The following is a 57,671-nucleotide window of genomic DNA, read 5'->3' on the forward strand; positions in this document are numbered from 1 at the left end:
TATTATTTCAGAAATTGATTGGGCGAAAGTTTCGCTTATTGCACCAGATGATTATGCGAAAGCATATGCTTGTGTTCATAGAGAACTCCCTGCGGGATTAGATGTTAAACAATTCGTAGAAGTTTATAAAGCGTACGAGATTGAAAAAAATACGCGTAATCTTATTGATTTTAACGATTTGCTCCTTTTAACCTGTCATATTTTAAGATCTTTCCCTAATGCTGCTAAACAGATTCGTAGTTTAATAGGTTGGGTTACTGTTGATGAGTATCAGGATGTTTCGCCATTGCAACATGAGCTTCTTGTACTATGGTTGGGCGATAACCGCAATATTTGCGTTGTTGGAGATCCTGCCCAAACCATCTATTCTTTCGCTGGTGCTAGTAGCTACGATTTACTTGAGTTTCCAAAAGAATTTGCACCAATCTACGCGGATATTAGTTTGAATACGGATTACAGGTCTACAGAACGTATTGTTGGTCTTGCTAATCGTGTTCTTTCACAATCTGCGTGTAGGCGTGATTATTTAAAATTAAAATCAAATATTAAGGGTGGCGCTCGCGTTTCCAAAAGTATTTATAATACTGATTACGATGAGGCTCTTTCTGTTGCTCAGCAGATTTCTAAAGCTGTTAAATCGGGGGATGCGCTTCCTACGGATTTTGCTATTCTTACGCGCACTAATGTTCAGCAGAATATGTTTTGTAGAACATTAGGTAGCTTGGGCTTACATTTTTCTGTTAAAAAAGATGCTGGTCTTCAACCTGATGTGCTCGATAATAATATAGATAATACAGAAGTAAGCAATTCCAATTCATCGGTTGCTGGCGACTTATCCTTTGCTGATACAGATAATAAGTTTGTAGATAATGTTTCCGAAAAGAAGCATGTTGATTTAATTAAAAAATCTTTACTTCCTGTAACTATATCTACAATTCACGCGTCTAAAGGTTTGGAATTTAAACACGTTTTTTTGGTTGGCTGTTCTGAAGGTCTTCTTCCTTTTGGATCTTCTGTTAGTAGAAGTGAAGATGAGGATGAAGAAGAACGCAGACTTATGTATGTTGCAATAACAAGAGCGGAAAAAACCTTGCATATTTCTTACGCTCTTTGCAAGGATTATGGAAGTGGTATGCAAAGAACTGTAAGTCATTTCTTAGAATAATTTGTTTAAAATAATTCTAAGAAAATCGCAAGTTTTTCCGCTCTGTTTTATTATTTCTATTCATTTATTATTCATTTGTTATTTATTTATTGTTATTTATTATTTATTTATTTATTATTCACTTATTATTTATTTATATCTGAATCGGGATTTGAATCAGAATCAGTTTCACCGTTATCTGAATCTTCGTCAGCATTGTTGTTTGCGTCATCAGATTCGTCGTCAGACGTGTCATTAGATGCTAACAGTTTGCTTAATTCATCGTCCCAATTCACATCTTTGAGTTTCTTTTCTAAATCTTCACTATTCTTGAAGTCTTCCAAATTAGGCATATTCATGCTTGATTCTTTTGACTCTTTATTTGTTTCAGTTTCCGATTCAGAATTAGACTCAGCATTAATTTCAGCATTAGTCTCAACATTATCATTTTTCTTATTTTCATAAGAATTTTCATGTTCAGACTCGTCGTTATCAATCTTAGAAGCTGACGACTCTTCATTATCTGTAGAATCAGCCTCATAGGATTTGCTTGCCTCATCTTTGTTTGTAGAATCTGCAGAATCTATTTGCTTATTATTATCTGTGCTATTTTCATCTGTAGTATTCGTTTTTTTATCACTTGCGTTTGCCTCATCCTGAGACTCTGGTAAATCAGGCAAAAGATCAGGATGATTCCACATAGAGTCTCGCTCCTCAATGCCTTTTTCGTTTGTGATTGAATCCCATAATGCTGCAGCTTCTCGCATTCTGCGCGGTCTTAATCTCAATCCGATAAGAGATTCAAAAGTTATTTCCGAAGGTCCACCTGCAGCGCGCTCGCGTCTCATCATCTCTCTAAGTTGATCGATGTGTGGAATATGTGCCATTCCAGCACGCCAAATAACGCAATCAACCCAGCCTTCTGTAAGAGCAAGAAGTGTTTCCAGTCCTTTAAGAGCCTGTTTTTGACCCTCTGTTTCTGTATCTGCAACTTTAGAAATATCCACCGCTCCAGAAACAGCTTCTGGATCCATTTCTTGAATATCTCTAAGCTGGTCTTCTACAGCATCTAAGTCAATAGAAATACCATCTGCATACTTTATAATCAGAGCTTCAAAACGTGGCATAAGCCATGGTACAGACGCAAACAAGCGAGCGTGTGCAAGTTCGCGTAAGGCAAGATAATTCATAACTTCTGTTACGTCTAATCCCCAGGTTTTTGCATAATCTATGCAATTGTATGGAATAAGACCTCCAGCTGGATTGTTAAGTAGTGCTATACCTTGATCGAAGCTTCCATGAACCTCGTGAGATAATGCTCCAGCAGCGTATCCTAGTTGCATAGCAAAAGATGTATTTCCGAGCAATCTCATAAACTGGTCAGGTTGTTTTACCTCATCTGGCATAGGGATTGGCATAATTCCATCGTATATGCCATCCACTTCTGTATCTTGTGAATCGCCGAATCTTGCGGATATTACGCTTGTAAACGCCTCGCACACAGATTTTGCAACAGGGTTCGCGAATTTAACCCACGAATCTATTGTTCCTTCAATCCAATCAGATCTAGAAAGAATATCAGGTGTTCCTGGCGCAGGATTTAAGTTGCAACTTGTGTCTAGCCACAAGTTTGCTTGGCTAAGTGCTCTTCTAGCACAGTCCGCAACTTCAGCGTTTACGGTTCCTCCATCGCTTGTTGATCTTTGAATAGCGATAGATTGTGCAAGCTTTTTATTTATTGGACCGTCTTCGAGAGTCACTCTCATTTCAAGAGGATTGTTTAATCCTCCTGTAGAAAAAGCTTGCATCATGGCGTGAACTTCGCCTGGTGTCGGAAGTCCTCCAATTCCACACCTTTCCTTGATGTGTTCGCGTATGTCAAAAGGGAGGTTCTCAAAGTTGTGCCATGCTTTTTCGCCTTGTTCAGAACCAAAGCAGTCGACGAGCCACTGGTGAATTTCTTCTTCGCTCATAGTTAAGTCCTTACAGTCTTAGTTAAAAGTCATCTAATATTTTCTACGTTATTTCGCATTCATTTATTAGTGTGACTTTTTGCAGCTTATTACAGATTCTACCTGATATACGGCAATTTTCATTCAATAAATCAATAATTTAAGTAACTTTTTTAATTTAATATTTTAAATGAATCCTAATTCCGTTATGCGTATGGCTTGAGTATAGAATTATTTCTTATGACTAATAAGATATTTGCTGTTTTTAATAATGTATGTATGACTGTTATAAGTTTTACGAGTAGAGTTTTTAATTATTTTGTTAAATATTTTTCTTCAAAATCCGTGCAGTATTTTATTGGACTGATCATTGGTGTTCTTGCGATTATTGTGCTTTTTCTTCCTAGCGCATATGTTGTTGAAGAGCCAGGGCCAACTCAAGACGTTTTAGGAAAATCTTCTGGAAAATATGTGATAAACGTAGATAATCCTAATAATCCTAATAAAAAAGCTGCTTCAGCTGCTTCGGGTTTAAAATCGCATTCAAAAAGTGGCAAATTGCTTTTAGTTACAGTAAATACATCTGGAGTGCCAGGGTATGAGATTCCAAATATTTACGCTGTTTTATCTTGGTTTGATTCAAAAAAGCAGATTTTGCCGCGTGAGGTGTTAGTACCTGTAAATCAAAATGCAAGTGATTATAAAAAAGAAACAAATAAGCAGATGACTTCCTCGCAATCTTCTGCGCAAGTGGCGGCTTTGGATTATGCGAAGAAACATCTTAATGTGAATGTAAAAAACGTAAAAGTTAAGATGCATATAGACGATATTGGCGGTCCTTCTGCAGGAATGATGTATGCTTTGGGTATTTTAAACAAGTTAACTGGCGTAGATTTGGCTGGCGGCAAAACAATAGCAGGCACGGGAACCATTGATAATAATGGGAAAGTTGGGGCAATCGGCGGAATTCGTTTAAAGATGATATCTGCTAAAAGAGATGGTGCAAGATGGTTTCTAGCGCCAAATAGCAATTGTGATGAGGTGGTTGGCAATATTCCGCAAGGTTTAAACGTAGTAAGCGTTAAGACTTTAGATGATGCGTATAAAGCGTTGGAGAAAATTAAGGCTGGTAAAAGTATAAAGTCTTTTAAAACGTGTAATGCGAAGATGTAGAAGATGTAGAAGATGTTGCTTCATTTTTAACTCTTTATTTCTTTAACTCTTTATTTCTATTATCGAAAATCCTATATTTAGTATGTTTTATTATGCAAAGTGCTGCATATTGTGTTTTAAGACACGCCGAGCGTGATAATTTCGATGCTAAAAGCGAAAAATATAAAGTTTCCAATATATTTTTAACGTATTTTATGGTGATCTTTATAGAATCTAGGAATTTTTACGAATGTTAAAAAATGTGTAGATTTTCCTTGAATTTTCCTATGGGGGGGGGTACAACTGTATACGTGCTTTGCAGTAGTGCACTGTATTATTTTGCATTTGAGCGTTTGGCGCGAATTTAACTACTGGTTTTGTGGAAGCTAGGTATGCTTACGTTTATTTAACGCTTGCACGCTAGTTTTCTTCAATAGTTTCGCGTTGTTTACGTAGTCGGCTTACGTTTATTTACGTAGTTTGATTGCGCGCTTTTTGCTGATAATGCGGTGTTCTGTACCCCGGGCAATGCTTGTTGGCTTATAAAACCAAAGGGCATGAGTATTCGAGCAGCTTTTAGATTTTAAGAAATCGAGGCGTTAGAATGTCACGGCTTCATGGCTTATTGAACTTGCGTAAGCAGTTTAGAATGCTTAACGCTTCTGCTTCTTCAGATAGTTGCAGACGTATTCTTTCGAAGCGTTACGTTTTCCGTGCGTTTTTAGCAATGCTCGTTGCCGCCGCCACCATAGTGACAATGCTCATAGTGCCGCCAGTAGAAGAAGCTAAGGGTTATGCAGATGGTAAAGCACCTATTCATGCTTGGTGGAATAGTTTTGGTACAGGCTTTGTGTCTGGTTCTGGCTTTGGAATAGGGGATGCTCCTAGTCAGATTGCTTCTAACGTTGAAGTTGGTCGCAATGTTTATGACTCTTCTACTGGTAGAAATAGAACTCAGATTAAATGGGAAGTGTTCTTCAATACTTACTCTCAAATGTACGAGAGTATTGTAACAGGTGAACCTTATAGCGGTAAGAGAGAAGATAAAGCGTTTGGTGGTAAAAGACCTCTTCTTATGGCTTGGCTTCCAAAAGGTATTGATAGGAAAAGTATAAAAATTAGTAGAAGGAAGTCTGGTAATAGAACTGGTTACCGTAACTATGGCTGCTGGCCTGAAACAGACAAGTGGTATAGCGCGTTTCCAAAAGATAAACAGTTTGATAAAACTGATAACGGTCGTGGATGTAGAGCAATCCAGTATCAAGAGCCTATTGTTACAATTAATAAAACATTAGATGAGTTTGTTAACAGTAGTTCTAGATGGGCTCATTCGTTCGACGGTAATTTGTATGAAGGTAAAGCTGGTAAAGAGGGTGTTGGTAAAGACCAACAGCTATTTAACTCTTATTGGGATAATGCTTTAGGTACTTCCAGACTTACATCGTATTGCGATTCGAACGATAAACATGACATGTGCGAAATTAGAAACTGGAAGAATGATTTCTCTACGGTTCTTGCTGACTGGGAAGTTTCAGGTAATACGGCTTTTCAGTGGAATATCACTGCGTTTGTTGATGAAAGTATGGAAAATCGCTCAGATTTAGTATTGAAGAATCTTCCGTTCTCAGCTGGATGGAACTCTGGCAAAGGTACATATTCCGAAAGCGATTTTGGAGATTTAGAAACGAAGAAAAATGGTGCTGTAGAAGTTAGAAGTAAGTGGACTTTTATTGGACCTTTCGATAGTGATGGCGATGGTATTCCAGATTCTATGGAAGGCTATGACCATAAGAATCCTGACGCTTTGCCTGATTTTAGTAATAGTGATCAGCCGCATACTGTTTTGAATAATATTACTGATCCAAATGGTAAGACTGAAATAAAATATCCTCAATATTCGTCTAGCATGATGAATGATTATGTAAAGAAGTTAAATAATCAGAATTTAAGCTCGGACACTACTTATGGTGGCGTAGAGAATGTGCCTGTTACTACGTATGGTACGCCTGTAACAATTAAGCCGTACGTTAATACTGGTTCTTGGCAGGGATGGGACTTAGGCGACTGGGATGGTCAATATTCTCTACAAAGCCATTATGGCGGTCGCTATGTTGCAGGAAAAGATACTGATACTACTACTAATATTCCATCAGATTTTCCTAACGGCTCTAGTATGAAGTATGAGCTTACTTCTATTCCACAAGGTGTTACGCAATCTAGTAGTTGTAGTACTGGTCAAAATAATTCTGACAAAGGCTGTGTGAGCATAGATAGTAAAACTGGTTATATTACGTATAATCCAGGAAAGTTGGATCGTAATTCTGAAGGTATTACTTTTAAGGTGAAGATTACGCACCCAACTCCTAGCGCTTACCAATACAACTGTAAGTATACGACACCGATGGTTCAGGAAAATGTACCTATAAAAATCAAGGTTGTTTCTAACGCCATGTTGTACAACCCGCAGTACAAGGAAACTACTGTTGCATACGATCCGAATCATAAGAAGTTTAACCCTACTGATAGCGAAGAGCCTAAGAGTGTACGAGCTAACAAAAAGCCGTGGGTTAGAGTAGGTAATCTTCCTAAAGGTTCTACCTTTAAGTTAGAGAAGTATGGTAAATACGGTTCTCCTGTGCTTGATTGGTCTAAGATTGATTCGAAAAATACAGGAAACGGCAAAGTGACGTTTAGCCCGTCTAAAACGCAAGCTGGTAAAAGTGAAAAGACGCCTGTGCTTGTTACGTACCCAGATGGTTCTACGTCTAAAGATAGTGATGCAGGTAATTATGACAAGGTCGTGTATGCTCCTGTTAAAGTTGGTGATTTGCCAATTTCAGGCGGTGACTTGAATCTTGGTTTATATGACGGGAATAGCATAAATAATAATGGTTTCTGGGGCTTTTCCTTTAGAGATAAAACGAATCCTCACGAGATCGATAAGGGTAAGAAAATAGGTCTGTCAGATAAGGATCACAAGAACCCTAATAAGGGTATTGTGTTTGATTCTTGGGCAAAGAATGGTAAAGGTCCTATTACTTTCCGCGTGATATGCCATAGGACTGATGTACCTAATTCTCCGTTCGCGTTGCTTAAGCCTAAAGAAGGAAACAAAGAAGCTAGCGGAGAGATTAACGGCTTGCATTTTGAGGATTTCCGACAGTGGATTCGAGATAACGACAAGCGTTGCAAGGGCAAGGATTGCAGTAACGATAATCTCTACCTTCACTCTAGAGAATACGAAAATGACACTATGGAGCGTTCGCGCGCGATGATTGGTGGCACGCCTAAGGAAGGCGGCTCGTACGAGTGTAAAGTATTCGCTTTCCACGAAAAGTATGATGATAAAAACGATCACGGTGGTTCACTGAAAGCATTTGATGACACGGCGAAAAATGGTGGTCCTACTGAGTATTCAATACTTTTTAATAACTATGAAAGTATTAAAGCAACAACAAAAGGCTCAGAGTGGATTACTGACAGTTTCTACTTTAAAATCAAGCTCAAAGACAACCAAAAGTACAACCCGACTTATGTAAAGATGCCAACTATTCAAGCTGGTAAGTCAATTAAGGATGGTAGGTATAGCAGTCCAACAAAAGACAATATCAGCACTGATCAGCCAAAGAGCACTAAAGATGGAAATGATGTTTCGGAGGATGATCGAGCTAGCATTCTTGTTGGTGACCTTCCTGATGGCACGTGGTTTGAGATTAAGAAGCTACTTAGAAAAGTAGATGACAAAAACCATTCTGATAAGTTTACGTTGCAACAAGAGAAGGAAACTTGGTCTAGGTTTGAAGATAGTGAAGACAACGTTACGCGCGATGAGCACGGCAATACTGTTAAGAAGAGCGGAAAAGTAGTTACTTTAGATCAGCCTAATCGCGAATATGGTTCTGTAACTTTCCACCCAGATAAGTGGCAGTCTGCTGGCGAGTATTGGGCGGAAGTTAGAGTTCACTACCCAGACGGCTCTGTATCAGACGGCGAAGGCTCTGTAAACGAGAAGCACCCTGTGTACGCAAAGGTGAAAGTTACGCCTAAGCCTGGCAATAATAATTTTGGTCTTAACTTGTTTAGGTATACAACGGATTCTCAATACAGAACTATCAGCGTTGAAAATGGCATAAACCTTCATCCAGGAGATTTACTCGCTGGTAACGATCGCCCTATGTTTGATTCTTACTTAACAAACGCTATTGGAAATCTTCATCAGCATATGATTTGCTCAAAGCAAGACAAGAATGGTAAGCAAACCGACTACACGTATGGCATTCTTCCTGGTCATGTTAATAATGAGAAGTCGCAGAAAGATAGCGAAAAAGACGGATTGCGACTTTTGGAACCGCAGACGATTTGGAAGCATTCATCACTTAAGAATCAGTTTGAGTGCAATACTAATGGCAAAAAGTGCAAGTCTGATACTTACTTATACGATGATTGGGTTGATAGCGATAAAAGCTATAACACTTTTGAGCGCACGCACGGATCTTTCGGCGGCGTGGCGCAAAAGACCGGCGACTATGTGTGCAAAGTCTACGTTATAAAGGGCGATCAGAAGAAGTCGGATGCGTTTAAGAAAGCTGTCGAGTCTAATATCAAATCTAAGAAGAACGAAGACCCAGTTACAAGCGTTCTTAACGCTAGAGGTAATCCATATGGCAAAGAAGGCGAAGGCTACAAAATTGGCGCATTCTCTGTTCATATTCATAAGGACAACCAGCTGTACAACCCGACTTATACAAAGATGCCAACGATTTTGGCGGGTAGTACTTTTGACAAGAACCTTAAGAATCACAAGGCTGACATAAGCTCTGACACTCCGCGAAGCAAGAAGATTGTTAAAGACAGCAATAATCATGACGTTAATGCTAACGGCGTTCCAAAAGAGGATTTGGTTAACGTTAAGGAAGGCGCTCTGCCTGCTGGCACTTGGTACGAGATTAAGCGCTTTGTTAAGGCTGGCGATATTAAAAACTCGAAAGCAAAGAGTTTGCCTTGGGCTAACTTTGAAGACGGCGAAGATAACAAAGCTGATGGCAAGTCGGAAGCAGCCAGCAAGGACGCCACCGGCAAAGGCTCCGTCACCTTCCGCCCAGATAAGTGGCAGGATGATGGCGAGTATTGGGCTGAGATTAGGGTTCACTACCCGGATGGCTCTGTTTCGGACGGCGATGACTCCATCAACAAAGATCACCCTATCTACGCAAAGGTTAAGGTTACTAGACCAGATATTAGCGCTGGCGATTTGCATGTTGACGTGTACAAGTACTTTGACCATACAGCGTATAATTCCGATACCAATAAAGGCAGAGTCGACTCCGCAGATAACATTGCGAATGTTGACAACAAGGTTGGCGTTACTGTTATGCGCGGAATCGGCTTGCTGAATGACCTTGGTGTTGACTCATGGTCTACAAATAAGCGCGGCGGCATTACTCTAAGAACGTTGTGCAGGGATGCGAATGAGCCAGCTAAGGGCAGTGGTAATAAGTCTCAGGTTTGGAGCGAAAATCTAAATAAACTGTTCTTTAAGCTTAACGGCGGCGATAGTCAGAAAGTGTGGGGGCATGCGAACTTCCGGCAGCAGGAAACTTGCCGTAAGAACGGTAATAAGGGTGATGGCTGCGTTACTGATGTAGCTAACCCTATGCTTTTTGACAGCACTCGCGGAACTATGGAACGCTCACGCGGATTTATTTCAAACACTAAAGCGCCTACGGAGACTGGAAAATACTATTGTGCAGTGTTTGCGTTGAAGCCAGATGCTTTGACTGAGTACAAGAATGCTGTGAAGAAAGGCACGATTAGTGTTGTGAATAATAGCGATATTGTTAGCGCTATGAGCTTTAAGGGCGAGAGCGGTATTGACTATGCTGCAAAATTCTTCCCAGTGTACGTGGTGAAACCATTCAAATTACCAAAGACGGGCGGCGTGAACTGGAACATGTTTCTTGGTGGTGTTGTGTTTGTTGGCACTTCTCTGATGTTTATTGCATTGTTGCTTGATCAAAGCAAGTGGGGGCGTGCGCTCATCGCTGAGATTATCAAGATTATTAAAGTTTTTATCCGCAAAACCGCTAGAAAATGGCGCATTGAAAGGTGGCGATGCTGATGAAAATTTTCTGCAGCGCAAAAACTGCAGTATCAACGTTCCATGTGCTGGCAATGGCATTGCGTAGTTGCGTTACATAGTGATGTTACATAGCAATGGCAATTATGCCGAAGCATGGTTCGGATTTAATCTTGCTGCGCGCGGCGCAAATCGTAGCCGCCGACAGAGTTCATACAACTTGCAATGGCTCCGCCGACCGTGCGCAACACAAAACAGAAAACTTATCTCTTAAACCTGCTCGAAAGAGCAATAAAAAAGGAGAAATTATGAACAAGATAACAAAGCAATGCGTGGCGGCAATCGCCTCGCTCGCAATGGCTGGCACGCTGTGCGTTGCTGGCGCCGTGGTGGCTGGCAACTCAGCTTGGGCTGTGGATAATGCAGCTGCTGCTAAGGCTCCATGGGAAGATACTACTAAGACTGGTTCCATTACGATTCACAAGAAGGATGATACTTCTGGTACACCTGTTGGTCTTAACGGTGCAACCTTTACAATTCAGAAGGTTTTAAAGATTGGTAATGATAATGTTCCTGATCTTAAGAAGCAAGGGGATTGGATTACTCTTGCATCTAAAGTTAAGGAACTTAACGAAGCTGCGAAAGCTGGTAAGCCTACAGATAAAGTCACGTTTGATACAACGAATTTTGGCACTAATGGCAAGATGGAAAAGGTAACGGCTAAGTCTGGTAGTGAAGACGGCGTGGCAAAGTTCGATAATCTTGCAATCGGCTTGTACTACGTTGAGGAAACTAAAGTGCCAACAGGCTATAGCCCTGAGTTTACTCCATTCTTTATAACTGTTCCGCAAATTACGCGTGAAGATGGTAAAACCACCAACACTTATACATATGATGTAAGCGTTTCTCCAAAGAACTGGAATGCTAATGGTGGTATTACTAAGGATGCTCAAACTAGCAAGATGGTAGGTGCTGGAGACACGCTTCCATATGTGATTACTGCTAAGGTGAAGCTTCCACTAACGCCTGCTATGGATAAAACTAAGTTAGCCAGCTCTAATTTCACTGGCTTTAAGGTTTGGGATGATGCGTTAGCATCCGCATATAGCAACCTTACTAACTTTGGTGATACTGCAACTAATTATAAGGTTCAAGTTGGCGAGTACGATGCTCAAAATAAAACATTTAAGAAAGTTACTAGTGGTACTAATCCTGTAGATCTTACTAAAGGTACTGATTACAATATAGCTGTTAGCGACTCTGATGTTGATAAGGCTGGTACTACTGTTACTCGTAAGCGCATTCTGTTTACATTCGAAGATGCTGGTTTAACTAAGATTGCTAACGCATTTGGAACAACTGCTAGTGCGTTTGCTAGTAAGGATATTCGAGTTCAGGTAACTTTGAATCTTAAGATTAATAAAGATTTTGGTAAAGACACTGTAAAGACTGAACTTACTAACAAGTATGGTTTTAACCCAGGCGGAGACAGCGGTAAGGATACACCTGGTACCGATACCAAGACTGTATTCCACAAGTTCCATGTCTTGAAGTATGACGGCACTGATACCTCAAAGAAGACAGTTCTTTCTGGGGCAGAGTTCAAGGCGTTTGCTGATAAAACCAAGGCTTTAGCGTGCGCAAAAGACACAACTAAGTGCGCTGAAACTAATGGAGCTATGCCTGGCTTTACTGCTACTAAACCAGCTACTGCAGGAACTGCTACTATCACTACAACTGGTAATGATGGCAAGACTTCTGATTATGTTGTAAAGACTACTGATGCGAATAGCAAGATTTATCTTGTTGAGGTTAATGCTCCAAAAGGTTATGTCCGCTCAGAAGATGTTCATGAAGTGGATACTGCTAACGCAAAAGATAATGAATCACTTGAGGTTCCAATTGCTGATGTTCCAACGAGCAATAACATTGAACACTGGTTCAAGCTTCCAAATACTGGTGCTTATGGCGTGATTATATTCGCCATCATCGGTTTGGGCTTAGTTGGTGCTGGTACATTCATGTACATGCGCAATAATCGCAAGAAGGAAGAAGAACAGGCTGCATGATTTGCTCAGTTTGATGAGTAAATCATAAACGATTGAGTCTATAAACGATTGAGTCTGCATAAATTGAGTCTAGGAGCAAAATCCTAGACTCAATCCTATGTGGACTGTTAAAGCAACAAAACCCGTCGTTTTCCCGCTTTTTGTTGTTGATTTTGTGGTTTTAAGCAACATTTTCGGTAAGTTTTTCCCGATTTTGTTGTTAATTTTGCCGTTTTGAGCAACAAAAAGCGCAAAATCCCACTGCGTTTGTAGCAAAATCAAACCAAATATTATCTTTCATTAAATAGCTTTAGCTTGGAGGAGTTATGAGGCTAGCCGATATTAGCAATTTGTGCCGCTTGTTGAGCGAGCGCGCTGTTGCTAAATTGTTTAAGAATAAGGCGAAGCGTACCTCCAGTGTGATTGGCACGAGCAGTGTGGCTGGTGCGAGTGATTTGATAGCGGAAAAGTCGTCAGCAACCGAAGAGCAAACTCCACAATCCAACTCAAGCCAAAAAACACAGAAAAACTTAAAAACACAGAAAACTTTTATACATCGCATAATTGAGCCGATTGCGTTAGTGCTAGCAGGCGTATTGTTCTTCAGCTACCCAGTGGCGTCAACACTGTGGAACAACCACGTGTCTAAACAAATTTCCATAGATTACGACAAAGTAAGCTACAATCAGGCCGCTAGCGTGCGAGAATCTATTCTAAGAAGTGCGCGAAAATACAATGCTCGCAGAAAAAAATTCTTTACAGCCGACCCGTATGACGGCAGTGATAATTACAAAAAAACAGCAGACTATAAGTCATATATCAAACAACTAGACGAACCAATGGGAATTATGGGAATCATAAAAATCCCGAAAATTGGCGTAAAACTACCAATTTACCATGGCACTTCGCGCGATGTCCTAGCTCGCGGAGCAGGACACTTGTATGGCACAGATTTACCTGTGGGCGGCAAAAACAGGCATACCGTTATAACAGCACACACTGGATTGCCTACAGCAACCATGTTTGACGGTTTAATCGACATGAAGCGTGGAGACTACTTCTACATTGATGTACAGGGCGACACGATGCGCTACAGGGTGTTTCGCATTAGTGTTGTAGACCCGCAGGATATCAGTTTGCTGCAGCGTGAGCCTGGGCGCGATTTGGCGACTTTGCTTACATGCACGCCGTATGGTGTGAACTCGCATAGGCTACTGATTACGGGGTATCGCGTGCTGCCGGACCCAGCGCACGCTCCAGAAGATCATCTTCAGTGGCCGCTTTGGATGACGCTGTTTGTAGCTGCTATGATTCTTTCGCTGTTGATAATTTCAATCATGGTAACTGGATACTTGCAAAAGCGTAAGAATAAATCAGATTTGCGCGGCAAGCACATACTGCGCGAGACCTGCCTTCGTGCTTAAAGCGTAACGCGCGAACTATTTTCCCGAGATTGTTTACGTATTTGGTGGTTTTGTGAACAAACGCGGGGAAAAAATAAACAAACATGGGAGAAGTACGCTAACCAAGAAAAGCGGAAAGTGGGCGATGAGGGACTCGAACCCCCGACATCCACCGTGTAAAGGTGGCGCTCTAGCCAGCTGAGCTAATCGCCCGCTTGAAACAAGATACAGTATGGTGTGTACTAGATGCGTGATTCGCGATTTGCGTGTGTCTTTCAGAGTTTGTGTTTTGCGTTTTGAAGCGTCTTAACAATCGCGTAGAGTATATTCAATAATGATATGTTCAGGAGGTCTATTGTTTATGGCAAGTAAACCCGATACTGCGCGTAATTCTTCTGGTATTGAGCGCGTAGGTAAGCGCAAGAAGGGTTACAGCGTAGAGCAAGTTAATGATTTTCTTGAGCGTGCCCATTCTTTGTATGAGTCCGACGACATTCGTCTTACACAAAAAGATATTCAAGACGTGTCCTTCGATTTAGAAGATGAAGGATACGCTATTCCTCAAGTTGATGCGGCTCTTTCTAGGTTGGAACGTGCTGTTGTAGATAAAACAACCGAATACGAAATTTCTCATCGCGGTAGAATCGTTTGGAAAGCACAAGCCGATAGTGAATACCGTGTTTTGCTTAATCATTCTCAGCGTGATTACAAGATGCGTTTTGATTCTGGTCAATCTCGCAAGCCTTCGTATGATAAAAAACAGGTCGATAATGTTGTTAATAAGACCTTAGATAAGATTTCTATTCTTCTTGGATATAAGCCAACGTGGGGTAATAGTTCAAGCGATCTTGATGGCATTGACGCAATGTTTGTTTCTAACGTGTTGTTTACACAGCGTTCTGGTAAACATGGATACGATGAGCGTCAAGTGGATTATTATTTGAACGCTTGCATACGATTGCTTAGTAGGCTTGAATCTTACGATCGTGTTTCTAAGTACCTAGATTTTGATTCTAATGGTGCTGCCGCATCTTCTGTTAACGCAGCATATAGTCAGACGACGCCACAGCCTGTGCAATCTGCAAATCCTATGCCTCCATCTGTTCCCGTTGAGCATAATGCGGATTCGTTTGTAGTAAATCCTGTTCAAAATACTGTTGAAGCAGATAATCCTGTTGCAAATGATATTTTTTCTAGAACTACAGTTGATGAAGTAGATTCGCATCATATTAGTGCAGATAGTGTGCCAGTCGTTGAGCATGTGGCAGATAGTGATAATAGTTCTGCACAGCATATTGAAGATATGCCTCAAGATAGGCAAAGCATTTTCGCACCTGTAGACAACAGTGTTGATAACAATAGTGGTGCTTCTCTTAACGATTTGCACCATGGGGATAGGGCTATTTTTACGCCTCATTCTGCTAATGTAGAGCCTAATGATGATACTGATGACGAGATGTCTCAGGCTTCTACTGTTATGCCTCCTACGTTCCCGCCATCGTATGCTCCGAAAGATTCCTATTCGCAGACTTATACAAGAGACAGTGCTATTCCAGCTGCACCTAGCCAAGATTCTTATAGTCAGAATCATGTTAATGCTGCTAATGCTAATGCTGTTAATACTAAAGATGATGATAAGAATGATTCAAAGAATAGTGCTTCAAACCCTGTTGGTGATTTGAATTTGTCTCTTCTTGCATCTCCTAAATTTGAGCCGTCGCAAAGTCTCAATCTAGATATTCCAGATCTTTCATTCCCAGTTATGAATCATTTTAATGCTTCTTCTGAAGATTTTAATGCTAACAATGCTGGCAATAATGATTCAGATGATTTGGATGATACTGGCGAATCTAATTTCGGTGGTTTTGTGAATCCAAGCCACAACTGATCTATAAAAATACTTTGGATTAGCAGATTAAGAGTTTTTGATTTTCATGCCGTTGTATAACGATGAGGCTGTAGTTCTTAAGACTTTTCCTTTAGGAGAAGCGGATAGAATTGTAGTTATGCTTACTAAAAAGCATGGTAAGATTCGTGCTGTTGCAAAAGGTGTTAGGAAAATAAAATCTCGTTTTGGGGCGCGTTTAGAACCTTTTATGCGTGTGAATGCACTTTTTGCTACTGGAAGAACTTTTGATGTTGTTTCTCAAGCGGTTTTAGTTTCTGCTTATGCTGAGAGTATTTGTGCTGATTATGATTTGTATAGTCGTGCTAGCATGATTGCGGAAATCGCAGATGATTTGGTTTCGTCTTCTGCACAGTATCAGGATTCTTGTATGCAATACAATCTGCTTGTTGCAGCCTTATCTGCTCTTTCTAGGGGATTGCATAGTGCTGATTCAATTGGATTCTCATATGTTTTAAGAGCGTTAAAACTAGCTGGCTGGTCTCCTATGCTTAATGAATGCGTAGTTTGTGCAACTAAAGATGATTTATCATATTTTTCCTCTTGTTCTGGAGGAGTTATGTGTTCTAAAGATCATGATTTGCAGTCAATTAAGTGTAATGGTTTAGCACGTTTTCAAATGATTTCTTTGATTAATGGCGATTGGAAGAATATAGACGGAACAGATATTGATTATTTAACGTATAGATGCGTTGAGCAGTGGTGTGAATATTATCTTGAGCGTCCAATTAAATCAATGCATTTATTAGAAAATAATATGTGATTTAATATAGCTTTTTTAGCGTCTTATTTAACGTTTTTGTGAACGTTTTAGTGAGCGTTTTTGTTAATTTTTTGTTTGAATTTTATAATAATTGTCCTCGCTGTCTGATGCAATAATGATTGATATCAGACACGGGTGCTCTTTCAAAGAGCTGAGAAGATTACTGTCTAACCGTTTAACGTGATTCGGTTAATGCCGACGTACGGAGTTTTCTGCAGGGTCGCCTTTGTTTGATAACTGATAATGAAAGGAGACCCTAATGGGTGCATCTGTTGAAGAAGAAACCGTGCGTCCATCTTTGCGATGGAATGTAGCTGATATTACGCTCACGGTTGTTGTAGCTGTAGCTTCTGGTATTATCTTCTGGGGTATCGGTTTGATTAGCGAGCCTATTTCTGCTGCTCTTAAGCTTATTCCAGTTCCAGGAGTCAGCGCATTGTACTACGGTTTGTTCTATTTTGCTGGTCCTTTGGCTGCTATTATGGTTCGCAAGCCAGGTGCAGCATTGTTCGGTGAGTTTATTGCTGCAATGGTTGAGTTGACTGTTGGAAGCCACTGGGGTGGTATCGGTACCGTTCTTCCTGGATTTGTTCAGGGCTTGTTCGCTGAATTTGCATTCTTGTTCTTCATGTATCGCAAGTGGAATGTTGGCTTAAGCGCACTTTCTGGCGCATTAGCTGGTTTGGGTGGAATCGTTTCAACCTACCCGTTCTACTATGCAGGTGTTCCAATCTTTGGTTCATTCATGGTGATTCACACTATTTGCAGCATGATTTCTGGTGCTGTAATCGGTGGCGTTTTGATGTGGTACTTGTATAAGGGTATTGCTGCCACTGGCGCATTGAGCCGCTTTGCTTCTGGCAAAGAAGTGCGCGCCTGATTTTACGGGTAAGATTACAAGTAAAATCAACTTATAAATTTGATTTGTGGGCGGGGATTAATTACCTCGCCCATTTTTGTAAAGTCGCAAGTTAAATCGCAAGTTAAATCGCAAGTTAAGTTGCAAATAAAAGTCAAAATAAAATCACAAATAATAAAATCACAAATCACTATAAAACAAAGGAGTTAATATGCTAAGAGTACGTCTTGAATATGTGCATCCATGGACGAATCACGCAGGTATGTATCTTGCAAGAAAGCGCGGATTGTATGCACAATACGGATTAGATGTAGAGTTTACAAGCACAGATACAGAGCGCGGCGATGTTCCAGCATGTTTGGAGCGTGGAGAAGTAGATATAGCTCTTGTTCGTTTAAATCAACTTTTGGCTCATCAAAATGGTGCAAACAGGCTAACGTCGTTTGCTGTAATGAATCAATCGCAAATTGGTGGAATCATAACAAATAAAAACACGGGCATTACGCGATTTAAAGATCTAGAAGGAAAGCGCGTAGTAATTCCTATGGGCGTTAAGCGCCTATACACGGAGCTTCAGCAGGCGGTTGCTGCCGACGGCGGCGATTTTAGCAAGCTGATTACAATTGACCCAGGCCCATGGGAGCCAGACATTCGAGCCGTAGAACGCGGAATGTGCGATGCTTTTATTAACGTAGCTTGGTGGGAGCCATACCAGGGTTCGCTTCCATTTGATCAAGTTGTTGTTCTTCCATTCGATTCTATTGGCGTAGCGCCGCATCATTCTTACTATGTTTGCGCTCGCCAAGAGATGATTGAGCGAAATCCGCAATTAATACGTAACTTTGCAAGCGCAACAGTTAAGGGCTATGAGATGGCAGGAAAAGACCCTCAGGCTGGTGTTGATGCTTTGCAGAATGCGCTTTGCCATATTAGCCCAGAGGCTTTGCGTGCCTCGCTAGACGAAGTGATTCCGTCTTGGTACGACAAGAATGGTCGTTGGGGCACGGCAGACATGGCTTTGGTGGAAAACTACACTCGTTGGATGGGTGAAAATGGCCACTTAAGCGTGCCTCTTGATTGCGCGCTAAAAAGTTTAGAAAACGGGTGCGTAACAAACGAGTATTTGCCAGAATAGTCGTTAGTTTTGCATAAGCAAAGTCGCCAGCAGCCGCACATGAGCTAGTTGGCGTCAAATAATTCTGCAAAAAAATGCGCGAAAATCAATGAGCCTGTAACCAAATATCTGTAAATTGGAGCGAATATGGAAAACGAAAGCAACGACCCTCAACTAGATATTGTTGCTCAAAGATGGGCAAATGTTGATTTAGATGAGGCAAATATGGTGTGTTCTCTTTTAGAGGATCCGCTAGAAGCAGATTGCGTTTTAAACCATAGTTTGCGTCCAATGGCTGCAGGTTCATTGCTTCGTGCACATTACAAAGATGATTCGTCAAAGCAATCTAAAAGTTTGGACGTTTATATTAAAAGATGCAGCACAAAAGTGAGGCAAGCGAGTACAATTAGGCCGTATCATCGTTTTGCGGAGCATCTTTTAAAAAATAGAATAAGCACGCCAAAATACTTGTATTTTAATAAAAATAGCGAGACTTCATTATCAGAATTATTAGGAAAAAATGTTCAAATAGACGATATTTACGTAGACGGCACTCTTCTTGTAATAGGCGATTGCGCTTACGAAGTGACCTTAAAAGCTAGCGGAGAAGATAGATACAAAGACGCGTACACTTGGGATCCGCCTAAAACGTGTGAAGAAGCCAAAAATCTTGGAGCAATGATGGCAAAAATCGCCTTAGCTTCACAAAGTTTTGACGAGCCAAATCCTAAGGAAATCAACGCTTTTCAATCAAGATTTAGTCTTTGTGCAAGCAAAGACGTGCAAAATGCTGCAGAAGTTTGGTTAAAAAATAGACCCGATTTAGCGGAATTCTTAAAAGAGCAGAATCGTGATTTTGTAAAAGATTTAAGCGAATTTGCTCCAACATGCAAAAAAATTTACGATTTGGGGTACGCGAATGTAAAAAAGCAGTGGACTCATGGCGATCCGCATATATCTAATTTTATGTGGGAAGGTAGCGCTCCAAGCGCAGTATTTGACTTTGGAATGGCGTATAAAAACACAGCAATCTACGATTTAGCAATGACTTTGGAACGCAACACAATTCAGTGGGTAGATATTGCGAATGGCAAAAAAGATTCATTTAGAACGGATTTAGTTAAGTCAATTTTGCAAGGATATGCTAGCGTTCGGCCATTAACAGATGTTGAAAAAGAGTTGCTTCCGTTTGTTCTTAGCGTAAGTCAAATTGAGCAATGCGTAGAATTTGTAGACTATTATTTAAAGTCAAATGGATCTTACGACTTTAAAATTTGGGGTTACGATACTGGGTTCTTAGAGCACGCTAGATGGTATAAATCTAGTTACGGAGAGCAATATTTAAACGCTTTAATAGAGATTTTGCGAGAAATATAAATATAGAGGATTTTGGCGGATTTTTTTATCTGATTTAGCTGGCTTTTATTAAGCTTTGCAAAACGGGTTTAAGTATTCGTTCAATGGGGTTGTTAGATTTTAACTATGAGTTTTGAAAACGTTGACTACACTTCGTTAAATATTCCAGCAGCTCCATTTAGTGATCCTAGCCGCGTGCCAGATTTTCCTAAAGGTAAAGTTCCTCGCCATGTAGGCGTGATTATGGATGGCAATGGCAGATGGGCTAAAGAGCGCGGAATGATTCGCACCGAAGGGCATAAAGCGGCGGAGCCAGTGGTTTTCGACACTATTGCAGGAGCCATAGAAGCAGGTGTTCGCTACTTGAGCTTGTACACGTTTTCTACGGAAAATTGGAAGAGATCTCCTCAAGAAGTGCATTTTTTGATGGGATTTTCTAGAGATATTATTCACCGCAGGGTTGCGCAAATGAACGAGTGGGGAGTGCGCGTGCGCTGGGCCGGAAGACGGCCAAAATTGTGGAAGTCTGTTATTGACGAGTTGGAAAAAGCTCAAGAGATAACGAAAAATAACACTACGATTGACGTTGTTTTTTGCTTAAACTATGGTGGTCGCGCGGAAATCGCAGACGCTTGCGCGGCAATTGCTAGGGAAGTTAAAAGCGGCAAAATTAAGGGTGATCGCATTAGTGAGAAGATGATTGCTGAACACTTGTATAACCCAGATATTCCAGATTGCGATCTTGTGATTCGCACTTCGGGAGAGCAGCGCACTAGCAACTTTTTGCCTTGGCAAGCGTCTTATGCTGAGCTTGATTTTGTGCCAGAACTTTTCCCAGATTATGGTCGCGAAGCGCTGTGGAGGTCAATTGACCGTTATGCGCATCGCGACCGCAGATTTGGTGGCGTAAAAAACGCTTAAACTTATCTGTTAGTAGAATTAATTTATTAGTCGCAAGCTAGCCAAGCGCAAGCTGCTATAACAGCTGATTCAAGTCCACGATTTAGAGTTGGTTGCAAATCTGGAGCAAAAGCTGGATTGTGATTTCCAGGAGCATTTTTCATGTCTTCAAATCCACCTAATCCCCAGTATGCGTAAGGTGTATTGAAAGCGTTCGCGACTATAGAAAAATCTTCCGAAGCAGAAGCGCGCGAAATATTTACAGAGTCTTCTCCAAAGTATTCATCAAAAGCTTTACGCACGCGCAAAGACGCATTCTTATCATTATTCGTAAGCGGATAGCGGTCATAGTATGTAAATTCTGGTTTCTTAGGACATCTTGCAAGCTCGCACTCTCCACGCACAATTCGTTCAATAGCATTGTATACAAATTTTTGAGTATCTTCGCTATAAGTTCTTGTGTTAATTAAAAGCTCGGCATCATCAGGAATAATATTCGACTTACTTCCTGCATTAAGCGCACCAACTGTAACAATTGCGTAATCTTTAGCTGCAAGTTCGCGAGAAACAATCGTCTGCAATTTCAACACAATAGACGAAGCTAAAACCACAGGGTCAACGCTTAATTCTGGCATAGAACCATGTGAACCTTTACCAAAAATGTGCACGCGAATCGAAGCTGCAGTAGTTAAGAACGCGCCCGAACGAATACCGACTGTTCCTGCAGGAATAGCACCCAACACATGCTGACCAAGGTAAACGTCAGGCTTTGCAATCATGCTCGTAATGCCATTTTCCACCAAGTATTTTGCGCCTTGAGCTGTTTCTTCTCCAGGCTGAAAAACGCCAATGTACGTTCCTCTCCAAGCATCTTTATGCTTGTTAAAAGCCTTCAAGGCGCCAAGTAGGCTGGAAATATGAAAATCGTGACCGCAAGCGTGTGAAACTCCAACCGTTTTGCCATTTTCGTCTTGCGTGCTAACTGTTGAAGTATAATCTTTCCCTGAATTTTCTTTAATTGGAAGCGCATCAATATCCGCTCTCATAGCAACAACAGGACCTTCGCCGTTTTTAATCTCTGCCACAACGCCTGTCTTGCCAACTCGCTTTGTTTCAATCCCAGCCTTGCTAAGAATATCAATAATTGTTTGAGCTGTATGATCTTCTTTCATTGACAGTTCAGGATGTTGATGAAAGTATTTGTATTGTCTTTCTCGTTCTGATTGGGTTTCATCTAAAGCGGATAATATCTTCTGAACTGCCGTAAGTTGCAGCATAAATTCCTGCTTTCTTTTGTTTTATTATAGCTTTGTTGAGTTTTGAGATTATTTGATTTTAGTTTTATTTTTCTTTATTTCGTTCTTCGAGAATCTTGTCTACAAGAGCAGCTTTTGCGTCGATTTGATCGCTAAAACCAGGACGAATGTCTAACTTTAAAATAACGCCTGTGCGATAGCCTTTTTCAACAAGAACCATAGTTGCGTCTTTTACAACGCGCATAACATCGTCGAATTCGCCTTCGATATTTGTAAACATTGCGTTCGTTTCGTTTTTTAATCCAGAATCACGAATCACTTTAACGCAATCTGCTACGTATTCGCTAAGTTCTTCGCCAACTCCGCTAGGAGCAATGCATAATGCTGCAACTGTATTAGTTTTGTGGCAATTCTTGTTATTGCAAGTATCGCAAGTATTGTTATCAGTGTTTTCGCTCATTTTAAATCCTCTCAAAGTGAAAAATATGTGTTGCAAAATTATGCTTACACTTTATTGTATTCGTTTAGCTTATATATGATGCTTATATATGTTGCTTTAGCGTCACAGGGTTTTTCTATAATAAACACCGTTTTCACCCAAATTTTCTAGATTTACGAAAAAGGTGTATTGTGGCTGTTTCAAAGCTTGATGAAGTCGTATCCTTGGCTAAGCGTCGAGGATTTGTGTTCCCAGCTGGCGAGATTTATGGTGGTACGCGTTCTGCTTGGGATTATGGTCCTTTGGGCGTTGCGTTAAAAGACAATATTAAGCGCGAATGGTGGCGTTATATGGTCACTACGCGTGGCGATGTTGTTGGAGTGGATACTTCTGTTATTTTGCCTTCCCAAGTTTGGGTTGCGTCTGGTCACGTTTCTGTGTTCAATGATCCTTTGATTGAGTGCTTGAATTGCCATAAGCGTCATCGTGCAGATAAGCTCGAAGAATCCTATGCCGAAAAGCACGGCGACAAAATGCCAGAAAATGGCTTGAAAGACATTGCTTGCCCAGATTGCGGCACTCGCGGAAACTGGACGGAGCCTCGCGATTTCAACATGATGCTTCGCACGCATTTAGGACCAGTTGAAGACGAAAACAGCTTGCACTACTTGCGCCCAGAAACAGCTCAAGGCATTTTTGTTGACTTTAAGAACGTTATGACTGCTACACGCCAAAAGCCACCATTTGGCATTGCGAATATTGGTAAGTCTTTCCGTAATGAAATCACTCCTGGAAACTTCATCTTCCGCACTCGCGAGTTTGAGCAAATGGAAATGGAGTTCTTCGTAGAGCCTGGAACAGACGAAGCTTGGCATCAATATTGGATTGATACACGCGTAAATTGGTATGTTGATTTGGGCGTAAAGCCTGAAAATTTGCGTATGTATGAGCATCCTAAAGAGAAGTTAAGCCATTATTCCAAGCGCACTGTAGATATTGAATACAAATTCGGCTTCCAAGGATCTGACTGGGGAGAGCTTGAAGGTATTGCAAACCGTACCGACTACGATTTGTCTGCTCACGCTAAGCATTCTGGCGAGGATTTGAGCTACTTTAATCAGGCTACTGGCGAAAAGTATGTGCCTTACGTTATTGAGCCTGCGGCTGGTCTTACCCGCTCGCTTATGGCATTCTTGGTTGATGCTTACGACGTTGACGAAGCTCCAAACACTAAGGGCGGAGTCGACAAGCGTACTGTTCTTAGACTTGACCCTCGCTTGGCTCCTGTTAAAGCTGCAGTTTTGCCTTTGAGCAAGAAGCCAGAATTGCAGGCTGTTGCTCAAGATTTGGCTGCGGATTTGCGCCAGCACGATTGGGTTATTGATTACGATGAGTCTGGTGCTATTGGTCGCCGCTACCGTCGTGAGGATGAAATTGGTACTCCTTTGTGTGTAACAGTTGATTTTGATACTTTGGAAGATCATGCTGTAACGATCCGCGAGCGCGACACTATGCAACAAGAGCGCGTTTCCTTAGACAAGGTTGCAGATTACGTAGCAAGCCGCATTAACGAAAAGCGCGTTAAGTATCCGCAAGGTCCTGTAGAGATTGTTGGTACTCGCGCTGCAGACGGTGGTGTGGATGTTTCTAAAGAAAACGGTGTTGATGAATCGCAGCCTGTAAAGATTGCTCAGGCTGGCGGCTTGTATTAATACTCGTATAGTGAAAAATCGCTAATAAACAAAAACAAAATATATTAAAGTGAATGGAGTTAAAGCAATATGGATTTTTCTATTAAACCAGTAGATTTAGGGAAAATTCATATTGCAACTCCTGTTGTTTTATCTCCAATGGCTGGTATTACTAACTGGCCTTTTCGAGTGATTTGCCGCGAATATGGTCCGGACGGGCTTTACGTAGCAGAAATGATTACAGCTCGCGCATTAGTTGCAAGGAATCCTAAAGCCTTGCGTTTATGCCGTTTTGCGCCTAACGAAAAAGTGCGTTCTTTGCAACTTTACGGAGTAGATCCTTCTATTGTAGAGCTTGCTGCTCGAATTGTTGTTGATGAGAACATGGCGGATCACGTTGACTTAAACTTTGGATGCCCAGTTCCTAAAGTTACAAGGCGCGGCGGCGGTTCTGCTCTTCCTTGGAAAACAGATTTGCTTCAGGAGATTTTGCATCGTGTTGTTTCTGTTTGTGATCCAGCAGGAATTCCTGTTACAGCTAAGTTCCGCGTTGGTATTGACGAAAATCATGAGACTTTTATGCAAGCTGGTCATATTGCGCAAGAAGAAGGATGTGCTGCTGTAACTTTGCACGCGCGTACCACTGCAGAATATTATGGTGGTCATTCTGATTGGAGTCGTATTGCTGAGCTTGTAAATGCTTTGGATATTCCTGTTTTTGGTAATGGCGATATTTGGGGTGCGGATGACGCTCTTGCAATGTTTAAAGAAACAGGATGCGCAGGCGTTGCTATTGGCCGCGGATGCCAGGGGCGTCCTTGGATTTTTGCTGATATTCGTTCTGCTTGCAATGGAAGCGACGATCGCGTTAATCCAAGTCTTGGGCAAGTTTGCAAGGTGATTTTAAGACATCTTGAGCTTTTAGTCGAGTTTTATGATGGCGACGAGCGAATGGCTGTTCATGACTTGCGCAAGCATATTGCTTGGTATTTAAAGGGGTTCCCTGTTGGAGGTGGAACTCGTAAGAATTTTATGGAATGTGAGTCTATTGAGGATGTCCAGCGTAATATTGATGCGTTAGATTCTTCGCTAAAGCTTCCTGAGCAAGTTTTAGACACGCCGCGTGGGCGAGTTCGTTTTGCAAAAAAAGTTCATTTGCCATATGGGTGGTTGGATTCTCGAATAACATCTCATAGTGAGCGTGAGGAGTTGTTTGGCGATGATCCAATGGATGCAAGTTACTAGGTTTTACTAGTGTTTTCTAGGGTTTTTGAGTATATAAAACATAATATAAACTACTGCTTAATATTTTAAACTTTTGTTAATAAAACGCATTAATGATTTGCGTATAGCACGGTGTATTATCGAATCGGTGACATTTTTTCAGTTTTTATTCATAAAACGCCGCCATTATCGAGCGTTTTGCGCTAAAGTAATGCGTAAACGTGCGTGTGAGTGACAGGAGACAACGGTGAGCGAGATTGCCCAGACTGACAATTTCAACGACAAAACCATAATCAAGGTAGTCGGCGTCGGTGGAGCCGGTGGTAACGCCGTCAACCGAATGATCACCGAGGGTTTGCAGAACGTAGAATTTGTGGCTATTAACACTGATGCCAAGGATTTGTTGCGTTCTGATGCTGACGTGAAGATTTCATTATCTGACGCTTCGAGTCGAGGATTAGGAGCAGGTGCTGACCCAGAAAAAGGCGCTAAAGCTGCTCAAGATCATCAATCTGACATTGAAGAAGCATTAAAGGGCGCCGATATGGTGTTCGTAACCTGCGGAGAAGGCGGTGGAACTGGTACGGGTGCAAGCCCTATTGTTGCCCGCGCTGCACACCAGCAAGGTGCTTTGACAATCGCAGTAGTTACGCGTCCATTCGGTTTTGAAGGACCTCAGCGTGCTGCATCAGCAAAACTTGGTATTGAGAATCTTCGTAAAGAAGTCGACGCTTTGATTGTGATTCCAAACGATCGTTTGTTGGAAATTTCAGATCGAACCATCGGAATTATTGAAGCTTTTAAGACTGCAGATACCGCATTGCTTGCAGGCGTTCAGGGTATTACAGATTTGATTACCATGAATTCTTATATTCATGTTGATTTCTCTGATGTTACCGCTGTTCTTCGCGGTGCAGGAACTGCGCTATTTGGTATTGGTGCAGCGAAGGGTGAAGACAGAGCTACGCAAGCTGCAGAAATTGCTATTAGCTCTCCATTGCTTGAAGAAAGCATTGAAGGTGCTCATGGTGCTTTGATCAATATTGCTGGTCCAAGTGATTTGAAGCTTCAAGAAGCAAGTGCAGCAACAGAGCTTGTTCGTAAGGCAATACATCCAGAAGCACAGATTATTTGGGGTCTTTCTTTGGACGATTCTTATGGAGACGAGGTTCGTGTTACTGTTATTGCAGCAGGCTTCGATTCTCATCCTAAGTCTGAAGACAGCAAAGCAGGTGCTTTTGTAGATATGCAGGCAGGAGTCGATTCTGTGGCTCCAGCTCATTCCACTACTGCTGCTCCTTCTAAGCCTGTGGAAACTGTTAAAACCGCTGAACCTGTTTCTTCTATGTTTGATTCTGTTGATCCAGTTAATCAATATCAAACACAGGCTACTCAAGTGAAGCCTCAAGACGAACCAGACGAGCTGGATATTCCTGATTTTCTGCGTTAAGCATAACTAGGGGAGGGCATCTTAATGGCTGGTTTTATGAAGAACATGATGTCTTATGTAGGCATGAGTGATGTTCAGGACGACGATGATTTCGCTGATTCTCAGACACAAGATACTTCGTTTGACAACGACCACAGTGTTGCTCCTATGAGCCTTCATAATGGTGATGCTGCACAATCTGGTAATGGTGCTTCTACTCGATCTAATGCAGGTCGTATGAGTCGCATTACTACGATTCATCCAAAATCTTATGAGGATGCGCAATTAGTTGGAAGAGCTTTAAGGGATGGAACACCAGTTGTCTTGAATCTTACGGGTGTTAGTGAATCCGTTGCATATCGCATAGTTGATTTTTCTGCTGGCGTTGTGTTTGGTGTTCGCGGATCTATCGAAAGAGTAACTCCTAGAGTGTTTCTTTTAAGCCCTTCTCAAGTAAATATAAAAGTTGAAGATGCTCCTAATGGCGGATCTGCTCGCGACTTATTCTCCTAAAGCTAAATAGCATGAGACTAGTCGCAAGCAACCGAACATTCGATTGCTACGCTTAACTTGTATTTAAGGCAGATATCTTTTAGGTATCTGCCTTAAATTTATACTTATTCTGTACTTATATTTTGGTTTACGATTAACTTAGCTATTGTGTAAAATTATTGAAAATAATTTAAAGGAAAATCTTAATGAATTTTGTAATATGCTTAATACTAATTTTGAATATTTTTATAAACGCTTATCTAGTAATACTGTTTATTCGCGCAGTTTTAGATTGGATTCCGTTTATATTTCGTTCTTTTAAACCAAATGCGATTTTGCAAAAATTCACTCAAATCATATATTTTATGACAGAACCACTTTTAAGATTTGCGCGAAAATTTATACCACCAGCAAGATTAGGTAGCATAAGTTTAGACGTGAGTTTTATGGTAGTGTACTTTTTGTTACTAGTTTTGCAAATGTTTTTGAACATGCTTTACTGATGCTTATTAATCACGATTTTTAATGAAGCGACACGTTAGTTATTAATTTAGAAAAATTTGGTAGATTTCGTAAAAAAATAATCGCTTTTTACACAATTTTTTCTATAGACGTGATAGCATCGAATAGATATATCAAAAGGGCTGCGCGCCCAAAAGTGAGGTGTAATGCATTATGGCTCTGTTAACGCCTAAAGACATTCGCGAGCATACCTTCCAAATCGTTCGATTCAAGGGAGGCTATGATGTTGACGAAGTTGATGACTTTTTGGATCAGGTTACAGAAACAATAGAAGCGCTTGGTCAGCAGGCAGTGCAGGGGCTTGGAGCTTCCACGCAGTCTCTTGGCGCCGATGTTGCTAGCTTGAACAATAAGATTTCTGATTTGACAAAGCAAGTTGAATCTTTAACAAAAGAAAATAATGATTTACGTGAAGCATCCAGCAGCGCGAACAAGAATGACAATGATCTTGCAGCAAAGCTTAAGGAAGCTGAAGAAAATAATCGTGCATTGAGCGAGCAGAATCAGCAGCTTAAAGAGCAGCTGGATGGTTTAGGTGCTCAGGTAGATCAGCTCACAGCACAGGCTGCAAATGCTGATAATGCTAAGGCAGACGCTGATAAGAAAGTTCATGAAGAGCTTGAAAACGTTACTCGCGAACGCGATGACTTTAGAGCAAGTAGCGAGAATTTGGGTCGCGAATTGGAAGAAGTCCGTCAACAGCTTGTTGTAACACAGCAGGAAAATGCAAAGGTTCAGGATTTGTCTCGTCAACTTGAAGAATCTCATAAACGTGAAGAGCAGCTTCGTGAGCAGGTTGCTAAGATGGAGCCAAGCACGGAAACAGGTAGCTTGCAGAAGATTGCAGGTGCCGGTGCAGAAGTGGGCGGTTCTGAGCCAGAACGCGCTACAGCAATGTTGACTCTTGCAATGCAATTGCACGATCAGTATGTAGATAAGGGCAAGGCTAAGGCAACTCAGATAGTCGAAGAAAGCCAAGCTCGATATAACGAGATCGTTACTAAGGCAGACGATTATTCTAATCGTACTCGTAGCGAGGCTGATGAATACAATAAGCAGACTCGTGGAGATGCGGATGATTACTCCGTTCGTACTCGTAGCGATGCAGACGCTTATGCTGCTCGCGCGCACAACGAGGCAGATGCTTATTCTGGTAAGGTTCGTCAGGCTGCAGATGATTATTCTAAGCAAACTCACGATCAGGCTGATCAATATGAGTCTGAAGTTCAGCATAGAGCAGCGGATTACGATTCCACTACTCGTACTGCTGCAGATGCTTACGCTCGCCAGGTGCGTGAGAATCTTGAAAAGCAGACTAAGGTTATTGAAGGAAACATTCAAAGCCTCAAGCAGTTTGAAACTGAGTATCGTACTCGCTTGACTGACTTCCTTGGTCAGCTTGTTGCTCAAGTTTCCGATGAGAACACTTACAGTTCTATGGAAAATCAGGACCAACAGGATCAAAAGTAGTTATACTAAATCCAGTTAGATTGGAAAAATACATTGACGCATTGTGATATGCGTGTAGAACGGCTGCGTAATCGCGCAGCCGTTTTTGCACTGATTGCTTTTATTGGAGTGGTTTTAGACCGCATAACCAAAGTTTGGGCATTAGCAGCGCTTAGTGGAGGAAAAAGCATTGATATTCTTCCACATTTGCTCTCTTTTACTCTTGTTAGGAATCCTGGAGCATCTTTTGGCTTAGGCTCTTCTTTTACTTGGGTTATTAGCGTGTTAGCTTGCGTTGCATGCGCTGCTATGATTGCGGTTATTAAGCACACAAAATCTTTATATTGGACTATTGCGCTTGCTTTAGCTTTTGCTGGAGCTTTTGGAAATCTTATTGATAGAGCGCAATATGCTCAAGGCTTTTTGGACGGAAAAGTCGTAGATTTTATAAACTACGGATGGTCCGTTGGGAATGTTGCAGATATTGAGCTTATGTTTGCAGGAATTGCAGTTATATGCCTTATTTTGATTGGGATTCCTCTTATAGAGCGCGCTGATGAGTGATATTCGTTTTACAGTTACGAGTCAATTTGCTGGATGCAGGTTCGACGTATGTTTGTCGAAACTTATGGGAGTATCGCGTGCAAACGCAATATCGCTAATCGATAGTGGCAAAGCAAAAATCTTAGATAGAAAATCACAAAAATCCTCCACTTTACAAGATGGAGATGTGATTGTTATAAATCAAGAGGAAGTTGATGATCAAAAAGAAAAGTCAACTAGCAAATCCACTATATGCAATATTCCAATAGTTTATAATGATGAAGATATTGTCGTAGTAGATAAGCCTGTTGGAGTTGCAGCGCATTCAGCAAAAGGCTGGGATGGCCCAACAGTGCCAGAATGTCTAGAAGCAAGCGGTGTTGAAATAAAAACAACCGTGTGCGATGAATCACGAAAAGGAATCGTAAGCAGATTAGACGTTGGAACAAGCGGATTAATGTTGGTTTGCAAAACAGATTTTGCGTATGAAGAAATGAAAAAACAGTTCGCAAATCATAGTGTGAAGAAAATATATCACGCTTTAGTCCAAGGAAATCTTAAACAAAATAAAGCTACAATTGATGCACCAATTGGGCGAGCAAAAGTTTCAGATTTTCGTTTTACAATAACTAAATCAGGTAAGCCTGCAATTACGCATTGGGATGTTATAGAGCGTTTTAAGGGAGCGACTTTAGTGAAAGTCAATCTGGAAACTGGCAGAACACACCAAATTCGTGTGCATTTTTCGTCAATAGGACATCCGGTAGTGGGCGATCCTATGTATGGCGCAAATCCTCAATTAAGTGAAAAATTAGGGCTTTCTAGACAGTGGCTTCATGCAATGAGTCTAAAATTTAAGCATCCTCGAACGGGAGAACTTATTAAAGTTGAATCGAAGTATCCGTTAGATTTGCAACACGCTTTACACGCCATACAAGAATTGTAAAAGTAGAGTTATTTAGTAAAACAGGTCATATTGCATCTATAGAATAGCCACTATGGCTAGGTTGGAAACAAACTTCGTACACTTACATAATCACACACATTATTCGCTTTTGGATGGTGCTTCGAAGATACCAGACCTAGTTGCACGTGCAAAAGAATTAGGTATGCCAGCTGTGGCTATTACAGATCACGGAAATATGCATGGTGCATACGAAATGTGGAGTACTGCTGTAAAAGCTGGAATTAAGCCGATTATTGGAATCGAAGCTTATGTGACCCCTGAAACAGCCAGACAAGACAAGAGCAGAGTGCATTGGGGAACTGAAGCGCAAAGAAGCGACGATGTTTCTGGCGGCGGTTTGATTACGCACATGACAATGTGGGCTGAAAATGATGAAGGCTTAACAAATCTACTCAAAGCGTCTTCTATAGCTAATTTAGAAGGTCGCGTAATGCGATACCCTCGAATGGATAAAGATGTGTTATCAAGGTATTCTAAAGGGGTTATAGCGTCTTCTGGATGCCCATCTGGTATTATCCAAACGCGTCTTCGTTTAGGTCAATTTGATGAGGCTTTACGCGCTGCAGGCGAGTTTCAGGATATTTTTGGGCGCGATAATTTCTTTATAGAATTAATGAATCATGGGCTTTCTATCGAAACGCGCGTTACTAAAGATTTGCTTGAGATTGCTAAGCGTCTTAATGCGCCTCTTCTTGCTACAAACGATTTGCATTACGTGCACGAAGAAGATCGCGAAGCGCAAGATGCAATGCTATGCATTAATTCAGGATCGCGCTTGGATGATCCAGACCGTTTTAAGTTTGATGGCTCTGGATACTATTTAAAATCTGCTGAGCAGATGCGTGAATTGTTTAAAGAGTTTCCAGAGGCTTGTGACAATACGCTAGAAATTGCCCGTCGTTGTAACGTTATGTTCGACGATGGTGAAGATGGCGCTTTTATGCCGCAATTTGATTGCCCTGAAGGTTGGGATGAGACTTCGCTATTCCTTAAAAAAGTTGAAGAAGGATTAGAGCGTAGATATAACAACAATGTTCCTATGGAAGTCTTAAAACAAGCAGACTACGAGTGTGGTGTTATATGTCAAATGCAGTTCTGCGGATACTTCCTAGTTGTTGCGGACTACATAAATTGGGCAAAAGCACATGGTGTTATGGTTGGTCCTGGACGTGGTTCTGCAGCAGGCGCAATGGTTGCGTATGCTATGGGAATTACTGAGCTTGACCCAATGAAGCATGGTCTGATTTTTGAACGATTCCTAAACCCAGAGAGAGTATCTTTACCAGATATTGATGTTGACTTTGACCCAGATGGTAGAGCCAAAGTTTTGGAATACGTCGGTGAAAAATATGGAAGAGATAAAGTAGCTCAATGCGTGATTTATGGAACGATTAAAACAAAGCAAGCATTGAAGGATTCAGCTCGAATAATGGGCTACGAGTTTTCCGTTGGAGAAAAAATTACAAAAATTCTGCCTCCTCCAAAAAACGGAAAAGATATGAGTTTCCACGATATTTTTGATGAAAAATCAAAGAGATACGCGGAGGCGCGCGAGTTTCGCGAAATGTATGACACTGATCCAGATACGAAGCGAATTACTGAAGAAGCAAAAGGTATTGAAGGTTTGATTCGCCAAACTGGTGTTCACGCTTGCGCAACAATCATGGGTTCGGAGCCGATTACTGATACTTCGCCTCTTTTGGAGCGTACTGATGGAACAATAACAACAACGTTCGAGTATCATACTTGCGAAACGTTGGGCTTAGTGAAAATGGACTTTTTGGGTCTTTCCAACTTAACAGTTATTAGGGATACGCTTAAAAATGTTGAGCATAATGGTAAAGAGCCTATTGACTACACTAAAATTCCGCTTGACGATAAGGAAACATATCAGCTTCTTGCTAGGGGAGACACTTTAGGAGTCTTCCAGCTTGATTCCGACGGTATGCGTGCCCTTCTGCGCACACTTAAGCCAGATAACTTTAACGATATATCGGCTTTGATTGCACTTTATAGACCAGGTCCTATGGATATGGATTCTCACACTAACTACGCCAAGCGTAAGAATGGTTTACAAGAGATAACGCCTATCCATCCTGAAGTTGCTGAGCCGCTAAAAGATGTTCTTGGAGAAACATATGGTTTGATTGTTTACCAGGAGCAGGTGCAGTCAGCTGCGCGTATTTTAGCTGGGTATAGTCTTGGTAAAGCAGATGTTTTGCGTCGAGCAATGGGTAAAAAGAAGCCAGAAGTGTTGGCTAAAGAAAAAATCCCGTTCTTTAAAGGCATGAAAGAACATGGTTATTCAGAAGAAGCTGCACAAGCTGTTTGGGATGTTCTGGTTCCTTTTTCTGGTTACGCGTTTAACAAGGCTCATTCAGCCGCATACGGTTTGATTTCTTATTGGACTGCGTATTTGAAAACGCATTATCCTGTGGAGTTTATGGCTGCATTGCTTCAAAACGAGCGCACGAATAAAGATAAGACAGCGCTCTACTTGGGTGAAGCTAGACGCATGGGTATTCGTGTTTTGCAGCCAGATATTAACGAGTCTGTTCTTGAATATTCCGCAGTTGGAGATGTAGTTCGTTTTGGACTCGGAGCTGTTAGGAATGTTGGTGATAAAGCCGTTAACGATATTATTAGCGAAAGAGAAAGCGATCGCGGAAAGTTTATTGATTTTAAGGATTTTGTAAACCGTGTATCTTTTGCCGCTTTGAATCGTAGACTTGTCGAATCTCTTATTAAATCTGGTGCTTTCGATTCAATTAATCCTTGTAGAAGAGCTATTTTTGAAATTTGTGAACCACTAATTGACTCTGTTATTTCTATTAAGCGCAGACAGGCAGGTGGTCAGTTTGATCTTTTTGCTGATCTTGATGATTCCGATAGTGATCTTGGAGATGCTCAAATCAACATTCCAGATGTTGAAGAATGGGATAAAAAAACGAAGCTAAACTTTGAGCGAGAAATGCTTGGGCTTTACGTTTCGGATCATCCTTTGAGTGGTCTTTCTGCTGTGTTGGCTGGTCTTAGGGAAATGTCGATTGCTCAGCTTTTAAATCGCGCTAAAACTATGGGCGAAAATCAGCAGGTAACTCTTGCAGGCCTTGTGACTAGCGTAGACAGGCGAGTATCTAAAAAAGGTAATGCTTGGGCGATTGTAACTATTGAAGACATGGAAAGTTCAATACAATGCATGTTCTTTGGTAAGGTCTATGAGTCATCTGCTGCAGAACTTGCGATTGATCAAGTTGTGAGAATTAGGGGACAGGTAGAGGTTCGAGACGAAACAGTGTCTTTAAGAGCAACTGAGTTTGAAGTTCCAAGCTTAGAGGCGGAAGATGCTCAGCCTGTTACAATTGTTCTTCCTTTGCAAGCATTAGAAAAGTCACGTATAAAAGAGCTTGAAAATATTGTTACAAGACATCCTGGTTGTTGCGAAATGAATCTTGCTTTGATTGATTCTAGAGGATGCGCAAAAGTGTTATCGTTTGGAGATAGATTTAGAGTTAAGCGAGATACGTCACTTTTTGCAGAGATCAAAATATTGTTTGGTCCTAATTGTTTGCCAAGCGCGTAGATTATGCTTAAAGTGTTTTTAAGTGGCGTTAACTAGCTGTTTAATAAGTTAGGGGTACAAAATGTGTGCAGATCATGAAGGTTTGAGTGAAGATAGTAGCTACAAAAACTTTGCGAATAATGGGAAAAATTCCAATAATTCTTCTAATTCCAAAGAGTCGAAAGAAGTTCGCACATCTTTTACTGATAAAGAGCTTGAAGATGCGTTACTTGGATTTGAAAAAGAATTTAACGATGAACAAAAACATGATTCTGTCGATGATGTTGTAAACAAAATTGAGCAAGCAAACTTTGAAGAAGATTTGGAAGGTTTGCTGGGTAAAAAAGCCAAGTGTGCTCTGTTTCTAACTGTTATGGAACCAGGGGAGCTTCTTGCTGCTTTTTGTAAAATGGCTGGTATTAGAGCTAAATGTTTTAGTGACGAGAACGGTGGAGTCGCCGTTTTATGCGATTTAGACGAGGATAATCCAGAAAAATCTGTTAAACGATTCACAGAGTATTTTCGCGGTATTCCAGCGATTTTAATGGTGAATCGAGCTAATAAAATTGATGCAAAAGTCTACGAATATAAAAAAGAAGTACAGGATGCTATTCCTCCCATGGTTCTTACCATGTCTGCTAGATGTGTGGAAGATCTTATGATTTGTTATGCGACAGTTGAAGATCTTAAAGAGTCTGGGATTGAGGTTACTTATACGGATGATTTAAGTGATGAGCAAGCTAAAGAGATTTTTTATAAATATGGCAAAAAAATGTGAGCCTAATCTTGCAAATACGCTAAATTAAAAGTAAGTAAATTCATTGCTATATTTCTAAATAAAAACTAAATATAAGAGATAATATAGTCATTGCGTTTTGCTCTAAAAACATGTTGAAAAATATAAGACTTGAATACTGATTGGACTGTAGATATGGATAGACAACAAGAGTTCGCTTTGCGTACGGTTGAAGAGCGTGATGTCCGTTTTATTAGACTATGGTTCACGGATGTACTTGGAACTCTTAAATCGGTTGCTATTGCTCCAGCAGAGCTTGAAGCTGCGTTTGAAGAGGGTATTGGCTTTGATGGGTCTGCGATTGAAGGCATGACTCGCGTTTTAGAAGACGACATGATTGTTAAGCCAGATCCTTCGACTTTCCAACTTTTGCCATGGCATGGCGGCCCAGAGGGTACGGCACGCATGTTTTGTGACGTTTTAACGCCAGACGGGGAGCCGTCTCTTGGAGACCCTCGTCATGTTCTTAAGACTGCGCTCGCAAAAGCTAAAGAAAAAGGCTTTACTTTTTACGTTCATCCAGAAATTGAGTTTTACTTATTTGAAACGCAAGACGATTGGTCTAAAGCACCTGTTCCTATTGATGAAGGTGGGTATTTTGACCATGTTCCAAGAAGTTCGGCAATGGACTTTCGTCGTAGTGCTGTGAGCATGCTTGAACAGATGGGTATTTCTGTTGAGTATTCTCACCACGAAGGTGGCCCTGGTCAAAACGAGATTGACTTAAGATATGCAGACGCTCTTACTACTGCAGATAACATTATGACTTTCCGCACTGTTGTTAAGGAGATTTCTCTTGAGCGCGGAATGTATGCGAGCTTTATGCCTAAGCCTTTAACGGATCAGCCTGGTTCTGGTATGCACACGCATTTAAGCTTGTTTGAAGGAGATTCCAACGCTTTCTACGAGGCTGGGCAAGAGTTTAATATGTCGCTTATTGCGCGCCAATTTGCGGCTGGTATTTTGCATCATGCTGCGGAAATTTGCGCTGTTACCGATCAGTATGTGAACTCTTATAAGCGCTTGTGGGGTGGAGCGGAAGCGCCTAGCTATGTTTGCTGGGGTCATAGTAACCGTTCTGCGCTTTTGCGTGTGCCTCAATATAAGCCAGGCAAAGGTAATTCTTGCCGTATGGAGTTTCGCGCGCTCGACCCTGTGGCGAATCCGTATCTTGCATACTCTGTTTTGTTGGCTGCTGGTTTAGATGGTATTGAAAAGCAGATGATTTTATGTGAGCCTACGAGCGATGACGTTTGGGAGCTTACGGATGCTGAACGTCAGGCTATGGGTATTCAGCCACTTCCTGAGTCTTTGGATGAGGCTTTGAAGATTATGGAGAAGTCTGATTTTGTGGCTAGCGTACTTGGTGAGCATGCTTTTGAGTATTTCTTGCGTAATAAGCATCAGGAATGGGAAGAGTATCGTCGTCAGGTCACTCCTTTTGAATTGCAGAAGTATTTGCCTAGACTTTAGTTTTCTTTTGCATTGCTTTCGCGCGTGTCAAATCTAAATTTTTGGATATTTTTCAAATGTTATTATTTGTGATTGTTGACACGCGTTTTAATTTTTTGTATTCATATGTTTAGTTTATGGCTGAGCTCACAGCTATAATCTAAACATATGTTTATATATATTAACGTTTGTTGAAAATTATAACATTTTATAACAAAATTCGTGAATATTAACAATTAAAGCAACATTATGCCTTCTTGCTTCTATTTAAATATGCCATTGCTTTTCGAGATTATAATAATAAAATTTTTAAATTGGTGATACTTAAATATCAAGTTAGATATTCAATTACACCCATGATTTACAACGACTGTAAGCCATGCCTAAATATAAGAAGGAAGGTAACTCAAGTGAAGAAGCTGATTCTTGATCTTGATACTGGTGTTGACGATACTCTCGCTATATCTTATGCTCTTGGAAGTCCTGAAATGGAGCTTATTGGCATAACTGGCACATACGGTAATGTTTTAATGGAGCAAGGTGTTCGTAACGCGCTTGCAATCACAGATTTACTTGGGCATCCAGAAGTAAAAGTTTATAAAGGTCTTTCACACGCAAGCACAAAAGATTCGTTTGAAGTGCTTCCAATATCTGCTTTTATTCATGGTGACAATGGAATTGGCGATGTTGAAATTCCAGATTCTCCTCGCAAAGCAGAAGATGAATCCGCTGTTGATTTCATTATTGATTCCGTAAAGAAATATGGCAAGGACTTAGTGTATGTTCCAACCGGTCCAATGACCAATATTGCTGCTGCATTGAAGAAAGCTCCAGAAATCAAAGACGAAATCGGAAAGATTGTTTTGATGGGTGGCGCGCTCACCATTCATGGAAACGTAAACGCTTGGACTGAGGCGAATATTTCCCAAGATCCAGATGCTGCAGATATTCTATTCCGTTCTGGTGCTCCAGTGACAATGATTGGTTTGGATGTTACCTTACAGACTTTGCTTACTTACAAGGAGACAAAGCAATGGCGTGATCTTAACACCAAGGCTGGCAAGTTCCTTGCAGATATGACTGATTTTTACATCAAAGCTTATGAAACCACTGCTCCGCACCTTGGTGGATGTGGTTTGCATGATCCTTTGGCTGTTGCTGTTGCAGTTGATCCAACGCTTGTTACAACGCTTCCAATTAACATGCAGGTTGATGTGGAAGGTCCAACTCGCGGTCGTACCATCGGTGATGTTACGCGCTTGAATGACCCTGTTAAGACAATGCAAGTTGCTGTTGGTGTAGACGTTCCACGATTCTTGAACGAGTTTATGACGCGTATTTCTGGTTTGGCAAAAATCGCTGGCTGAGATCATATTGTTTGTGTTGCGCAACATTTTGCGACCTTCTACGCTTCTTGTTGCACAACATGCTTTATGCGTAAATGTAAAAATTAAAAATATTTATTGATCGGATTATTATGACTGAAATTGCAAAATCTACTGCGGTAGATCCATACGAGGATCCAAAAACCCGCGACAAAGTGGCGATTTACTCGCTGATTTTGTTGCTTATAACCTTTATTCTTGGAACATTATGTTTGCAGGGATTTAATCTTGTATTCGACCAGATTGGCAAGGCTGTTGGTGCCCCTGATCAAGCTTCGCTTATTACAAGCTTGCCAATTATTGTTCTAGGTATCGTGTGCTTTATATACGGTTCTCTAGGTGACTTTGTTTCTCTTCGCAGACTTATAACAATCGGTCTTGTAACACTGTTTGTTGGTTCCTTGTTTGGTTTTATTGCAAACTTCTTCTTTACTCCAAATTTGTGGACTGTTATTATTGCTCGCATTATGCAAACTGCTGGTGAACAGGTAGCAGGTTCTTCCTTCCTTGTTATTGCAACTAAGTATTTGCGCAATGATTTGAAAGTTATTTTCTTTGGACTCTTTACTGCCGCATATCAGCTTTCTGCTTCTATCGGCGTATTTGCTGCTGGTGCTCTTAGCTCTATTGCTTGGCAATATTTGTTCCTTATTCCTGCGATAACCATTCTGTTCTTGCCAGTACTCGTTAAATGCTTACCGACTAAGAATGGTATTGGTGGAAAGATTGATAAACTCGGCTTTACCATATTCGGTATTGCTGTGACATTGTTGACTTTGTTCTTCTCTTACAAAGTTTGGGGATTGTTACTTGGATCCATCGTCCTGTTTGTTGTGTTCGCTGGATACATTATGAAGGCAAAGAACCCGTTTGTGACTCCTGCATTCTTTAAGAATAAGCGTTGGCTTTCGGGCATTGTTTTGATATTCATCTTCTACTTTACTAACTATTGCATGCCTCCAATTTACAATGTAATTGGCGGTGCTTTATACAAGATGGATACTTCTCAGGTTTCTTCTTACCTTGTATGGGCATTCGTCGTAGCAGCAGTGTTTGGCACTTGCTCTGGAACAATCATCGGTTTCATTGGACGTAAAGCTGGTATTATTACAGCTGCTGTTCTTATGATTCTTGGATGGGTTGGTGCTGCTGTATTCATCAATTCTGGGTTCCTTACATTAACACTGTGCGCATGCGTTTACTACGCTGGGTGCGGACTTATGTATTCGCCAATCGTTTCTACTGTTCTTAGCGCATTGCCTGTTGAAGAGTCTGGTCGTGGCTGCGGTATGAACGATTTGGTTATGAACGTTACAGCTTCTATTGGTATTTCTATTTTCAGCGGATTCTTTGCTGGAAATCTGTTCAAAGGATTCTCCTTTGCGAATATTCAAGGATTAGCTGCAGGATACTCAAACTTGCTTATGATGGGCGCTATTGTAGCCTTCATAGGTTTGGTGGTTTACATAGTTCGTAGCGTTATGGTTAAAGAGTAATTAATCTTTACCCAATATATTAGTGGTCACTATCTTGCAGTCATCTTTGGCTGCGTGGATAGTGACCACTTTTTGTAGTCTTATGCCGCGCATTTTTACGCTAACATAGTTTTTACGCTAACATAGTTTTTTCATACGCTGAATACTAATCGGGTATGCTGTTCCAAGTTCTTGTGCCCAAAGAGAAACATAGAATTCTTCGCACATCCACTTTAGTTTTTGAGCTTTTTCTTGAGCCTCATCTCTATTAGGTCCAGCAGGCAAGCTTTCTGCTCTATTTTGAGCTTCTAGCACAAGCTTATGAGCTTCATCTGCTTGCCAAGCCCATCGTACATCTCTATCCTTATTTGTTTTAGCTTTATCAAGTCTAATTAAATCAGCATGCAAGTAGCGTTCTATTGAACTAAGTGCGCTAGAATCTGCTTTTGCAATAAATCCAGGAAAAACAAGTGAGGCTGCGTGTTCTCTAATCGATTGAAGAACGCTAAGCATTGGCAAGTCGGCTTTGCCGCCAACAGCAGTGCTAACTTTAGCAAAACGCTTCAAAATAGCAATCACATCGTGCGCAATACCATAAACTGTATCTTCGTATACTTCGGCAATATTTCCAACAGCTTCCTTAAGCTCAACATCGTTAGTAATTTTTTGTGTATCTGGTATAAGTCGCTTAATAGCTGCCATTTGCAAATCTTGGGCCAAATCTTTAGAAGACTTATAAGGTGCAGAAGCAAGTATCAGAGCCTCACTTCCGAGCCATCTAGATGTAATACGTTTATCATCTAAAATAAGCATATTGAGCGCGCCCTGCCAAACCATTTGAGATCTAGAAAGATTAGTTGCACCAGACTTGTGTAACAAATCTGCTCTCTCAACAACATTTCCAGCTTGTGCAGCTTTAATCGCTTTGCTATTAACAACATTTAATGCACACTCTTGAGCTGATTTTGCAAAGCGATGCTGAAGACTTATTAGCGATTTATCTGTTCCTAAAACAGTAGGCTTAATGCGCTTTTTGCTTTGATTATGGGAATTGTTTGATTTATTTTGATTAGCTTTCTTTTGCTCAACGCTAAAAGTTATACGCAAATAAGGAGATAGCCGTTGCAACTGTTCATCGCTTAAAACTTCTGGGTGGATTTGTGCTCCAACAACACTAATCGCAGCTTTAGTAAAGACTTCGCTAAAATCTTGCCAAATAAAATCTTCTTGTGGATTTTCGTTTATTCCTGGAAGATAGTCATAATTGTCATCTATCCACTCACGGATTTTACGAGCAGTATCTGGAGCTGGAACGAATTGTACGCGCAAAGTCTTAGGAAGAGACTTAATCATGCCAATAATAAGCTCGTCTAATAAGCCTGGCACATTCCAAGTAAACTCTTGAGGTTTAAGTCGCAAAAGCGCATGAAGTGGAACGTGTACAGTTACACCATCTAAAGGATCATGCGGATCATAAATGTAGCTTAAACGCAAGTTGATTTTCTGACCGTCTGTTCCAATCGTATGCCAAGTATCTGGGTAATCTGCCAAATCAGTGTCATTTGCGTATTGCAAGCGCTCAACACAATCTGGGTTAAAATCAAGAAAATGCGGGTCTTGGAGCCTGTAATTTTTCCACCATTTAGCTAAATCTGCAATAGTCGTAGCTTCTTGAGGAAGTTTATTATCGTAAAAAGTAAACAAATCCTCGTCGTTTACAGTTTCGCTTGCCTGTCTAGTGCGATTTGTTTGATTATCGGCATCGTTTAAAATGTTAATATTTGAGGAGATAAAATCGTTGAATGGAAAACGCTGTTGAACGTTTCCTTCGACTAAGCCTTGACGAATCATTAACATTCGAGATTCGTAAGGGTTGATTTTAGACCATTGAACAGTGCGATTTTGCACAATAGGCAAGCCGTACAAAAGCACCTTCGATTGGGCGATTGCTGCACCTTTGCTTGCGCTCCAATGAGCATCTGAATATGTTACGCGAGTAAGATTCTTAGCTAAAGACTCTGCCCAAGCAGGGTCGATTTGCGCGCAATACCTTGCCCAAAGTCTAGAAGTTTCAACTAATTCCGTACACATAATCCAAGAAGGAGTTGTTTTAGAAACAGATGAAGCTGGAAAGATTGCAAACCTTGTGCTTCTAGCACCCTGATAATCGTTTTTTGCCATTTTTTGAGCGCGCTTAATAGCGCGAATTTTGGCTGTTCCGCGAAGACCTGCAAAATCCGAAGCCTTAGGCTCGCGAATAACTTGCATGCCAATCATAGAAAGCAAGCCAGAAAGCATAGAAGCGTGGATTCCTTGGTAATCCCAAGTGCAGCAAAGACTGTGAGCAGCTTGCTGATTATTTGGTAATTGGCGGATTTGCAAAGGTGCGCGTTTAAGTGGTAATGCTTCGCCAACATTATAATGAAGTTCTTTGCATAAATCTTTAAGCTGATTAACTAAATCTTTCCACTGTTTTAGGCGTAAAAAGTGGAAAAATTCCTCTTTGCAAAGTCGCCTTAGCGCGTTATTGCTTATTTCGCCATCCGCTTGGAATATGCGATCCCAAATATTCAATGCCGTTAAAAAGTCACTTAACTCGTCTGCATAACGATTGTGTAATCTATCTGCTTCATCGCGTTTATCTTCCGGACGTTCGCGCGGATCTTGCAAACTCAAAAACGCCACAATTACCAGCACAGCAGCAAGAGTATTAGGAGTGGTTTTACGCGCAGCTTCAATAATCATGCGTCCTAAACGAATGTCAATCGGTAGTTTAGAAAGCTCGCGTCCAATATGAGTTAAAGTGATGAAGCCTGATTTTCTGCTTATTGCACCAAGTTCACTAAGCTCGTTAAAGCCGTCGCTTACAGCCTTAATATCTGGAGGATCAATGAATCCAAAATTCGTTATATCTTCGCCAGTTTTAGCAACACCAACAGAGAGCATGTGTAAAACAACAGCGCCGAGTGAAGTGCGTAAAATCTCGGGGTCGGTAAAGCGCGGGCGAGTTTCGTAATCTTCCCTAGAATACAAGCGAATAGCAATGCCATCTGCAATTCGCCCACAACGACCAGAGCGCTGATCTGCACTTGCTTGAGAAATAGGTTCTATAGGAAGACGCTGAACTTTAGCAGACTTAGAATATCTAGAAATTCTAGCAAAACCAGGGTCTACAACGTAGCGAATCGAAGGCACTGTAAGAGAAGTTTCTGCAACATTAGTGGCGATTACAATGCGCTGATGTGTGTGGTGTTCAAAAACGCGATGCTGGTCTTTAGAAGAAAGACGTGCAAAAAGTGGAACAATCTCAATGGCGTCACTACGATTCATGTCGCTTGCACGCGCACCGAAATAAGAACGCAACGATGCTTCAAATTCTCGAATATCGCGCTCGCCAGAAGCAAAAACCATAATATCGCGCGCGCCTTGAGTGTGGTTTGAATGAATCACAAGTTGCGCGCATGCGCGAGTTACAGCAGAAGCAATGTCTTCGTCGCAAATATCGCCGCTTTCCGAAAGACTTTGGCTTTGCGCAACGCTTTCATCATCCATAGCAATATCGGCAAAACCTGGAACGTGCCTCATAAGTGAAGGCGCGCTTCCAAGCGGCTCGTAAAGTACGCGCACGGGGTATGTTCGCCCCGAAACCTCTATAACAGGCACCTTAATGTGCAGCGCTTGCTCAAAATGGTCTTTAAATTTTGCAGAATCTATTGTTGCAGAAGTGATAATAAGTTTTAAGTCTTTGCGCTTTGGCAAAAGAGTTGTTAAATATCCAAGCAAAAAATCAATATTTAGGCTACGCTCGTGAGCTTCATCAATGATAATAGTGTCATAGCGCGTAAGAAGTGGATCGCGTTGAATTTGAGCGAGTAGAATACCATCCGTAACTATCCGAAGCTTTGTTTTAGATGAGCTTTCGTCGTTAAAACGTACCTGATAGCCGATTTCTTCGCCAAGCTTAACACCCATTTCGCTTGCGATTCGTTCGGCAACTGTGCGCGCAGCAAGTCGTCGAGGTTGTGTGTGAACAATTTGCTTTCCGCGACCACCTCTGCCAAGTTCCAAAGCCATTTTTGGGATTTGAGTGGTTTTGCCAGAACCAGTTTGACCAGATACGATTATAACCTGCGACTCTTTAATGGCTTCAATAATCTGGTCGTGTGCAGCACAAATCGGCAGTTCACTAGGATAGTCAAAGTTCATATTCAATCCTGTTAAATTTTGCTAAATCTTATTTTCTTAAAACTTCTATAATCCTGTATCCCTTAGAGCTTGCGTATTTTTCAACGCTAAAATCTTCCCCAAGAGTTTTAGAAAGCCAAGTGATTAAGGAATCGGAGCCAAGATTTTTTTGAACAACTAAATAAGCAGCTCCACCAACTTTTAGGCGAGGAAGCCAGGTGATCAAAATATTGTGCAAAACGTCTTTTCCAACGCGGATTGGAGGATTAGACCAAATAAGATCAATGTCTTTTAGCGCATCTTCTTTTAATGCATCTTCTACAAGATAAGTGTGAATGTTGTTTAATCCAGCATTCTTGGCATTAATATCAGTAAGATCTAGAGCACGTTCATTAACATCTACAGCATAAATTTGCGCATTAGGGGATTCAAAACCTAAAGCCAAACTAATAGCACCCCAGCCGCAACCGATGTCGAAAAATCGCCCATTTTCTGGAGGCTGTGGAGCGTGTTTAAGTAGAACTGCAGTGCCTAAATCAAGCTTAGAGGAGCTAAAAACTCCATTAGAAACCTGCACGCTAACCTCGTGACCGCGCAAATCAACATGCAAAGTTCGTCTTAAGTCTAAAGAGTTTGGATTAGCGGAAAAATACTGTTCGCCGCCAGTTTTAGCTTCTTTAGTATTTTTGTTTGTTTTAGTAGCATTAATGCTGCTCGTCTTTTTAGTTTTATTAAAAGTGTTAATAGCCATTTTAGTGTTGCGTTAAAAATTATGTCTTCTAGATTCACAATAATAAAACAAACGTTGTAAATCGTGTATTAACAGGGGATTTAGCGTTAGTAGTTAAAGCAAAATAGCAAAGGGCATAGTTTTGGTAGATACTTTAGCAAACAGCAATTTGGCGAGTGGTGATAATAATATGCCTGAGCATAAAAATGAGCATAAAGACGTTCTTTCAGGACATTCCGAAGTACTACTAGATTCCACAAACACTGGATCAAGCCTAGAAAGTAACGATGAAGCTTGGCAAGAGCGCGAATCAAGAAACGCCTTAAAACGAGTTGCGGGTCTTGGAGAATTACAAGACGTAACCGAAGTAGAATACAGAAAACTAAGACTAGAACGCGTTGTTTTAGTAGGAGTATGGTCTAGCGCTCGCGGAACTTTAAGCCAAGCAGAAGAGTCCCTTAGAGAGTTGGCGGCGCTTGCTAAAACAGCTGGCGCAGTAGTATGCGACGGCATGTTGCAGCAAAGATACAGACCAGATGCAGCAACGTATGTTGGTTCTGGAAAAGCGCGTGAACTTGCAGCGGTTGTGGCGCAAAATGATGCGGATACGATTGTGGTAGACGACGATCTTCCACCAAGCCAAAGAAGAGCTTTGGAAGATGCCACTAAAGTCAAGGTTGTAGACAGAACGGCTGTTATTCTAGACATTTTCGCTCAGCATGCAACAAGTAGGGAAGGAAAGGCACAAGTCGAGCTTGCTCAGCTTCAATACATGCTTCCGCGACTTAGAGGTTGGGGTGCTGCTCTTTCTAGGCAGGCTGGTGGTCGCGCTGCAGGAGATGCAGGAATAGGCTCTAGAGGCCCTGGAGAAACAAAAATCGAAATGGATAGGCGCGCAATTAGGAATCGAATTTCAAAATTGCGTCACGACATTGCACTAATGGCACCAACTCGCGAGACAAAGCGCGGATCTAGGCGTCGTCAAGATATTCCAACTGTTGCAGTAGTAGGGTATACAAATGCTGGAAAATCTTCGATTATAAACAGACTTACAGGATCTAAAGAACTTGTAGAAAACGCGCTTTTTGCAACTTTGGATACTGCTGTTCGAAAATCTTTAACTAAAGATGGTCGCGCTTATACACTTGTAGACACTGTTGGCTTCGTTAGAAGGCTGCCTACTCAGCTAGTAGAAGCGTTTAAATCAACTTTGGAAGAAGTTGGTAATGCAGATGTAATTTTGCACGTAGTTGACGGTTCTCACCCAGACCCTGTTTCTCAAATTGAGGCAGTTAACGAGGTTTTAGCTCAAATTGACGGTGTGGAAGATATAGCGCAAATTATTGCTTTTAATAAGTCGGATGTTATGCAAGAACCAATGCGTTTACGCTTGCAATCGTTGTATCCTGATTCTTTAATTGTGTCTGCTGCAAGTGGAACAAATATTGACCGTTTAAGAACGCGTATAGAAAATTTGTTACCTTCACCACATGTTCATGTTAAAGTTACATTGCCTTATAGCGATTATTCTGGGTCTTTGCTATCTAGAGTTAGGGAAAACGGTATTGTAAAATCCGCGGAATATAAGGATTCTGGTGTAGAATTAGATGCTTTTGTTGGCGATTCTTTGGCTGCAAAACTTATGCAAATTGCACTTTAAACAAAATTCCGGTGGTGTGATTAAAGTAAAAACTGTTTATACACATATAGCTCTTAATGTGAGAGCAGCCCTTGTATTTTTCTATTTATAAGTTATAAGGGTCGACTCGGTTTGTGGAAAAGGGGTTTTTCTAATGGTGAGTTCTCAGGTTAAGCCAACTAAGCTTGCGATTATTGGTGCTGGTGCAGTAGGTTCCACGCTTGCGTTTGCTGCAGCTCAGCGCGGTGTTGCTCGTGAAATTGTGCTTGAGGATATCGCTAAGGAACGTGTTGAGGCAGAAGTGCTCGATATGCAGCATGGTTCTAGCTTCTATCCAGCCGTTTCTATTGATGGCTCAGATGACGTTGAAATCTGCCGTGACGCAGACATGGTTGTTATTACTGCTGGTGCTCGTCAAAAGCCTGGTCAGACTCGCTTGGAGCTTGCAGGTGCAACCATCAACATTATGAAGTCGATTATTCCTAATGTTGTGAAGGTCGCTCCAAACGCTATCTACATGCTTATTACAAATCCTGTGGATGTTGTTACGCATGTTTCTATGAAGCTTTCTGGTCTTCCTGCTAATCAAATGTTTGGATCTGGTACAAACCTTGATTCTGCACGTTTGCGCTTCCTTATTGCGCAGCAAACTGGTGTGAATGTTAAGAATGTTCACGCTTATATTGCTGGCGAGCATGGCGATTCCGAAGTTCCTCTTTGGGCTTCTGCAACTATTGGTGGTGTTCCAATGTGCGAGTGGAATGCTCTTCCAGGTCATGAGCCATTGGATGAAGCTAAGCGCGAAGAGATTCATCAAGAAGTTAAGAACGCAGCTTACAAGATTATTAACGGTAAGGGCGCTACAAACTACGCTATCGCTATGTCTGGTGTTGATATTGTTGAAGCCGTTCTTCGCGATACTAACCGCATTTTGCCAGTATCTTCTCTTCTTGACGATTTCCATGGAATCTCAGACGTCTGCATGTCCGTTCCAACTTTGTTGAACCGTAATGGCGTAAACTCTCGCTTGAACACTCCAGTTTCGGATCGCGAGCTTGCTGCTTTGAAGCGTTCTGCGGAAACTCTTCGTCAGGCTGCTGCAGAGTTTGGATTCTAATTAATATTAGCTGTTCATAAAACGCTAATTATTAAAATTTAAATTTTGAAAGTCGTTCCTTCAATCTTTGTTTTGGGGGAGCGACTTTTAAATTATGAACAAGATTTATAAAATTTGATTGTATAGGTTGTATAAATTTGCTTAAAAGGGGATTTTGAATGTTTAATCATAAAAATCTTGAGACAGATACTGTGTTAATGCACAAGTTTGAAGATTTGAGATCTCAATTTCCAATTTTAAGTCGCAAAGTACATTCAAAACCCTTGATTTACTTAGATTCTGCAGCTACTGCTCAAAAGCCGCAGGTTGTAATCGATGCAGAGAGCGAATTTTATAAGACTATTAATGCTGGCGTGCATAGGGGGGCGCACGAGTTGGCGGCGCTTTCGACAGTTGCCTTTGAAGAAGCGCGTGCAAAAGTTGCAAAACTCGTTGGTGCTTGTAGTGAAGAAGGAAACGAAGAGATTATTGTTACGCCTGGTGCTACGGGCGCTCTAAATCTTCTTGCCACTTCTATTGGGAACGCTACGATTAACGCTAGATTAAATCGCACTGGTTTTGCTGAAGATAACTTAACTTTGCGCAAGCATTTTGTGATTAATGAGGGAGATAATATTGTTGTTTCTCGCTCAGACCATCATTCTGTTTTGTTGCCGTTCCAAGAGCTTGCGATTCGATTGGGTGCAGAGCTTCGCTGGATCGATGTAAGTGAAGATGGTCGAGTGCGGGCGGACGCGGATTATTTGAGCACGATTGTTGACGAGCGCACGAAAATCGTTGCAGTTACGCATATTAGCAATGTTACTGGCGCTATTACGGACGTTTCGCCGATTTGTAAGCGTGCGCATGAGGTTGGTGCAATTTTTGTTCTTGACGCATGCCAGTCTGTTCCGCATATTCCAGTTGATTTTCATGCGCTAGATGTTGATTTTGCAGCTTTTAGCGCGCATAAAATGTACGGCCCTACGGGCGTTGGGTTCTTGTATGGACGCCGCAATCTTTTGAACAGTCTTCCACCAGCCAATTTTGGTGGATCTATGGTGGAGCTTGCGTGGCTTAACAAGCCAGCGCAATATATGCAAGCGCCTTACCGTTTTGAGGCGGGAACTCAGCCAGTTGCACAAATGGTTGCTGCAGGAGTAGCTGCGGATTGGCTGCGCGCATTGGGCATGAACCGAGTTGCAGAGCACGAGCAGGAACTTGCTGCAGAATTGTTGAAATTGCAGGATGTTCCGGGCGTTCGCGTGCTTGGGCCGCTTGATTTAAACAACCGTATTGCAACGGTTTCTTTTGAGGTTGAAGGCGTGCATCCGCATGACGTTGGCCAGTTTTTGGATGCGCAAGGAATTGCGATTCGCGTTGGACATCATTGTGCTCAGCCGATTCATCGCCATTTTGGCGTGTATGCTTCAAATCGCGCGTCTGTTGGAGTTTATAACACAATCGAAGAAGCTCGCGCGCTTGTGGAAGCTGTTTCCCATGTTCGCGCATACTTTGGTGCATAGTATTGTCAAATAAAATTCAAATAGAATTCAAATAAAATACTGTTTAATAACAAATAAGGAGAGCATATGTTTGATATGAGTGTTGACGACGGTAGTGGCTTAGAAAGCATGTATCAAGAAGTGATTTTAGATGCTGCTAGAAATCCGCACGGAAAAACACATTTTTCAAACACAGAAAGTCTTTCTAAAGCAGAAGAGCAGGAAGAGAAAGTTGAGGAGGCTTCGGATAAGTCGCCAGCAACCGATGAGTTAAAAAACAATTCTAATATAACAATTACAAATCATCATGAAAATTGTGCTGTAGAAGCTAATAAAAATTACGCATTAGGAAAATCTCATCAATTTAACCCAACTTGTGGAGATGAGGTTACGATGCATGTGGAACTCGCTAAAAACGTTGACAATTCAAGCAATGCGCTTGTTAAAAGTATTAAGTGGGATGGCCATGGTTGCTCAATTTCGCAAGCTAGTCTTTCGATTATGGTTGATTTGGTTGAGGGAAAAACTGTTGCGGATGCCTTGCGATTAGCCGCGCTTTTCCACAAGCTTATGGAATCTAGGGGAGCGGGATTAGAAAACGAGCAAGACGAAGATGAGTTGGAAGATGCAATGGTTTTTCAAGGCGTTTCTAAATATCCAATGCGAATAAAGTGCGCATTGCTTGCATGGGAAGGCTTAAAAGACGGTATTGCAAAGGCTATTGAGGCTTTATAAAATCGTATGTGGCTTTATAAAATCGCAGTGTAACACTAAAAATAAGGAATATTATGGCAGAAAATCAAGCTCAATCTCAGATCAACGTAAATAGCATCGGTCGCGTAACTGAGGAAGACATTCAGGATGCTTTGCATGATGTTGTAGACCCAGAGCTTGGAATTGACGTAGTTGATTTAGGTTTAGTTTACGGGATTGAAATTGATGAGCTTGGACGCGCGATTATTACGATGACGCTTACAACGCCTGCTTGCCCGCTTACGGATTTGATTGAAGACGAGTGCGCGAGTGCGCTTGTTGGATTAGTTGATGAATTTCGTATTGATTGGACTTGGAAACCGCGTTGGAGTGTTGAAAATATTACGGAAGATGGGCGCGCGCAGCTTGAGGCGCTCGGCTATAATTTGAACAATTTGCCTGCTAGCTTTGGTGCTGGAATTGGTGCTGGTGCTGGAATGTCGTCCTATGCCGGAGGAATTTCGCCAACTGAATAATTTAGGATTTGTAATGATTTGCACAGAAGATGTTTCGCCTAATCGCAATGATTGCAAGAATAGTTGTGATTATTGCGATTTATGCGCGCAAAAAATTATTGAAAACGGCATAACAGATGTTGTTTTTGACTTGCATCTTCTTGTTGATTGGGATGCGCGTCGCACGTTGGAATCGTATTACCCAGATTATATTGGCGAGGTGCTGTTTAGCTATGAGCCAGAATGGGGTTTTGAGTTTCACGAGGCTTTGCGTGAATCAGGATGGAGCATTGAGCGTGCGCTTGAATCGTTTAGTGAGCATCATGGTCCTGCCGTAACTTGGCTTTATCGCTTGTATTTTGAGAATTTTTTACACGGATTTTTAGGGGAGCGAGAGCGTTTTGCGGCTGTTGCTCGCGATTTAATTGCAAAAGATGTGCGCGTTTGGGCGTTTGGAAATGCTTCACAAGAGTGGGTTGATTGCGCGCGCACAACTTGCCCAATACTTGGCGAGATAAATGGCGTTAGCGCATCTTATGAATATCATTTGCGCAAGCCGAATATTATGATTTATCGAGATTTTTTGAGCAAAAATGGTTTGAGCGCATCTTCTACTGTTTTTGTTGAATCGGATTTGCGTAGTTTAAAAACTGCACAAAGAATTGAGTGTGCATCTACAAAATTATTCATGCTGTAATAAAACTATTCACGCTATAGTCGCATCAACATTTGTCGGCTGCTTCGAGTGAATCGTAGCCATACATGCGCACAGTATTTGTAATAATCATTTGCGTTAGATTTATATTTTTCGCTGTTAAATCTTCTATAAAAGACTTATATTTAGCAAAAGTTTCGGCGGAATACGTGCTTAATTCTCCTCGTAAATACGTTTCAAAAGATGTATTTTCTTCTGTATCTTCGCTTGTTTTTAGAACGCGCATTGCAAGACCTAAATGAGGGTATCGATCGCGAAAATCATCCGCCCATCTAACTTGCGTAAAAATAATCTTCTCCTGCTCGCTTTTTCTAGGCTCTAAAATCGGCTTAATATAAGGCTTAATTGTGCGCTCAAAAATTTCTGGCGCAGTAGACTCCATCATTCGTGCATATTTTTCTGTTATCAAATTTCTGCCATTGCTATCAGCGCGCTCAAGATCTTTCTTATAAGACTCTTGCAAATCCAGAGGCCAAGTTAAAAATTGACTCATGCGCATAATGCGGAACGTTTGCCAATCTTCCTGGCAATTCGCGCGTCCGCCTTCGTTTTGCGTAAGCTGGAATTGCTGCCATTCTAGTTTTGTAATTTCTTCTGCAAGATTTTGCGTTTTTGGATTTTGCGTTTTTGGATTTGATAATGAATCGCACATCATAAGCTCCTTAAGCACGTTGCGCGCGAATTAATATGCGCTTCAACATACGGGCGTTGCCATTCTAAAAACGTTTCATTGCAATCGCTCAAACCTTGATATTTAAGCTCTTGCACTACTTCGTTGCACACGTTTTGAATAATCTCGTTTATTTTAGATTCAGCTTCGCTGCTGCCTTTTGTGCCTTCGCCAAATCCGATTCCGCCAAAGCACGCCGCACTACTTAGTCGCATAAGCGATTCAAGTTGATTTGCTACGCCAAAAAGCCTAGACGCCATTCGCTCGCTTAGCTTGCGAAGTGCTGCAAATTGCCACTTATAATATGGCAAATATCCTGCACTTATTGGGTTATTTAGCAAAAATACGATTGAAGCGGTTGCGCGCACAAACTCGTTTATAGAAAGCCACGCTGCAGCTCCGTCTTTTCGCGCTAGCATTCGTTGAACATTGTATTGACCTGCTTGAGCCATCATGCCAAGCCTTCTAGAGATTAGCGAGATTCGCACATCGTCTGGCATAAGCTTAAAACTTTGACGCGCTTTGCTAAATTCTCCAAGTGGGTCTGCAAAAATTTGGCCGTTCGTAGCTGCAGCAAGCGTTGGCTCGCTTAACGAAAGCCATAAATGCGGCTCGTTTTTACTTGGAGCAGTAGCAAATCCCGTTATGTTTTCAAAAAACTTAGCTATGGTAAATACTCCGACTCTCTTGCTTTCTTCGCATGATTTAGCGCGTGGAGTTTCTTCGCGAGAGCCAAAACCAGCGTATTCTTGCGGAAGAGAATCGTAAGCTGCTTGCAAATCATCGCCAATTTTCGCATAGTCTTCATCCGTAAGCCATAAGCAGAATCCTGGGCCAAAATCGTGATCGCGCGAAATCTCGTCGTCAAATCCGTAGCATTCCGATCCGTGACCTACTAATCCTGCAGCTATGCGGTTTTTATAGTCTTTAAATTGTTCAAGTTCAAGCAGTGGTTTTCCGTAAGTTTGCCAATATGATTTTGCAAGTTGCATGCCGTTTTTGATTTTTGGATTATATTCTGTTTTTACAGTTTTGATTGATTTTATGGTTTTATTTGATTGTATAGTTTTATTTGACTCTGGCTTTGGCTCATCGCTTGCTTGCGACTTTTCCGAATTGCATTGAATTGTATTCGCTGCGCTTGTTGTCGTAACGTTTTCTGCCAACTTGCGCGTTTGCTGCAAATTTTCTGCCGTTATAGCGTATGACTCGCTATCTTTTCCGTAACATTGTGCTATTAAATCTAGAGCTTCGCTGTATGCTTTTACAGCGTCGGAATACTCTTTTCGTGCGTATTGAACTTGAGCATATCCAGCTAAAGCAGATGTGTAATGTGGTTGATTTTGGTTATTTCCTGCAATGTACATGCGAATACTAGTTGAAGCGTGTTCAAAAGCAGAGTTAAGGATAGTGGATTTGCTGTTTGTGCTTTCGCTAGGCTGCGAACACTCTTGCAAAATCGCAAGCGCAAGATTTGTGTGAGTTGCTGCTATATCTATGTCTGTTGAAGGATCGATACTCGATTTTTGCAATATTTCAAGCGCAATATTAAGTTCATTAATTGCTTCGCTCATGTTGCCTGTTTCGCTGTAAAGCATTGAAAGATTGTTGTGAAGGGCAGCGAGTTTTCTATCGTTTGGTTTTAGTGTTTTCGATGATTCTTTAATAGCTTGAGAATATATTTCTGCTGCGCGCTCATAGCTGCCCGCGGCTCGTAGGCTAGTAGCAGCGTTAATCAAAGTGGTTGTGCCAGCTTCGCTGCCTACTAAATCCATCTTTTTTGCCAAATCTAGCGCATTGTCAATGATTGGCTTGTTTTTTGCGTATTCTCCTCTAGACCTATAAAATCCCATCAACTCGTTTAACACAGATAGTTGCAATGCTTGAGCGTTTGATTCTTGTGATTTATCGTATGCGCAATTTGCTTTTTCTTTAGATTCTTTATTTTGTGTTTCTTTGAGTGCTTCTTCTTGCGATTGGTTTAGCGCATTTAGCAGGTATTTTTCGATTTCTTGCGCGCTTGTGTGGCTTGCAAACATATTGTCTAATTCTTTATAAAATTGCGAAACGCTTAACATTTAAGCCACCTTGCTTCTTGCGATTAAATTCCGTTTTGCTCACTACTCAATCATAGCGAATTATTTGTTTATACGAGTGTTGTAATATGCGCGATTGTGCAAAAAATCAAAAGTCGGGCTGGTGGGATTTGAACCCGCGGCCTCTTCGTCCCGAACGAAGCGCGCTACCAAACTGCGCTACAGCCCGATGTCGATTGTGCGAACTCAATAGAGATTGCACATCGTGAATCCATCTTATGAATACATGACGCAGCTACATGTTGTAATTGCGCATGCAACACTCCGACAACGTGGTTATAATAGCGTGAACTTGCTACAAATTAACAGTGTGTGTCGTTGTCAAATAAATTCTTTTAAAATTTTATTAAAAATTCACTTGTATTCTTTTGCAGCTGCATGGTCTCCGCAATATTTGCAAAATGATGTAACTTTTCGTAAATAATTTTGTATATCTTAATAAAATAATAAAAAGTTTTACTGTAAATGTATTTTTCTTTCGAAAACAGAAAAATATAAATATTTCTATAAAAATGTATATTTGTTGCAAAAATGATTAGCGCAATCGATCTAGTAACACAATAAAATGCATTTGCGACTCGCTTACCTGTATTCCCTAGTAGCTACAATTGGCGTTTATGACTGACACGAATACTGCAATGTCTGCCGCACAAAACGCCGCAGAAAATGACGTAACAGATAACGCCAATGAAATTGACACCGTTGAGCATGCTGAGATGCTGCTCGCTCAAGATGAGGCTATTGCTAAGCGCGTAAATGATGGTGCTACTCTTGACGAAGCAATTGATCCAAGCAATAAAGAGTTTGGTCCGCTTGCGCACCCAGAGCAGGTGCAGATGCGTGTTGCTAAGCGTGCGATGATGCTTAAGGAGGGTGTGCAGCCATACCCAGTGCATCTTAATGTTACGGATACTATCGAAAAGGTTCGTGCTGATTTTGATGGCAAGCTTGAAGCTGGCGAAGAAACTGATACCGAGGTTGGTATTGCAGGTCGCGTGCTTTTCTTGCGTAATGCTGGTGGCTTGTGCTTCGTTAAGCTTGCTGCTGGTGACGGCACTACGATTCAGGCGATGGTTTCCAAGAAGGAAATTGGCGAAGAATCTATTAAGAGCTTCAAGCAGATGGTTGATTTGGGCGACCATTTGTATGTTCGCGGTCGCGTTATTTCTTCTAAAACTGGCGAGCTTTCCGTATTCGCAACTGAGTGGGCAATTGCAGCTAAGGCTTTGCAGCCACTTCCGGCTTTGCATAAGGAATTAAGCGACGATACTCGTACGCGCAAGCCTTATATTGGCATGATTGCGGACGAGAAGATTCGCGATATGGTTCGCAGTCGTTCTCATGCTGTAGCTTCTCTTCGCCGCACTTTCGACAGCCACGACTTCTTGGAAGTTGAAACACCAATGTTGCAAACGGTTCACGGCGGCGCTGCTGCTCGTCCGTTTACAACTCATATGAACGCGTTCGACATTGATCTTTATTTGCGTATTGCGCCAGAGCTTTTCTTGAAGCGCTGCTTGGTTGGTGGCATTGATCGCGTGTTTGAAATCAACCGTGATTTTAGAAACGAAGGCGTAGATGCAACTCACGCTCCAGAGTTTACAATGCTCGAAGCTTACCAAGCTTATGGCACTTACGATACGATTGGAGCTCTTACTAAAGAGCTGATTCAAAAGGCTGCTGTCGACGCTTTTGGCTCCACTAAGGTGACTTTGCTTAACGGCGAAGAGTACGATTTTGGCGGCGAGTGGAAGCAGATTACCATGTACGGCTCGCTTTCTGAGGCTTTGGGTGAGGAGATTACGCCAGAAACTTCTGTTGAGCATTTGGGTGCGATTGCAGACAAGCTTGGCGTTGAGCGCGACGAAGTGGAGAATCACGGCAAGTTGGTTGAGCACTTGTGGGAGCACTTCTATGAGGATAAGCTTTATGAGCCAACGTTTGTGCGCGACTTCCCAGTGGAAACCAGCCCGCTTGTTAAGGGTCACCGTACTAAGCCAGGAATGGTTGAAAAATGGGATTTGTATGTGCGTGGCTTTGAGCTTGCAACCGGCTACTCCGAGCTTAACGATCCTGTTGTGCAGCGCGAGCGCTTTGTGGCTCAAGCTAAGGATGCTTTGGCTGGAGATGTTGAGGCAATGGATATTGACGAGGACTTCATTGAGGCTCTTGGCGTCGGTATGCCTCCTGCTGGCGGCATGGGAATGGGTATTGACCGCTTGCTGATTGCGCTTACGGGCGCAACCATTCGCGAGACGATTACGTTCCCACTCGTAAAGCCTCTTCGCTAACTGATAGATTTAGTAGATTGTAAAGCCGTTGTATGTTGTTTAAACATTCATCGGCTTTTTCTATTAAATTTTTCGTGTTTGCTTACTTTTATGTAAGTAGTCGTACGAAACGAATAGACTAGGTAATTATGACATATAAATTAGTATTGCTCCGACATGGTCAGAGCGCATGGAATAAGACCAATCAGTTCACCGGTTGGGTTGATGTACCGCTCACTGAGCAGGGTGTCGAGGAAGCTAAGCATGGTGGCGAGCTTCTTAAGGAGAAGAATGTTCTTCCAGACATCGTGTTCACTTCTTTGCTTCGTCGTGCTATCAATACCGCGAATTACGCGCTTGATGCAGCCGACCGCTTGTGGATTCCAGTTCGCCGTAGCTGGCGTTTAAACGAGCGTCATTATGGTGCTTTGCAAGGTAAGAACAAGTCTGAGATTCGTCAGGAATATGGCGATGAGAAGTTCATGATTTGGCGTCGTTCTTACGCAACTCCACCTCCTGAGATTGATCCAAACGATGAGTATTCTCAGACGAATGATCCTCGTTACGCAGGTGATCCAGTTCCAGAAACTGAAGCTTTGGCGAACGTTGTGACTCGCGTAACTCCTTACTGGGAGTCCGATATTATTCCAGAGCTTAAGTCTGGCAAGACTGTGATGATTGCAGCTCACGGCAATAGCTTGCGCGCAATTGTTAAGATGCTCGACAACTTGAGCGAGGAAGAGATTTCCAAGGTGAATATTCCAACCGCTATTCCTCTTCTTTACGAGTTGGACGAGAACTTTAAGCCAATCAAGCCTCGCGGCGAGTATTTGGATCCAGAAGCTGCTGCTGCTGGTGCTGCCGCCGTGGCTGCTCAGGGTCAGAAGTGAGTTTGATTAGCTTAAGTTAGCTTAATTATCTTAAATTAACTTAAATAAAAAGTAGGTTTGCAAAATTAATTGCAAACCTACTTTTGTTTTACAAGCTACTTTTTAGATTTCTATTCAAAAATCGTGTTCTATGCCACAACCGTATTTATGCCACAACCGTGTCTTTATCTGGTTCTGGCTTCTTAGTTGGGTCAAATCCCGAAACAATAAATACAACTTGCCTTGCTGCAGCAACTGAATGATCGCCGATTCTCTCCATGAATCTGCTTAGAAGTACTAAGTCAATCAATTGTTTTCTAGTGCCATTCCAATCTTCGCCTTCTACAAGCGCAAAAATGTGTTCGTGCAACTTATCCATTACATCGTCGCCGTGAATAATTGCATCTGCTACATTAACGTCTCTATTTGAAAGCATGTCTGTTAATTGACCTGCAAGAACATGCAAAAAGTCAACCATTTTTTCAACAGTTTCTTTTGCTTGACTTGGTATTGCGCAATCAGGCCAATTTCTTCTTGCGATTTGCGCAACGTGACTTGTTAAATCTCCCATGCGCTCAAAAGTCGCAGCCAAACGCATGGTTGCTACTACTTCTCGCAAATCTGTTGCTACAGGATTTTGTCTAGCTAGCAATGTTAAGCATTGATCTATAACGCTATCTTCTAGTGAATCTAGTTGAGTGTCATTGTCTATAATTGCTTGTGCAGATTCTAAATCAGCATTTAATAAAGCATTTCCAGCATCGTTCATGGCTTTTGCAACAAGCTCTGCCATGCGTTCAATGTTTAATGCAACTGCCTTCATCTCTTCGTTGAAAATCACTCGCATGGTGCGTCCTTTCTTGCGTTCAATCGCGCTCAATTGCGTTTGGAGCATATTCGCGTTTGTTTAGATTGCCCTAATCAAGTATAGACTACTGTGCGCACGTGCGTTAAATGTATTAGTCGCTGTATTAGTTGCTTAAATGTGAGCGCGTTAGAGTATTCTTTAAGAGTATGCTTCAAGATTCGCCATATTCGCCTTTAATGGTGTTTGTTGTTTTTGCTTTGATTGCGCTTTGTGTTGCAATCGTAATTGTTATGTTTGTTGTTGATTCGCTTTTTCCAATATTTCGTAGTGTTTTTAGACCGTTTTTTAGTTCTGTTGTAAATCCTATAGCAGGTGGTTTGCGTAGGATTTTTCGTAGTAGCTTTAAGAAGATCTTAAAAATTTTAGGTAAACGTAATTTTGGTGATGATGAAGATGATGAAGATTCAGTTGATAATAATTCAGATGATATAAGTTCAGATGCGTGTGCGATTTTATCCATGCTGT

Annotated in this window: 41 protein-coding genes, 2 tRNA genes and 1 riboswitch (2 of these 44 running past the window's edge); of the genes, 33 read left to right on the plus strand and 10 right to left on the minus strand. The window is 41.4% G+C overall.

What is annotated here, in order from left to right; genetic code table 11:
* Positions 1-1,165: the 3' portion of an ATP-dependent helicase gene (locus HXT19_RS01745; protein WP_020759874.1), read on the plus strand. 419 nt of this gene lie to the left of the window's left edge; only the last 1,165 of its 1,584 coding nucleotides appear in the window; the start codon falls outside the window, past its left edge; its stop codon occupies positions 1,163-1,165.
* A gap of 125 nt (positions 1,166-1,290) precedes the next feature.
* Here HXT19_RS01745 and HXT19_RS01750 read toward each other — a convergent pair whose 3' ends face one another.
* On the minus strand, positions 1,291-3,117 hold the full coding sequence (locus HXT19_RS01750; RefSeq protein WP_020760564.1) for a zinc-dependent metalloprotease: 1,827 nt from the start codon (positions 3,115-3,117) through the stop codon (positions 1,291-1,293).
* Between the two features lie 219 nt (positions 3,118-3,336).
* Between HXT19_RS01750 and HXT19_RS01755 the strand changes: the two genes are divergently transcribed.
* From HXT19_RS01755 to HXT19_RS01770, 4 genes are all read left to right on the plus strand, one after another.
* Positions 3,337-4,269, plus strand: coding sequence for a YlbL family protein (locus tag HXT19_RS01755; protein ID WP_004112354.1), 933 nt, complete (start codon positions 3,337-3,339; stop codon positions 4,267-4,269).
* Between the two features lie 628 nt (positions 4,270-4,897).
* A complete protein-coding gene (locus HXT19_RS01760) occupies positions 4,898-10,366 on the plus strand; it encodes a Rib/alpha-like domain-containing protein (protein ID WP_422119750.1) in 5,469 nt (1,822 codons plus the stop codon).
* Between the two features lie 95 nt (positions 10,367-10,461).
* The gene (locus HXT19_RS01765; protein WP_257983504.1) at positions 10,462-12,393 is read left to right on the plus strand and encodes a SpaH/EbpB family LPXTG-anchored major pilin; all 1,932 of its coding nucleotides are present in this window, start codon (positions 10,462-10,464) and stop codon (positions 12,391-12,393) included.
* Between the two features lie 305 nt (positions 12,394-12,698).
* Positions 12,699-13,796: a class C sortase gene (locus tag HXT19_RS01770; RefSeq protein ID WP_004115651.1), complete on the plus strand. Its 1,098-nt coding sequence runs from the start codon at positions 12,699-12,701 to the stop codon at positions 13,794-13,796.
* A 118-nt stretch (positions 13,797-13,914) separates the two neighbouring features.
* Here the strand turns inward: HXT19_RS01770 and HXT19_RS01775 are convergent.
* Positions 13,915-13,988, minus strand: a tRNA-Val gene (locus HXT19_RS01775).
* A gap of 148 nt (positions 13,989-14,136) precedes the next feature.
* On the opposite strand from HXT19_RS01775, the gene HXT19_RS01780 reads away from it, so the two are divergent.
* The 6 genes from HXT19_RS01780 (at position 14,137) to HXT19_RS01805 (ending at position 20,694) form a co-directional block, all read left to right on the plus strand.
* Positions 14,137-15,663: a DivIVA domain-containing protein gene (locus HXT19_RS01780; RefSeq protein WP_004112362.1), complete on the plus strand. Its 1,527-nt coding sequence runs from the start codon at positions 14,137-14,139 to the stop codon at positions 15,661-15,663.
* Positions 15,664-15,709: 46 nt separating this feature from the next.
* Entirely contained in the window at positions 15,710-16,444 is a 735-nt protein-coding gene (recO, locus tag HXT19_RS01785) for a DNA repair protein RecO (protein WP_004112365.1), read from the plus strand.
* A gap of 121 nt (positions 16,445-16,565) precedes the next feature.
* Positions 16,566-16,668: riboswitch (TPP riboswitch) on the plus strand.
* Positions 16,669-16,703: 35 nt separating this feature from the next.
* On the plus strand, positions 16,704-17,324 hold the full coding sequence (locus HXT19_RS01790; protein ID WP_004112368.1) for an ECF transporter S component: 621 nt from the start codon (positions 16,704-16,706) through the stop codon (positions 17,322-17,324).
* 190 nt (positions 17,325-17,514) lie between these two features.
* Positions 17,515-18,438: an ABC transporter substrate-binding protein gene (locus HXT19_RS01795; protein WP_009993809.1), complete on the plus strand. Its 924-nt coding sequence runs from the start codon at positions 17,515-17,517 to the stop codon at positions 18,436-18,438.
* Positions 18,439-18,564: 126 nt separating this feature from the next.
* Positions 18,565-19,794, plus strand: a complete 1,230-nt coding sequence (locus tag HXT19_RS01800) for a phosphotransferase enzyme family protein (protein ID WP_174142745.1) — start codon at positions 18,565-18,567, stop codon at positions 19,792-19,794.
* A 105-nt stretch (positions 19,795-19,899) separates the two neighbouring features.
* The gene (locus tag HXT19_RS01805; protein WP_004112377.1) at positions 19,900-20,694 is read left to right on the plus strand and encodes an isoprenyl transferase; all 795 of its coding nucleotides are present in this window, start codon (positions 19,900-19,902) and stop codon (positions 20,692-20,694) included.
* Between the two features lie 26 nt (positions 20,695-20,720).
* Here HXT19_RS01805 and HXT19_RS01810 read toward each other — a convergent pair whose 3' ends face one another.
* Together HXT19_RS01810 and HXT19_RS01815 are read right to left on the minus strand one after the other, a co-directional pair.
* A complete protein-coding gene (locus tag HXT19_RS01810; protein ID WP_174142746.1) occupies positions 20,721-21,950 on the minus strand; it encodes a M20 family metallopeptidase in 1,230 nt (409 codons plus the stop codon).
* Between the two features lie 64 nt (positions 21,951-22,014).
* Positions 22,015-22,389, minus strand: coding sequence for an MTH1187 family thiamine-binding protein (locus tag HXT19_RS01815; protein WP_004112383.1), 375 nt, complete (start codon positions 22,387-22,389; stop codon positions 22,015-22,017).
* Between the two features lie 170 nt (positions 22,390-22,559).
* Here HXT19_RS01815 and HXT19_RS01820 point away from each other — a divergent pair, with 170 nt between their 5' ends.
* The 13 genes from HXT19_RS01820 (at position 22,560) to HXT19_RS01880 (ending at position 39,376) form a co-directional block, all read left to right on the plus strand.
* Positions 22,560-24,080 carry a glycine--tRNA ligase gene (locus HXT19_RS01820; RefSeq protein ID WP_009993551.1) on the plus strand — a complete coding sequence of 507 codons (1,521 nt, stop codon included), beginning with the start codon at positions 22,560-22,562 and terminating at the stop codon, positions 24,078-24,080.
* A gap of 69 nt (positions 24,081-24,149) precedes the next feature.
* Positions 24,150-25,304 carry a tRNA dihydrouridine synthase DusB gene (gene dusB, locus HXT19_RS01825; protein WP_009993550.1) on the plus strand — a complete coding sequence of 385 codons (1,155 nt, stop codon included), beginning with the start codon at positions 24,150-24,152 and terminating at the stop codon, positions 25,302-25,304.
* Positions 25,305-25,530: 226 nt separating this feature from the next.
* Complete coding sequence (ftsZ, locus tag HXT19_RS01830; protein WP_421780507.1) at positions 25,531-26,733, plus strand: cell division protein FtsZ; 1,203 nt, start codon at positions 25,531-25,533, stop codon at positions 26,731-26,733.
* 24 nt (positions 26,734-26,757) lie between these two features.
* Entirely contained in the window at positions 26,758-27,225 is a 468-nt protein-coding gene (locus HXT19_RS01835; RefSeq protein WP_004122172.1) for a cell division protein SepF, read from the plus strand.
* Positions 27,226-27,410: 185 nt separating this feature from the next.
* Complete coding sequence (locus HXT19_RS01840; protein WP_421780510.1) at positions 27,411-27,707, plus strand: YggT family protein; 297 nt, start codon at positions 27,411-27,413, stop codon at positions 27,705-27,707.
* Positions 27,708-27,879: 172 nt separating this feature from the next.
* On the plus strand, positions 27,880-29,196 hold the full coding sequence (locus HXT19_RS01845; RefSeq protein WP_004112400.1) for a DivIVA domain-containing protein: 1,317 nt from the start codon (positions 27,880-27,882) through the stop codon (positions 29,194-29,196).
* A 48-nt stretch (positions 29,197-29,244) separates the two neighbouring features.
* Entirely contained in the window at positions 29,245-29,739 is a 495-nt protein-coding gene (locus HXT19_RS01850; RefSeq protein WP_004112401.1) for a signal peptidase II, read from the plus strand.
* Positions 29,732-30,664, plus strand: a complete 933-nt coding sequence (locus tag HXT19_RS01855; RefSeq protein ID WP_004112404.1) for an RluA family pseudouridine synthase — start codon at positions 29,732-29,734, stop codon at positions 30,662-30,664. The genes HXT19_RS01850 and HXT19_RS01855 overlap by 8 nt, the downstream gene beginning before the upstream one ends.
* A gap of 52 nt (positions 30,665-30,716) precedes the next feature.
* Positions 30,717-34,268, plus strand: coding sequence for a DNA polymerase III subunit alpha (gene dnaE / locus HXT19_RS01860; protein WP_004115626.1), 3,552 nt, complete (start codon positions 30,717-30,719; stop codon positions 34,266-34,268).
* A 61-nt stretch (positions 34,269-34,329) separates the two neighbouring features.
* Entirely contained in the window at positions 34,330-35,025 is a 696-nt protein-coding gene (locus HXT19_RS01865) for a hypothetical protein (protein WP_004112409.1), read from the plus strand.
* A gap of 153 nt (positions 35,026-35,178) precedes the next feature.
* Positions 35,179-36,516: a type I glutamate--ammonia ligase gene (gene glnA, locus HXT19_RS01870; protein WP_004112411.1), complete on the plus strand. Its 1,338-nt coding sequence runs from the start codon at positions 35,179-35,181 to the stop codon at positions 36,514-36,516.
* Positions 36,517-36,905: 389 nt separating this feature from the next.
* Complete coding sequence (locus tag HXT19_RS01875; RefSeq protein ID WP_004112414.1) at positions 36,906-37,862, plus strand: nucleoside hydrolase; 957 nt, start codon at positions 36,906-36,908, stop codon at positions 37,860-37,862.
* Positions 37,863-37,972: 110 nt separating this feature from the next.
* Positions 37,973-39,376 (plus strand): MFS transporter, encoded by a 1,404-nt coding sequence (locus tag HXT19_RS01880; RefSeq protein ID WP_004112416.1) that lies wholly within the window; start codon positions 37,973-37,975, stop codon positions 39,374-39,376.
* A gap of 117 nt (positions 39,377-39,493) precedes the next feature.
* Here HXT19_RS01880 and hrpA read toward each other — a convergent pair whose 3' ends face one another.
* Entirely contained in the window at positions 39,494-43,561 is a 4,068-nt protein-coding gene (gene hrpA / locus HXT19_RS01885; protein WP_004112419.1) for an ATP-dependent RNA helicase HrpA, read from the minus strand.
* A 28-nt stretch (positions 43,562-43,589) separates the two neighbouring features.
* Positions 43,590-44,291 (minus strand): class I SAM-dependent methyltransferase, encoded by a 702-nt coding sequence (locus tag HXT19_RS01890; RefSeq protein ID WP_004116812.1) that lies wholly within the window; start codon positions 44,289-44,291, stop codon positions 43,590-43,592.
* Positions 44,292-44,460: 169 nt separating this feature from the next.
* On the opposite strand from HXT19_RS01890, the gene hflX reads away from it, so the two are divergent.
* The 6 genes from hflX to HXT19_RS01920 all read left to right on the plus strand — a co-directional run bounded on the left by hflX (position 44,461) and on the right by HXT19_RS01920 (position 50,415).
* On the plus strand, positions 44,461-45,930 hold the full coding sequence (hflX, locus tag HXT19_RS01895; protein WP_013399502.1) for a GTPase HflX: 1,470 nt from the start codon (positions 44,461-44,463) through the stop codon (positions 45,928-45,930).
* Positions 45,931-46,063: 133 nt separating this feature from the next.
* Entirely contained in the window at positions 46,064-47,026 is a 963-nt protein-coding gene (locus HXT19_RS01900; protein ID WP_004112440.1) for an L-lactate dehydrogenase, read from the plus strand.
* A gap of 158 nt (positions 47,027-47,184) precedes the next feature.
* Complete coding sequence (locus HXT19_RS01905) at positions 47,185-48,531, plus strand: SufS family cysteine desulfurase (protein ID WP_101887871.1); 1,347 nt, start codon at positions 47,185-47,187, stop codon at positions 48,529-48,531.
* A 66-nt stretch (positions 48,532-48,597) separates the two neighbouring features.
* Positions 48,598-49,245 carry a Fe-S cluster assembly sulfur transfer protein SufU gene (gene sufU / locus HXT19_RS01910; RefSeq protein ID WP_004116808.1) on the plus strand — a complete coding sequence of 216 codons (648 nt, stop codon included), beginning with the start codon at positions 48,598-48,600 and terminating at the stop codon, positions 49,243-49,245.
* Positions 49,246-49,298: 53 nt separating this feature from the next.
* Positions 49,299-49,739 (plus strand): metal-sulfur cluster assembly factor, encoded by a 441-nt coding sequence (locus HXT19_RS01915; protein WP_004115603.1) that lies wholly within the window; start codon positions 49,299-49,301, stop codon positions 49,737-49,739.
* 13 nt (positions 49,740-49,752) lie between these two features.
* Positions 49,753-50,415: an HAD family hydrolase gene (locus HXT19_RS01920; protein ID WP_174142751.1), complete on the plus strand. Its 663-nt coding sequence runs from the start codon at positions 49,753-49,755 to the stop codon at positions 50,413-50,415.
* Positions 50,416-50,440: 25 nt separating this feature from the next.
* Here HXT19_RS01920 and HXT19_RS01925 read toward each other — a convergent pair whose 3' ends face one another.
* The 3 genes from HXT19_RS01925 to HXT19_RS01935 form a co-directional block, all read right to left on the minus strand.
* Positions 50,441-51,085 carry a DUF4125 family protein gene (locus HXT19_RS01925; protein ID WP_004574993.1) on the minus strand — a complete coding sequence of 215 codons (645 nt, stop codon included), beginning with the start codon at positions 51,083-51,085 and terminating at the stop codon, positions 50,441-50,443.
* Entirely contained in the window at positions 51,085-53,181 is a 2,097-nt protein-coding gene (locus HXT19_RS01930; RefSeq protein WP_101891866.1) for a DUF4037 domain-containing protein, read from the minus strand. The genes HXT19_RS01925 and HXT19_RS01930 overlap by 1 nt, the downstream gene beginning before the upstream one ends.
* 113 nt (positions 53,182-53,294) lie before the next feature.
* Positions 53,295-53,368 (minus strand) — tRNA-Pro (locus HXT19_RS01935).
* 448 nt (positions 53,369-53,816) lie between these two features.
* On the opposite strand from HXT19_RS01935, the gene lysS reads away from it, so the two are divergent.
* Together lysS and HXT19_RS01945 are read left to right on the plus strand one after the other, a co-directional pair.
* Positions 53,817-55,490, plus strand: a complete 1,674-nt coding sequence (lysS, locus tag HXT19_RS01940) for a lysine--tRNA ligase (protein WP_174142752.1) — start codon at positions 53,817-53,819, stop codon at positions 55,488-55,490.
* A gap of 128 nt (positions 55,491-55,618) precedes the next feature.
* On the plus strand, positions 55,619-56,359 hold the full coding sequence (locus HXT19_RS01945; RefSeq protein WP_004112459.1) for a phosphoglyceromutase: 741 nt from the start codon (positions 55,619-55,621) through the stop codon (positions 56,357-56,359).
* 145 nt (positions 56,360-56,504) lie between these two features.
* Here HXT19_RS01945 and phoU read toward each other — a convergent pair whose 3' ends face one another.
* Positions 56,505-57,185, minus strand: coding sequence for a phosphate signaling complex protein PhoU (gene phoU, locus HXT19_RS01950; RefSeq protein WP_174142753.1), 681 nt, complete (start codon positions 57,183-57,185; stop codon positions 56,505-56,507).
* A gap of 167 nt (positions 57,186-57,352) precedes the next feature.
* Between phoU and HXT19_RS01955 the strand changes: the two genes are divergently transcribed.
* A protein-coding gene (locus tag HXT19_RS01955) for a sensor histidine kinase (protein WP_174142754.1) crosses the window boundary here: on the plus strand, positions 57,353-57,671 show its 5' end (the start). 1,109 nt of this gene lie beyond the right edge of the window; 319 of the gene's 1,428 nt are visible here — the first part of the coding sequence; its start codon is at positions 57,353-57,355; the stop codon falls past the right edge of the window.

Origin of the sequence: Gardnerella sp. DNF00038 (assembly GCF_049262855.1) — a bacterium.
Classification (GTDB): Bacteria; Actinomycetota; Actinomycetes; order Actinomycetales; family Bifidobacteriaceae; genus Bifidobacterium; species Bifidobacterium vaginale.

Excerpts from the sequence above, each read along its gene's own strand:
- HXT19_RS01840 (WP_421780510.1), top strand. The coding sequence starts at position 27,411 with ATGAATTTTGTAATATGCTTAATACTAATTTTGAATATTTTTATAAAC.
- HXT19_RS01800 (WP_174142745.1), top strand. The coding sequence starts at position 18,565 with ATGGAAAACGAAAGCAACGACCCTCAACTAGATATTGTTGCTCAAAGA.
- HXT19_RS01750 (WP_020760564.1), bottom strand. The coding sequence starts at position 3,117 with ATGAGCGAAGAAGAAATTCACCAGTGGCTCGTCGACTGCTTTGGTTCT.
- glnA (WP_004112411.1), top strand. The coding sequence starts at position 35,179 with ATGGATAGACAACAAGAGTTCGCTTTGCGTACGGTTGAAGAGCGTGAT.
- HXT19_RS01790 (WP_004112368.1), top strand. The coding sequence starts at position 16,704 with ATGGGTGCATCTGTTGAAGAAGAAACCGTGCGTCCATCTTTGCGATGG.
- sufU (WP_004116808.1), top strand. The coding sequence starts at position 48,598 with ATGTTTGATATGAGTGTTGACGACGGTAGTGGCTTAGAAAGCATGTAT.
- HXT19_RS01755 (WP_004112354.1), top strand. The coding sequence starts at position 3,337 with ATGACTAATAAGATATTTGCTGTTTTTAATAATGTATGTATGACTGTT.
- HXT19_RS01930 (WP_101891866.1), bottom strand. The coding sequence starts at position 53,181 with ATGTTAAGCGTTTCGCAATTTTATAAAGAATTAGACAATATGTTTGCA.
- HXT19_RS01765 (WP_257983504.1), top strand. The coding sequence starts at position 10,462 with ATGGCAATTATGCCGAAGCATGGTTCGGATTTAATCTTGCTGCGCGCG.
- HXT19_RS01770 (WP_004115651.1), top strand. The coding sequence starts at position 12,699 with ATGAGGCTAGCCGATATTAGCAATTTGTGCCGCTTGTTGAGCGAGCGC.
- HXT19_RS01850 (WP_004112401.1), top strand. The coding sequence starts at position 29,245 with ATGCGTGTAGAACGGCTGCGTAATCGCGCAGCCGTTTTTGCACTGATT.
- HXT19_RS01905 (WP_101887871.1), top strand. The coding sequence starts at position 47,185 with ATGTTTAATCATAAAAATCTTGAGACAGATACTGTGTTAATGCACAAG.
- HXT19_RS01810 (WP_174142746.1), bottom strand. The coding sequence starts at position 21,950 with ATGCTGCAACTTACGGCAGTTCAGAAGATATTATCCGCTTTAGATGAA.
- lysS (WP_174142752.1), top strand. The coding sequence starts at position 53,817 with ATGACTGACACGAATACTGCAATGTCTGCCGCACAAAACGCCGCAGAA.
- HXT19_RS01795 (WP_009993809.1), top strand. The coding sequence starts at position 17,515 with ATGCTAAGAGTACGTCTTGAATATGTGCATCCATGGACGAATCACGCA.
- dusB (WP_009993550.1), top strand. The coding sequence starts at position 24,150 with ATGGATTTTTCTATTAAACCAGTAGATTTAGGGAAAATTCATATTGCA.
- HXT19_RS01890 (WP_004116812.1), bottom strand. The coding sequence starts at position 44,291 with ATGGCTATTAACACTTTTAATAAAACTAAAAAGACGAGCAGCATTAAT.
- HXT19_RS01900 (WP_004112440.1), top strand. The coding sequence starts at position 46,064 with ATGGTGAGTTCTCAGGTTAAGCCAACTAAGCTTGCGATTATTGGTGCT.
- HXT19_RS01855 (WP_004112404.1), top strand. The coding sequence starts at position 29,732 with ATGAGTGATATTCGTTTTACAGTTACGAGTCAATTTGCTGGATGCAGG.
- HXT19_RS01865 (WP_004112409.1), top strand. The coding sequence starts at position 34,330 with ATGTGTGCAGATCATGAAGGTTTGAGTGAAGATAGTAGCTACAAAAAC.
- HXT19_RS01835 (WP_004122172.1), top strand. The coding sequence starts at position 26,758 with ATGGCTGGTTTTATGAAGAACATGATGTCTTATGTAGGCATGAGTGAT.
- recO (WP_004112365.1), top strand. The coding sequence starts at position 15,710 with ATGCCGTTGTATAACGATGAGGCTGTAGTTCTTAAGACTTTTCCTTTA.
- HXT19_RS01880 (WP_004112416.1), top strand. The coding sequence starts at position 37,973 with ATGACTGAAATTGCAAAATCTACTGCGGTAGATCCATACGAGGATCCA.
- HXT19_RS01845 (WP_004112400.1), top strand. The coding sequence starts at position 27,880 with ATGGCTCTGTTAACGCCTAAAGACATTCGCGAGCATACCTTCCAAATC.
- HXT19_RS01760 (WP_422119750.1), top strand. The coding sequence starts at position 4,898 with ATGCTTAACGCTTCTGCTTCTTCAGATAGTTGCAGACGTATTCTTTCG.
- hflX (WP_013399502.1), top strand. The coding sequence starts at position 44,461 with ATGCCTGAGCATAAAAATGAGCATAAAGACGTTCTTTCAGGACATTCC.
- HXT19_RS01925 (WP_004574993.1), bottom strand. The coding sequence starts at position 51,085 with ATGTGCGATTCATTATCAAATCCAAAAACGCAAAATCCAAAAACGCAA.
- dnaE (WP_004115626.1), top strand. The coding sequence starts at position 30,717 with ATGGCTAGGTTGGAAACAAACTTCGTACACTTACATAATCACACACAT.
- HXT19_RS01920 (WP_174142751.1), top strand. The coding sequence starts at position 49,753 with ATGATTTGCACAGAAGATGTTTCGCCTAATCGCAATGATTGCAAGAAT.
- phoU (WP_174142753.1), bottom strand. The coding sequence starts at position 57,185 with ATGCGAGTGATTTTCAACGAAGAGATGAAGGCAGTTGCATTAAACATT.
- HXT19_RS01780 (WP_004112362.1), top strand. The coding sequence starts at position 14,137 with ATGGCAAGTAAACCCGATACTGCGCGTAATTCTTCTGGTATTGAGCGC.
- HXT19_RS01945 (WP_004112459.1), top strand. The coding sequence starts at position 55,619 with ATGACATATAAATTAGTATTGCTCCGACATGGTCAGAGCGCATGGAAT.
- HXT19_RS01805 (WP_004112377.1), top strand. The coding sequence starts at position 19,900 with ATGAGTTTTGAAAACGTTGACTACACTTCGTTAAATATTCCAGCAGCT.
- HXT19_RS01815 (WP_004112383.1), bottom strand. The coding sequence starts at position 22,389 with ATGAGCGAAAACACTGATAACAATACTTGCGATACTTGCAATAACAAG.
- hrpA (WP_004112419.1), bottom strand. The coding sequence starts at position 43,561 with ATGAACTTTGACTATCCTAGTGAACTGCCGATTTGTGCTGCACACGAC.
- HXT19_RS01915 (WP_004115603.1), top strand. The coding sequence starts at position 49,299 with ATGGCAGAAAATCAAGCTCAATCTCAGATCAACGTAAATAGCATCGGT.